This is a genomic window from Streptomyces sp. NPDC039465 (assembly GCF_055639315.1).
Genome location: NZ_JBVKAP010000004.1, coordinates 141520 through 197777, shown reverse-complemented (window position 1 = coordinate 197777; position 56258 = coordinate 141520). Strand labels below are relative to the sequence as shown.

The 56258-nt window shown below is 69.7% G+C and carries 52 protein-coding genes and 1 pseudogene (2 of these 53 only partly in view); 25 read left to right on the top strand and 28 right to left on the bottom strand.

Annotated features, from left to right (window positions below):
• From ACZ7LT_RS15360 to ACZ7LT_RS15350, 3 genes are all read right to left on the bottom strand, one after another.
• A protein-coding gene (locus ACZ7LT_RS15360) for an alanine racemase (RefSeq protein ID WP_471236525.1) crosses the window boundary here: on the bottom strand, nt 1–964 show its 5' portion. The gene continues 68 nt to the left of window position 1, outside the view; the window shows 964 of its 1032 coding nt (coding positions 1–964); its start codon is at nt 962–964; the stop codon falls past the left edge of the window.
• Nucleotides 965–1037: 73 nt separating this feature from the next.
• Nucleotides 1038–2156, bottom strand: a complete 1119-nt coding sequence (locus tag ACZ7LT_RS15355; protein ID WP_471236524.1) for a lipid II:glycine glycyltransferase FemX — start codon at nt 2154–2156, stop codon at nt 1038–1040.
• 139 nt (nt 2157–2295) lie between these two features.
• A complete protein-coding gene (locus ACZ7LT_RS15350; protein WP_471236523.1) occupies nt 2296–2610 on the bottom strand; it encodes a hypothetical protein in 315 nt (104 codons plus the stop codon).
• A 272-nt stretch (nt 2611–2882) separates the two neighbouring features.
• Here ACZ7LT_RS15350 and rpsF point away from each other — a divergent pair, with 272 nt between their 5' ends.
• The 4 genes from rpsF to rplI all read left to right on the top strand — a co-directional run bounded on the left by rpsF (nt 2883) and on the right by rplI (nt 4587).
• Nucleotides 2883–3173, top strand: coding sequence for a 30S ribosomal protein S6 (gene rpsF / locus ACZ7LT_RS15345; protein ID WP_004950685.1), 291 nt, complete (start codon nt 2883–2885; stop codon nt 3171–3173).
• Between the two features lie 74 nt (nt 3174–3247).
• Nucleotides 3248–3826 carry a single-stranded DNA-binding protein gene (locus ACZ7LT_RS15340; RefSeq protein ID WP_471236522.1) on the top strand — a complete coding sequence of 193 codons (579 nt, stop codon included), beginning with the start codon at nt 3248–3250 and terminating at the stop codon, nt 3824–3826.
• 59 nt (nt 3827–3885) lie between these two features.
• Nucleotides 3886–4122 carry a 30S ribosomal protein S18 gene (rpsR, locus tag ACZ7LT_RS15335; RefSeq protein WP_005315025.1) on the top strand — a complete coding sequence of 79 codons (237 nt, stop codon included), beginning with the start codon at nt 3886–3888 and terminating at the stop codon, nt 4120–4122.
• Nucleotides 4123–4140: 18 nt separating this feature from the next.
• A complete protein-coding gene (rplI, locus tag ACZ7LT_RS15330) occupies nt 4141–4587 on the top strand; it encodes a 50S ribosomal protein L9 (RefSeq protein WP_471236521.1) in 447 nt (148 codons plus the stop codon).
• Nucleotides 4588–4688: 101 nt separating this feature from the next.
• Here rplI and ACZ7LT_RS15325 read toward each other — a convergent pair whose 3' ends face one another.
• Complete coding sequence (locus tag ACZ7LT_RS15325; protein WP_471236520.1) at nt 4689–6026, bottom strand: MATE family efflux transporter; 1338 nt, start codon at nt 6024–6026, stop codon at nt 4689–4691.
• 423 nt (nt 6027–6449) lie between these two features.
• Between ACZ7LT_RS15325 and dnaB the strand changes: the two genes are divergently transcribed.
• On the top strand, nt 6450–7937 hold the full coding sequence (dnaB, locus tag ACZ7LT_RS15320; protein ID WP_471236519.1) for a replicative DNA helicase: 1488 nt from the start codon (nt 6450–6452) through the stop codon (nt 7935–7937).
• A 256-nt stretch (nt 7938–8193) separates the two neighbouring features.
• Here dnaB and ACZ7LT_RS15315 read toward each other — a convergent pair whose 3' ends face one another.
• Entirely contained in the window at nt 8194–8907 is a 714-nt protein-coding gene (locus ACZ7LT_RS15315; protein ID WP_471236518.1) for an endonuclease/exonuclease/phosphatase family protein, read from the bottom strand.
• A gap of 268 nt (nt 8908–9175) precedes the next feature.
• Here ACZ7LT_RS15315 and ACZ7LT_RS15310 point away from each other — a divergent pair, with 268 nt between their 5' ends.
• Nucleotides 9176–10546, top strand: coding sequence for a serine hydrolase domain-containing protein (locus tag ACZ7LT_RS15310; RefSeq protein ID WP_471236517.1), 1371 nt, complete (start codon nt 9176–9178; stop codon nt 10544–10546).
• 99 nt (nt 10547–10645) lie between these two features.
• Here the strand turns inward: ACZ7LT_RS15310 and ACZ7LT_RS15305 are convergent, their stop codons facing one another.
• Nucleotides 10646–11098, bottom strand: coding sequence for a GNAT family N-acetyltransferase (locus ACZ7LT_RS15305; RefSeq protein ID WP_471236516.1), 453 nt, complete (start codon nt 11096–11098; stop codon nt 10646–10648).
• Nucleotides 11099–11121: 23 nt separating this feature from the next.
• Complete coding sequence (locus ACZ7LT_RS15300) at nt 11122–11580, bottom strand: MarR family winged helix-turn-helix transcriptional regulator (RefSeq protein WP_471236515.1); 459 nt, start codon at nt 11578–11580, stop codon at nt 11122–11124.
• 140 nt (nt 11581–11720) lie between these two features.
• On the opposite strand from ACZ7LT_RS15300, the gene ACZ7LT_RS15295 reads away from it, so the two are divergent.
• Nucleotides 11721–12935 (top strand): MFS transporter, encoded by a 1215-nt coding sequence (locus tag ACZ7LT_RS15295; protein WP_471236514.1) that lies wholly within the window; start codon nt 11721–11723, stop codon nt 12933–12935.
• A gap of 18 nt (nt 12936–12953) precedes the next feature.
• Here ACZ7LT_RS15295 and ACZ7LT_RS15290 read toward each other — a convergent pair whose 3' ends face one another.
• On the bottom strand, nt 12954–13850 hold the full coding sequence (locus ACZ7LT_RS15290) for a GNAT family N-acetyltransferase (RefSeq protein ID WP_471236513.1): 897 nt from the start codon (nt 13848–13850) through the stop codon (nt 12954–12956).
• Nucleotides 13793–14392, bottom strand: a complete 600-nt coding sequence (locus ACZ7LT_RS15285; RefSeq protein ID WP_471236512.1) for a DUF2269 domain-containing protein — start codon at nt 14390–14392, stop codon at nt 13793–13795. Before ACZ7LT_RS15285 ends, ACZ7LT_RS15290 begins: the two co-directional genes overlap by 58 nt.
• 79 nt (nt 14393–14471) lie before the next feature.
• Between ACZ7LT_RS15285 and ACZ7LT_RS15280 the strand changes: the two genes are divergently transcribed.
• The gene (locus tag ACZ7LT_RS15280) at nt 14472–15113 is read left to right on the top strand and encodes an HAD family hydrolase (protein ID WP_471236510.1); all 642 of its coding nucleotides are present in this window, start codon (nt 14472–14474) and stop codon (nt 15111–15113) included.
• Nucleotides 15114–15320: 207 nt separating this feature from the next.
• A complete protein-coding gene (locus tag ACZ7LT_RS15275) occupies nt 15321–16838 on the top strand; it encodes a globin domain-containing protein (protein ID WP_471236509.1) in 1518 nt (505 codons plus the stop codon).
• A 12-nt stretch (nt 16839–16850) separates the two neighbouring features.
• Here the strand turns inward: ACZ7LT_RS15275 and ACZ7LT_RS15270 are convergent, their stop codons facing one another.
• The 4 genes from ACZ7LT_RS15270 to ACZ7LT_RS15255 all read right to left on the bottom strand — a co-directional run bounded on the left by ACZ7LT_RS15270 (nt 16851) and on the right by ACZ7LT_RS15255 (nt 20035).
• Nucleotides 16851–17330, bottom strand: coding sequence for an NUDIX domain-containing protein (locus tag ACZ7LT_RS15270; protein ID WP_028797741.1), 480 nt, complete (start codon nt 17328–17330; stop codon nt 16851–16853).
• 61 nt (nt 17331–17391) lie between these two features.
• Entirely contained in the window at nt 17392–18288 is an 897-nt protein-coding gene (locus ACZ7LT_RS15265; protein WP_471236508.1) for a LysR family transcriptional regulator, read from the bottom strand.
• Nucleotides 18289–18509: 221 nt separating this feature from the next.
• Nucleotides 18510–19652 carry a cystathionine gamma-lyase gene (locus ACZ7LT_RS15260; RefSeq protein ID WP_471236507.1) on the bottom strand — a complete coding sequence of 381 codons (1143 nt, stop codon included), beginning with the start codon at nt 19650–19652 and terminating at the stop codon, nt 18510–18512.
• A 2-nt stretch (nt 19653–19654) separates the two neighbouring features.
• Nucleotides 19655–20035 (bottom strand): phage holin family protein, encoded by a 381-nt coding sequence (locus tag ACZ7LT_RS15255; RefSeq protein ID WP_471236506.1) that lies wholly within the window; start codon nt 20033–20035, stop codon nt 19655–19657.
• Between the two features lie 52 nt (nt 20036–20087).
• On the opposite strand from ACZ7LT_RS15255, the gene ACZ7LT_RS15250 reads away from it, so the two are divergent.
• From ACZ7LT_RS15250 to ACZ7LT_RS15235, 4 genes are all read left to right on the top strand, one after another.
• Nucleotides 20088–20405: a cupin domain-containing protein gene (locus ACZ7LT_RS15250; protein ID WP_471236505.1), complete on the top strand. Its 318-nt coding sequence runs from the start codon at nt 20088–20090 to the stop codon at nt 20403–20405.
• Nucleotides 20406–20602: 197 nt separating this feature from the next.
• Nucleotides 20603–20815: a DUF5326 family protein gene (locus ACZ7LT_RS15245; protein ID WP_471236504.1), complete on the top strand. Its 213-nt coding sequence runs from the start codon at nt 20603–20605 to the stop codon at nt 20813–20815.
• A 269-nt stretch (nt 20816–21084) separates the two neighbouring features.
• Nucleotides 21085–21855 (top strand): IclR family transcriptional regulator, encoded by a 771-nt coding sequence (locus tag ACZ7LT_RS15240; protein ID WP_471236503.1) that lies wholly within the window; start codon nt 21085–21087, stop codon nt 21853–21855.
• Between the two features lie 95 nt (nt 21856–21950).
• Nucleotides 21951–22385, top strand: coding sequence for an SsgA family sporulation/cell division regulator (locus tag ACZ7LT_RS15235; RefSeq protein WP_471236502.1), 435 nt, complete (start codon nt 21951–21953; stop codon nt 22383–22385).
• A 15-nt stretch (nt 22386–22400) separates the two neighbouring features.
• On the opposite strand, the gene ACZ7LT_RS15230 is transcribed toward ACZ7LT_RS15235, so the two are convergent.
• Complete coding sequence (locus tag ACZ7LT_RS15230) at nt 22401–23705, bottom strand: YibE/F family protein (protein ID WP_471236501.1); 1305 nt, start codon at nt 23703–23705, stop codon at nt 22401–22403.
• Between the two features lie 198 nt (nt 23706–23903).
• On the opposite strand from ACZ7LT_RS15230, the gene thiC reads away from it, so the two are divergent.
• Entirely contained in the window at nt 23904–25676 is a 1773-nt protein-coding gene (gene thiC, locus ACZ7LT_RS15225; protein ID WP_471236500.1) for a phosphomethylpyrimidine synthase ThiC, read from the top strand.
• An 82-nt stretch (nt 25677–25758) separates the two neighbouring features.
• Here thiC and ACZ7LT_RS15220 read toward each other — a convergent pair whose 3' ends face one another.
• From ACZ7LT_RS15220 to ACZ7LT_RS15210, 3 genes are all read right to left on the bottom strand, one after another.
• Complete coding sequence (locus ACZ7LT_RS15220) at nt 25759–26580, bottom strand: hypothetical protein (protein ID WP_471236499.1); 822 nt, start codon at nt 26578–26580, stop codon at nt 25759–25761.
• 148 nt (nt 26581–26728) lie between these two features.
• Nucleotides 26729–27787, bottom strand: a complete 1059-nt coding sequence (locus ACZ7LT_RS15215) for a metallophosphoesterase (RefSeq protein ID WP_471236975.1) — start codon at nt 27785–27787, stop codon at nt 26729–26731.
• A gap of 173 nt (nt 27788–27960) precedes the next feature.
• On the bottom strand, nt 27961–29067 hold the full coding sequence (locus tag ACZ7LT_RS15210; RefSeq protein WP_028797737.1) for a LacI family DNA-binding transcriptional regulator: 1107 nt from the start codon (nt 29065–29067) through the stop codon (nt 27961–27963).
• Nucleotides 29068–29447: 380 nt separating this feature from the next.
• On the opposite strand from ACZ7LT_RS15210, the gene hisC reads away from it, so the two are divergent.
• The gene (gene hisC, locus ACZ7LT_RS15205; protein WP_471236497.1) at nt 29448–30542 is read left to right on the top strand and encodes a histidinol-phosphate transaminase; all 1095 of its coding nucleotides are present in this window, start codon (nt 29448–29450) and stop codon (nt 30540–30542) included.
• Between the two features lie 29 nt (nt 30543–30571).
• Here hisC and ACZ7LT_RS15200 read toward each other — a convergent pair.
• Nucleotides 30572–30945, bottom strand: a pseudogene (locus ACZ7LT_RS15200) (cyclophilin-like fold protein).
• A 201-nt stretch (nt 30946–31146) separates the two neighbouring features.
• Here ACZ7LT_RS15200 and ACZ7LT_RS15195 point away from each other — a divergent pair.
• The 4 genes from ACZ7LT_RS15195 to ACZ7LT_RS15180 are packed head-to-tail and all read left to right on the top strand — an operon-like array spanning nt 31147 to nt 39021.
• Entirely contained in the window at nt 31147–32655 is a 1509-nt protein-coding gene (locus ACZ7LT_RS15195) for a cytochrome ubiquinol oxidase subunit I (protein ID WP_471236496.1), read from the top strand.
• Nucleotides 32656–32673: 18 nt separating this feature from the next.
• Complete coding sequence (gene cydB / locus ACZ7LT_RS15190; RefSeq protein WP_471236495.1) at nt 32674–33678, top strand: cytochrome d ubiquinol oxidase subunit II; 1005 nt, start codon at nt 32674–32676, stop codon at nt 33676–33678.
• 16 nt (nt 33679–33694) lie between these two features.
• Nucleotides 33695–37282 carry a thiol reductant ABC exporter subunit CydD gene (gene cydD, locus ACZ7LT_RS15185; RefSeq protein ID WP_471236494.1) on the top strand — a complete coding sequence of 1196 codons (3588 nt, stop codon included), beginning with the start codon at nt 33695–33697 and terminating at the stop codon, nt 37280–37282.
• 20 nt (nt 37283–37302) lie between these two features.
• A complete protein-coding gene (locus ACZ7LT_RS15180) occupies nt 37303–39021 on the top strand; it encodes a GAF domain-containing sensor histidine kinase (RefSeq protein ID WP_471236493.1) in 1719 nt (572 codons plus the stop codon).
• Between the two features lie 23 nt (nt 39022–39044).
• Here the strand turns inward: ACZ7LT_RS15180 and ACZ7LT_RS15175 are convergent, their stop codons facing one another.
• Nucleotides 39045–39893 carry a Cof-type HAD-IIB family hydrolase gene (locus ACZ7LT_RS15175; protein WP_471236492.1) on the bottom strand — a complete coding sequence of 283 codons (849 nt, stop codon included), beginning with the start codon at nt 39891–39893 and terminating at the stop codon, nt 39045–39047.
• 116 nt (nt 39894–40009) lie between these two features.
• On the opposite strand from ACZ7LT_RS15175, the gene ACZ7LT_RS15170 reads away from it, so the two are divergent.
• Nucleotides 40010–40903: an LLM class flavin-dependent oxidoreductase gene (locus ACZ7LT_RS15170; RefSeq protein WP_471236491.1), complete on the top strand. Its 894-nt coding sequence runs from the start codon at nt 40010–40012 to the stop codon at nt 40901–40903.
• A 33-nt stretch (nt 40904–40936) separates the two neighbouring features.
• Here the strand turns inward: ACZ7LT_RS15170 and ACZ7LT_RS15165 are convergent, their stop codons facing one another.
• The 5 genes from ACZ7LT_RS15165 to ACZ7LT_RS15145 all read right to left on the bottom strand — a co-directional run bounded on the left by ACZ7LT_RS15165 (nt 40937) and on the right by ACZ7LT_RS15145 (nt 45891).
• Nucleotides 40937–41392 carry a hypothetical protein gene (locus ACZ7LT_RS15165; RefSeq protein ID WP_471236490.1) on the bottom strand — a complete coding sequence of 152 codons (456 nt, stop codon included), beginning with the start codon at nt 41390–41392 and terminating at the stop codon, nt 40937–40939.
• A gap of 69 nt (nt 41393–41461) precedes the next feature.
• On the bottom strand, nt 41462–42004 hold the full coding sequence (locus ACZ7LT_RS15160; protein ID WP_471236489.1) for an RNA 2'-phosphotransferase: 543 nt from the start codon (nt 42002–42004) through the stop codon (nt 41462–41464).
• Nucleotides 42005–42156: 152 nt separating this feature from the next.
• Complete coding sequence (locus ACZ7LT_RS15155) at nt 42157–43080, bottom strand: MerR family transcriptional regulator (protein ID WP_471236488.1); 924 nt, start codon at nt 43078–43080, stop codon at nt 42157–42159.
• A gap of 205 nt (nt 43081–43285) precedes the next feature.
• Nucleotides 43286–45049 carry an SDR family oxidoreductase gene (locus tag ACZ7LT_RS15150; RefSeq protein WP_471236487.1) on the bottom strand — a complete coding sequence of 588 codons (1764 nt, stop codon included), beginning with the start codon at nt 45047–45049 and terminating at the stop codon, nt 43286–43288.
• Nucleotides 45049–45891 carry a M24 family metallopeptidase gene (locus ACZ7LT_RS15145; RefSeq protein ID WP_471236486.1) on the bottom strand — a complete coding sequence of 281 codons (843 nt, stop codon included), beginning with the start codon at nt 45889–45891 and terminating at the stop codon, nt 45049–45051. Before ACZ7LT_RS15145 ends, ACZ7LT_RS15150 begins: the two co-directional genes overlap by 1 nt.
• Nucleotides 45892–46150: 259 nt before the next feature.
• On the opposite strand from ACZ7LT_RS15145, the gene ACZ7LT_RS15140 reads away from it, so the two are divergent.
• The 5 genes from ACZ7LT_RS15140 to lpdA all read left to right on the top strand — a co-directional run bounded on the left by ACZ7LT_RS15140 (nt 46151) and on the right by lpdA (nt 51239).
• A complete protein-coding gene (locus tag ACZ7LT_RS15140; protein WP_471236974.1) occupies nt 46151–47116 on the top strand; it encodes an ABC transporter ATP-binding protein in 966 nt (321 codons plus the stop codon).
• Nucleotides 47113–48009 (top strand): ABC transporter permease, encoded by an 897-nt coding sequence (locus tag ACZ7LT_RS15135; RefSeq protein ID WP_471236485.1) that lies wholly within the window; start codon nt 47113–47115, stop codon nt 48007–48009. Before ACZ7LT_RS15140 ends, ACZ7LT_RS15135 begins: the two co-directional genes overlap by 4 nt.
• On the top strand, nt 48006–48917 hold the full coding sequence (locus ACZ7LT_RS15130; RefSeq protein WP_471236484.1) for an ABC transporter ATP-binding protein: 912 nt from the start codon (nt 48006–48008) through the stop codon (nt 48915–48917). The genes ACZ7LT_RS15135 and ACZ7LT_RS15130 overlap by 4 nt, the downstream gene beginning before the upstream one ends.
• A gap of 14 nt (nt 48918–48931) precedes the next feature.
• The gene (locus ACZ7LT_RS15125; RefSeq protein WP_471236483.1) at nt 48932–49651 is read left to right on the top strand and encodes an ABC transporter permease; all 720 of its coding nucleotides are present in this window, start codon (nt 48932–48934) and stop codon (nt 49649–49651) included.
• Nucleotides 49652–49835: 184 nt separating this feature from the next.
• Entirely contained in the window at nt 49836–51239 is a 1404-nt protein-coding gene (lpdA, locus tag ACZ7LT_RS15120; protein ID WP_471236482.1) for a dihydrolipoyl dehydrogenase, read from the top strand.
• 282 nt (nt 51240–51521) lie between these two features.
• Here the strand turns inward: lpdA and ACZ7LT_RS15115 are convergent, their stop codons facing one another.
• From ACZ7LT_RS15115 to efeB, 4 genes are all read right to left on the bottom strand, one after another.
• A complete protein-coding gene (locus ACZ7LT_RS15115; RefSeq protein WP_471236481.1) occupies nt 51522–52328 on the bottom strand; it encodes an HAD family hydrolase in 807 nt (268 codons plus the stop codon).
• The gene (gene serS, locus ACZ7LT_RS15110) at nt 52325–53602 is read right to left on the bottom strand and encodes a serine--tRNA ligase (RefSeq protein ID WP_471236480.1); all 1278 of its coding nucleotides are present in this window, start codon (nt 53600–53602) and stop codon (nt 52325–52327) included. Before serS ends, ACZ7LT_RS15115 begins: the two co-directional genes overlap by 4 nt.
• A 622-nt stretch (nt 53603–54224) precedes the next feature.
• Nucleotides 54225–55160 (bottom strand): prephenate dehydratase, encoded by a 936-nt coding sequence (gene pheA, locus ACZ7LT_RS15105; protein WP_471236479.1) that lies wholly within the window; start codon nt 55158–55160, stop codon nt 54225–54227.
• A gap of 32 nt (nt 55161–55192) precedes the next feature.
• A protein-coding gene (gene efeB / locus ACZ7LT_RS15100; protein WP_471236478.1) for an iron uptake transporter deferrochelatase/peroxidase subunit crosses the window boundary here: on the bottom strand, nt 55193–56258 show its 3' portion. Its footprint extends 185 nt past the window's final position; only the last 1066 of its 1251 coding nucleotides appear in the window; the start codon falls outside the window, past its right edge; the stop codon is at nt 55193–55195.

Genomic DNA, 56258 nt, shown 5'->3' with positions numbered 1-56258 from the left:
CCTTGGGTTCCTGGGCGTCCGCGGGGACGAAGAGGATCGACACCTGCATGTGCGGCGGCTCGGCGAACCAGCGCTGCTTGCCCGCCCAGACGAACGGCGAAAGGTTCCGGTTCACCGTCGCCAGGCCGGCCCGGGCCACGCCCTTGGCACGCGGCATCACGCCGTGCAGCGCCTTCGGGGCCTCCAGGCCCACGCCGTGGGACGTGCCGCCGGCCACCACGACCAGCCAGCCGTCCGACGCGGCCTTCTGCTGGCGGTAGCCGAAGCGGTCGCCCTTGGCGACCCGGGTCACGTCGAGGACCGAGCCGCGGTACTCCGTCGCCTCGTGGTCGCCCAGCCAGAGCCGGGTGCCGATACGGGCGCGGAAGCGGGTCTGCGGGAACTGCTGCTGCAGCCGCGCCTGCTCCTCGGCCCGCAGGTGACTCACGAACATCGTGTGCAGCGGCAGCCGCGCGGCCCGCAGCCGGTCCATCCAGCCGATGACCTCCTCGACCGCGTCCGACCCGTCCGTACGGTCCAGCGGCAGGTGCAGCGCGAACCCTTCGAGGCGTACGTCCTCGATGGCCGCGTGCAACTGCCCGAGTTCGTGCTCTCCGATGCCGTGACGCTTCATCGAGCTCATGCATTCGATGACGACCCGCGCGCCGACCAGGGCGTGCACGCCATCGACCGAGGAGACCGAGCGGATGACCCGGTCCGGCAGCGGCACCGGCTCCTCGCCCCGCCGGAACGGCGTGAGGACCAGCAGGTCCCCGCCGAACATGTCCTTGATCTTCGCGGCCTCGTAGGTGGTGCCCACGGCGAGCATGTCCGAGCCGAACCGGGCCGCCTCGTCTGCGAGACGCTCGTGGCCGAAGCCGTAGCCGTTGCCCTTGCAGACCGGCACGAGGCCCGGGAACTGGTCGATCACGGACTTCTGGTGCGCCCGCCAGCGAGCGGTGTCGACGTAAAGGGAGAGCGCCATGGCCGGCCCGGAACCTTTCTGGTGGCTGCGGTGTATCAAAGATATGTACGAGAGCTACGAGAGTACGGAACCGTCAGCGGCGCGACATGTAGATGTCGAGCGCCTTGTGCAGCAGCTTGTTGAGCGGGAAGTCCCATTCACCGACGTACTCGACGGCCTCGCCGCCCGTGCCCACCTTGAACTGGATGAGGCCAAAGAGGTGGTCGGACTCGTCGAGCGAGTCCGAGATGCCGCGCAGGTCGTAGACGGTCGCGCCCATCGCGTAGGCGTCGCGCAGCATCCGCCACTGCATCGCGTTCGAGGGCCGGACCTCGCGGCCGATGTTGTCCGAGGCGCCGTAGGAGTACCAGACGTGCCCGCCGACGACCAGCATCGTCGCAGCGGAGAGGTTCACGCCGTTGTGCCGCGCGAAGTACAGCCGCATGCGGTTGGGGTCCTCGTTGTTGAGGACCGTCCACATGCGCTGGAAGTACGAGAGCGGGCGCGGGCGGAAGTGGTCACGGACCGCGGTGATCTCGTAGAGCCGCTGCCACTCGGCGAGGTCCTCGTAGCCGCCCTGGACGACCTCGACACCGGCCTTCTCGGCCTTCTTGATGTTTCGGCGCCACAGCTGGTTGAAGCCCTTGAGGACGTCGTCGAGCGAGCGGTTGCCCAGGGGCACCTGGAAGACGTAGCGGGGCTGTACGTCCCCGAAGCCGGCGCCGCCGTCCTCACCCTGCTGCCAGCCCATCTTGCGCAGCCGGTCCGCCACCTCGAAGGCGCGCGGCTCGATGTGCGTGGCCTCGACGTCCCGCAGCCGCTTCACGTCCGGGTCCTGGATGCCCGACTTGATCGCGCCCGCGTCCCAGCGCCGGATGACGACCGGCGGGCCCATCTTCACGGAGAAGGCGCCCTGCTGCTTGAGGTGCGCGAGCATCGGCTGCAGCCAGTCCTCCAGGTTGGGGGCGTACCAGTTGATCACCGGGCCCTCGGGCAGATAGGCCAGATAGCGCTTGATCTTGGGCAGCTGCCGGTAGAGGACCAGACCGGCGCCGACCAGCTCACCGTTCTTGTCGAACCAGCCCAGGTTCTCCGAGCGCCACTCCGTCTTCACGTCTGCCCACGCCGGGACCTGGCAATGGCTCGCCGAGGGCAGGCTCTGGATGTATGCCAGATGCTGCTCACGGCTGATGGTCCTCAGGGTCAGGCTCATGCGGGGCGCTCCTCGGCAGGTGTGTCCCCATGGGTACAGGGGCTCCGGCTCTCGCGCCGAAGCCTACTGTGACCGGGGAGCGCCCCGGCTGGCCGCGTACGGCGCCGGGGCCGGCCTCCGAGGATCCGCCCCGTCTGCGCTAACCGAGGACGCCGCCGAAGAGTCCGCCATGGGCCATGCCGAGGAAGAAGCCCACCGCCGACGCGCCCAGACCGACGATCAGGGGGAAGCGCTCGCGCGTCGTCTCCGAGATGTACTGCCCGTACGCACCGGTGATGATCCCGATCAGTCCTGTCCACGAGCTCAGCAGGTGGAGGTGGTGGAACATCGCCGTGATGAAGGCGACGGCGCCCAGCACCAGCGTGACCACCACCAGGGTGTCCTGGAGCGGGTGGGGCTTGCCGTCGGTGGCGAAGAGAGAGACGGACGACCGGGACCGCATTGCATGAGCCATGGGGCACCTCCAGGCCTAGCCGGCGGGCCGGGCATCCTAGCTCTGCCCGCACCCGATGTGTCCAGATTGCGGCCCTTGGCCTCAGGATTTCAACCGGAAGCCGCTGTGCGGGTACTCTGTACGGTCTGCACCGGTGTCTGCCCTTGTCCTGACCAGCAGCCCTCACTCGCTGAGGGGGATTGTCAGTGGCGGCGGATACCGTTGCTCACGCATCACGACCCTCCTGCCACGGAACGACCGTGGCCGCTGAGTCCAAAGGAGGTGGGTTCCACATGCGTCACTACGAGGTGATGGTCATCCTCGACCCCGATCTCGAGGAGCGCGCTGTCTCCCCGCTGATCGAGAACTTCCTCTCCGTCGTCCGTGAGGGCAACGGAAAGGTTGAGAAGGTCGACACCTGGGGCCGTCGTCGTCTCGCTTACGAGATCAAGAAGAAGCCCGAGGGCATCTACTCGGTCATCGACCTGCAGGCCGAGCCTGCGGTCGTCAAGGAGCTCGACCGCCAGATGAACCTGAACGAGTCGGTCCTCCGGACCAAGGTCCTCCGTCCCGAGACCCACTGAGCGTCTAGCTCAGAGGTCATCGGGTTCGAGTAGCAGCAAGCAGCCAGAAGCAATCCCGCCGAGAGGTTCATCCAATGGCAGGCGAGACCGTCATCACGGTCGTCGGCAATCTCGTCGACGACCCCGAGCTGCGCTTCACCCCGTCCGGTGCGGCGGTCGCGAAGTTCCGTGTCGCGTCCACCCCCCGCACCTTCGACCGTCAGACCAATGAGTGGAAGGACGGCGAAAGCCTCTTCCTCACCTGCTCGGTCTGGCGTCAGGCGGCGGAGAACGTCGCCGAGTCGCTCCAGCGAGGCATGCGCGTTGTCGTGCAGGGCCGGCTGAAGCAGCGGTCCTACGAGGACCGCGAGGGCGTCAAGCGCACGGTCTTCGAGCTGGACGTCGAGGAAGTCGGCCCCAGCCTCAAGAACGCCACGGCCAAGGTCACCAAGACCACCGGTCGCGGTGGCCAGGGTGGCTACGGTGGTGGCGGCCAGCAGGGCGGCGGCGGTAGCTGGGGTGGAAACTCCGGCGGTGGCCAGCAGGGCGGCGGCGGTGCACCCGCCGACGACCCGTGGGCGACCAGCGCGCCGGCCGGTGGCGGCCAGCAGAGCGGCGGGGGCAACTGGGGCGGAAGCTCCGGCGGCGGCTACTCGGACGAGCCTCCCTTCTAAGCCTTCGGGCCCGAGGGGCAGCTCGTACCCCCACTTCTTGATCACACAGGAGATACACCATGGCGAAGCCGCCTGTGCGCAAGCCTAAGAAGAAGGTCTGCGCATTCTGCAAGGACAAGACCGCGTACGTGGACTACAAGGACACGAACATGCTGCGGAAGTTCATTTCCGACCGCGGCAAGATCCGTGCCCGCCGCGTGACCGGCAACTGCACGCAGCACCAGCGTGACGTCGCCACGGCCGTCAAGAACAGCCGTGAGATGGCGCTGCTGCCCTACACGTCCACCGCGCGCTAAGGGAAGGGTGACCAAAAAATGAAGATCATCCTCACCCACGAGGTCTCTGGCCTCGGTGCCGCCGGCGACGTTGTCGACGTCAAGGACGGTTACGCTCGCAACTACCTGGTCCCGCGCGGTTTCGCGATCCGCTGGACCAAGGGTGGCGAGAAGGACGTGGCGCAGATCCGCCGCGCCCGCAAGATCCACGAGATCGCGACCATCGAGCAGGCCAACGAGATCAAGGCTCAGCTCGAGGGCACGAAGGTCCGTCTGGCTGTTCGCTCCGGCGACGCCGGCCGTCTCTTCGGCTCCGTGACCCCGGCCGACATCGCCACGGCGATCAAGTCGGCGGGTGGCCCGGAGGTCGACAAGCGCCGCGTTGAGCTCGGTTCGCCGATCAAGACCCTGGGCTCGCACCAGGTGTCCGTGCGTCTGCACCCCGACGTTGCCGCGAAGCTCGGCGTCGAGGTCGTCGCCGCGTAAGCGCTGCTCTGAGCAGAACAGAAGGGCCGCACCCCTGGGTGCGGCCCTTCTGTCGTGTCTGTCGCGGTGGGGATGTTTCACGTGAAACACCCATGGATGGATCAGCGGGTGGCGCCGGTGACGATCCAGTTCCCCGAGCGGGTCCGTGCCCAGAGGGTGGCCATCCGGACGGTCATCATCAAGGTCATCGCCCACCACAGGGCGGTCAGTCCGCCGCCGAGCGCGGGGACCAGCAGGGCCACCGGGGCGAAGACGGCGAGCGTGAGCAGCATCGCCCACGCCAGGTACGGGCCGTCGCCCGCGCCCATGAGAACGCCGTCCAGGACGAACACCACACCGGCGATCGGCTGGGAGAGCGCCACGACGAGCAGGGCGGGCAGCAGGGTGTCCTGCACGCTGGTGTCGCTGGTGAAGAGCGGGATGAAGAGCGGGCGGGCCAGCACGATCAGCGCCCCGAGCGCCACGCCGGACAGGATGCCCCACTGCACCATCCGACGGCAGACCTGTCGGGCACTTTCGGCGTCGTCGGCTCCGAGATAGCGCCCGATGATGGCTTGCCCGGCTATGGCGATGGCATCGAGGGCGAAGGCCATCAGGCTCCAGAGCGACAGGATGATCTGGTGGGCGGCGACATCTGTGTCGCCCAGGCGGGCCGCGACGGCTGTGGCGATCATCAGGACCGCGCGCAGCGAAAGCGTACGGACCAGGAGCGGGACGCCGGCCTGGGCGCTGGCGCGTATCCCGGCGGAGTCGGGCCGGAGGGAGGCCTGGTGCCGTCGGGCGCCGCGGACGACCACCACGAGATAGGCGGCCGCCATGCCGCACTGGGCGATGACCGTGCCCCAGGCGGAACCCGCGATGCCGAGGCCCGCGCCGTAGACCAGGCCCACGTTGAGTGCCGCGTTGGCGGCGAAGCCCGCGATGGCGACATAGAGCGGGGTGCGGGTGTCCTGGAGTCCGCGCAGCACGCCGGTGGCGGCGAGAACCACCAGCATCGCCGGGATACCGAGGCTGGAGATCCGCAGATAGGTGATCGCGTAGGGGGTGGCGGTGTCGGAGGCGCCGAAGAGGCCGATGAGCCAGGGAGCGGTGGGCAGGGTGACGGCGATGACGGCGACGCCCAGCAGGAGGGCGAGCCAGATGCCGTCCATTCCTTGGCGGATGGCTGCGGGGAGGTCTCCGGCTCCCACGCGGCGGGCGACGGCGGCGGTGGTGGCATACGCGAGGAAGACGAAGACGCTCACGGCGGTGGTCAGCAGGGCGGCCGCGACGGCCAGGCCGGCGAGCTGGGGGGTGCCGAGGTGGCCGACGATGGCGCTGTCGACCATGAGGAACAGAGGCTCGGCGACGAGTGCGCCGAAGGCCGGGACGGCGAGCGAGATGATCTCGCGGTCGTGTTGCCGGCGGACGGCCTTGGGGGTCGCGTGGGCCTGTGTCATGGGGTCAATTTAATCTTCCACAGGTAAGAGATGCAACGGCTTACTAGTCCTTACGCAGGGCTAGGGTGGAGCTTCGGGTGTGCGCCGTTTGTTCTGATCTTGGTCTGGTGGGAAAAGTTTTTCTCCCCCACAGCCGGTGGATGTGAAAACAGCAGGTCAGGGGGGCTCTGCCGAGTCGGCTATGAGTTTGTCCACATGGCTGTCCCCCGGTCCGTGCACAGGTTCCGCAGGGTTCTCCACAGCATCTGGTCCTTCACCCACAGCCCCTGTGGATAACCAGATTGGCTCACGGTGCCCGCGGGCCTACCGTGGTCCGGCGCCCGACGCGCCAGAAGCGGAGTAGAGCCTCTCGTTTTGTCAGAGCCGTGGCGTAAGAAAGAGTGACACGGTGAGGTCCGCGGTGCGGACGGAGGAGGTGGCCGGGTGAGCATTCCCGAGCCCTTGGACGACCCCTGGGCCGACACCGGTCCGGGTGACCGTCTGCCCGTCACCCGGCAGCGGGGCGAGAGCCGTGGACGCGGGCGGGGCAGGGACGACCAGCACGACCGGGGCAGCGACGGCGGCCCCTGGGACACCGGCTCCGCCGGCTTCGAGCGGGTGCCCCCGCAGGACCTCGACGCCGAGCAGTCCGTGCTCGGCGGCATGCTGCTCTCCAAGGACGCCATCGCGGACGTCGTGGAGATCATCAAGGGTCATGACTTCTACCGCCCGGCGCACGAGACGGTCTTCCAGGCCATCCTCGACCTCTACGCGAAGGGCGAGCCCGCCGACCCCATCACCGTCGGTGCTGAGCTGACCAAGCGCGGTGAGATCACCCGCGTCGGCGGTGCCTCGTACCTCCACACGCTGGTGCAGTCGGTGCCCACCGCGGCGAACGCGGCGTACTACGCGGAGATCGTCCATGAGCGGGCGGTGCTGCGCCGTCTGGTCGAGGCCGGCACGAAGATCACGCAGATGGGATACGCCGCCGACGGGGACGTCGACGAGATCGTGAACTCGGCGCAGGCAGAGATCTACGCGGTCACCGAGCAGCGCACCAGCGAGGACTATCTGCCGCTCGGGGACATCATGGAGGGTGCCCTCGACGAGATCGAGGCGATCGGCTCCCGCAGCGGCGAGATGACGGGTGTGCCGACCGGGTTCACCGACTTCGACTCGTTGACCAACGGCTTGCACCCCGGCCAGATGATCGTCATCGCGGCCCGACCCGCCATGGGTAAGTCCACGCTGGCGCTGGACTTCGCCCGGGCGTGCTCGATCAAGCACAACCTGCCCAGCGTGATCTTCTCCCTCGAAATGGGCCGCAACGAGATCGCGATGCGCCTGCTGTCGGCCGAGGCCCGGGTGGCGCTGCACCATATGCGCTCCGGCACGATGACGGACGAGGACTGGACGCGGCTGGCCCGGCGTATGCCGGACGTCTCGCAGGCCCCCCTCTACATCGACGACTCGCCCAACCTGTCGATGATGGAGATCCGCGCCAAGTGCCGTCGCCTCAAGCAGCGCAACAATCTGAAGCTCGTCGTGATCGACTACCTCCAGCTGATGCAGTCCGGCGGCTCCAAGCGCGCCGAGAGCCGCCAGCAGGAGGTCTCGGACATGTCGCGAAACCTCAAGCTGCTCGCCAAGGAGCTGGAGCTCCCGGTGATCGCGCTGTCGCAGCTGAACCGTGGCCCCGAGCAGCGTACGGACAAGAAGCCGATGGTCTCCGACCTGCGTGAGTCCGGCTCCATCGAGCAGGACGCCGACATGGTCATCCTGCTCCACCGCGAGGACGCCTACGAGAAGGAGTCGCCCCGCGCCGGCGAGGCGGACCTGATCGTGGCCAAGCACCGTAACGGCCCGACGGCCACGATCACGGTCGCCTTCCAGGGCCACTACTCGCGCTTCGTGGACATGGCCCAGACCTGATCCGGCGGCCTGTAGGGTCTCAGATTTCGCGGCACAGTCTCAGATCCGATGGCACAACGGTGGCACTTATGCCGTCGTCGTGAGACTCGCTGCCAGGGCGCGACGTAGTTCGTTCGTTCGAGAGTGGGATCGTCGTTCTTCCTCGATGTGAGGGTGCCCTGCCCTGACAGGGTTGGAGTTGCCTGTCGAGCAAGTGACGGTGAGTCGCTGTCGCGTCTCTTCCCCGGCTCGCTGCCCAGGGGCGGGGGCGGGTAGCTCACATGGTGACGGTCGCGCGGACCAGATTGTGGTCGGAGAGGCCCTCCGTGCTCTCGACCGTTGCGTTGCTGACAACAGCGCCCCGCACGACCACGTGGTCGATCCACTGCGACGTCGAGCCTGACGTGCGCGGCCGTGTCGGCAGGGCGTCTGGCGGGAGGTCCGCGACGGCGAAGCTAGGACCCAAAGCCGACGCTACGGTGGCACGGTCGGTGTTGAAGTCCCCGAGAAGTACTGCTGCGTATCCCCGGGAAGCGGCGGCCAGTTCGGCCAGGCGTGCCAGCTGGCGCGTGTGCCGCTGATCGCCGCTCACGTGCGTGGCGACTATCAGCGTTCCGGCGGCTTCGACGGCGAGCGCGCCCTTCCCCGGGTCGTCCTCGAAGGACTCGGCAGTGACCTCCCGGCTCGGTCCGTCGACCAGGAGCACGAGGTACTCCTCGGGGTCGCGCAGCGAGCAGGTGCCGTGGCGCGGTGCCGGGACGCGCGGGTACCTCAACGCGTGGATGGTGCGGCCGGTCAGCGCAAGCCGGAGGCTGGCCAGTTGGTCACCGCTGACCTCCTGCAGGGCGATGACGCGCTCGTCTCGTCCCGCCAGCAACGCCGTGACCGCGGCGATCCGCTCCGACTCGTCCGGGCAACGCCTCAGGACGTCCTCGCCCCAGTTCTCGGCGTGGACGCGGTGCAGAACGTTCCAGCTGGCAACCGTGATCATGCGTCGTGATGTTAGACGACAACGTCCGACCCGTAGTCCGGTTCGACAACTGAGCGGCACAGACCATGAGCCCATCGGCTGCCGCCTGCCGAGGAAATGCCACGGATCTGAGACTCAAGCCGCATGACATGGCGGAGACAGCGCGAGAACACCCAGCTCACAGCCTCGGCCTATGCCGCGGAGATTGAGAACCTACACGGCCGCCCTGGGGCGGATCGCACGGGAAATGCGGTCGACGTGGCGAGGGGCCGCGTATAGACCTTGGAGCATGACTTCTGAAGCACTTCTGCCGAGTACGGAACGTGCCCTGCTGCACCGGGTCGCCCTGGCCCAGTCGGAGGGCCGGGCCCCCTCGTTCGTCGGTGCGGTGGGGCGGGATGGGCGGACCGTCTGGGCGGGTTCGCGCAGCTGTGTCGAGGGACACGCGCCCGACGCGGACACCCAGTACCGGATCGGTTCGATCACCAAGGTCTTCACCGCAGTCCTCGTCATGCGGCTGCGTGACGAGGGGCTGCTCGATCTGGACGATCAGCTGGACAAGCACCTTCCGAGCACCGGTGTCGGCGAGGTGACGATCGCTCAGCTCCTCGCCCACAGCTCGGGCCTGGCGGCAGAGACGCCGTCGCCCTGGTGGGAGCGCACCCCTGCGACGCTCCGGCCGACGCTGGACGCCGTCCTGGGGGAGCGGCCGCTGGTGCATCCCGTGGGGCGGCGGCATCACTACTCCAACCCTGGTTACACACTGCTCGGTTCGCTGGTGGAGGCAGTACGCGGGCGGCCCTGGGAGGACTCGCTGCGGAGCGAGATCTTGCAGCCGCTGGGCCTGCACCGTACGAGCGCCCAGCCGCAGGCGCCGCACGCCGGGGGCTGGGCCGTGCACCCCTGGGCCGATGTGATGCTTCCCGAGCCCTCCGAGGACCTGGGGCTGATGGCCCCGGCCGGACAGCTCTGGTCCACGGCCGACGATCTGTGCCGCTTCGCGCTCTTCCTCGCCGAGGGGGACGACCGGGTGCTGAGCGCACGCTCCCTCCAGGAGATGCGTACGCCCGCGTCGCCGGCCGAGGCCGGTCAATGGGACGGCACATACGGGCTCGGGCTCCAGATCGTCCGCGGGGAGGGCCGGACCCTGGTCGGGCACAGCGGCTCGCTGCCCGGCTTCGTCGCCGGTCTGTGGGTGAGCGTGGAGGAGGGGGTGGCGGGCGTCGCGCTCGCCAATGCGACCTCGGGACCGCTGGCCCCGGTGGTCGCCGCCGATCTCCTCCGCATCGTCGCGGACGCGGAGCCGCGCCTCCCCGAGCCTTGGCGCCCGCTCCCTGAGGTCGATCCGGAGCTCCTGGCGCTCACCGGCCCTTGGTACTGGGGCACCTACGCCTACGGTCTGCGCCTGGCCGCAGACGGGGGTGTGGCGCTGGAGCCGCTGCGGGGCAGCGGTCGTAACGCCCGGTTCCAGGCGCGGCCTGACGGCACCTGGATCGGCCTCGACGGCTACTTCGCGGGGGAGACGCTGCGGGTGGTGCGAAGGGAGGACGGCTCCGTGAGCCACCTGGATCTGGGCTCCTTCGTCTTCACCCGGGAGCCCTACGAGCAGGGCGGGGCGGTGCCGGGCGGGGTCGACGAGGGCGGCTGGCGCGGTCTGTAGGAAGAGGCCGCCGCACGACGGCGATGTTTCACGTGAAACAGGGCGCCGGGGGAGCGATCCCCCGGCGCCCTGTTGTACGACGGCTTCCTTGAACGACGCTCAGAGAGCCAGCTTGAAGCCCACGTGCGAGGCCGTGAAGCCGAGTCGCTCGTAGAAGCGCCGGGCGTCGGTGCGCGAGGCGTTGGACGTCAGTTGGACCAACTGGCAGCCCTGATTACGGGCTTCGTCGATGGCCCACTCGATGAGCTGGGTGCCCAGTCCCCCGCCGCGTTCGTCGGCGTGGATCCGTACCCCTTCGATGAGCCCTCGCGTCGTGCCGCGGAGTGACAGTCCGGCGATGACAGTCAGCTGGAGCGTGCCGACGATGCGCCCCTCGCGCACGGCGACGACCAGATGCTGGTTCGGGTCCTGCGCCAGACGCGCGAAGGCGGTGAGGTACGGCGCGAGATCGTCCGGCGACTCACGGTGGGCGCCCAAGGGGTCGTCGGCCAGCATGGCCACGATCGCGGGGATGTCACTGGAGGTCGCCGGCCTGATCTTGAGATCGCTCATGGACCGCAGGCTACGGGGCCTTGTCACGCGGCCACATGGAGGTCCTCGACAGCCCTGACCAGTGGTGCCAGCGCGGGGTTCTTGGCCGCCTCGTCGAGGGCCTCGCGCAGGGCCGTGTCGTTGGTGGGCCGGGCCTCCGCGAGAAGCCGCTGACCGGCCTCGGTGACATCGGTGTAGATACCGCGCCGGTCGGTGTCGCAGAGATAGCGCGTGAGCAGCCCCCGGTCCTCCAGACGGGTCACCAGACGGGTGGTAGCGCTCTGGCTGAGCACGACGGCGTCTGCGACCTGCTTCATCTGGAGGTGGCCGCCGGGGCCGTTGTGCTGGCGGCTGAGGACATCGAGGAGCGAGTACTCGCGCATGCTCAGCCCGTGCCGGGTCTCCAGCGCGCGCTCGATGTGGCTCTCGATCTTCCCGTGGAGCAGAGAGAGTGCGCACCAGCCCTGGGAGAGGGCGGTGAGTGCCGGGTCTGTCGCTGTCATGGGTCTCTCCTCGGTCCGGAGCGGCTGGCATCCAGAATAGACGACTGTCGCAATAGCCCGCGCTTGCAATTAATCAGCGCCTGCAATTATTGTGGACGCTCGTAAGGCGCTAGAGCAAACTTCTGGGAAGGTGTCACCCCATGCCACTCGCGCTCCTCGCCCTCGCCATCGGGGCCTTCGGGATCGGAACCACCGAGTTCGTGATCATGGGTCTGCTCCCCGAGGTCGCCGACGACTTCCATGTCTCGATCCCTACGGCCGGATATCTGGTCACCGGCTACGCCCTCGGTGTCGTCCTCGGCGCTCCGCTGATGACCGTGCTCGGCACCCGGATCTCCCGCAAGCGGATGCTGATGCTGCTGATGGGGCTGTTCATCGTGGGCAACGTGCTCTCCGCACTCGCCCCGACCTTCGGGCTGATGCTGGCCGGTCGCGTCGTCGCCTCGCTCGCCCACGGCGCCTTCTTCGGCATCGGATCGGTCGTGGCAGCCGACCTGGTCGCCCCTGAGAAGAAGGCCGGCGCCATCGCGATGATGTTCACCGGCCTGACCGTCGCCAATGTCGTCGGCGTGCCGCTCGGCACCTTCATCGGCCAGAGCGCCGGCTGGCGGGCCACCTTCCTCATCGTGGCCGGTCTGGGCGCCCTGGGTCTGGCGGGCGTCGCCAAGCTGGTGCCCGAGCAGCCCAAGCCCGAGGGCGTACGGCTCCGCCACGAGCTGGCAGCGTTCCGCAACGTCCAGGTCCTGCTGGCCATGGCCATGACCGTGCTCGGCTTCGGCGGTGTCTTCGCCGCGATCACCTACATCGCGCCGATGATGACCGACGCCGCCGGCTTCGCCGACTCCTCCGTCACCTGGCTGCTGGCCCTGTTCGGCCTCGGCATGGTGGGTGGCAACCTGGTCGGCGGAAAGTTCGCCGACCGTGCGCTGATGCCGATGCTCTACGTCTCGCTCGGCGCCCTCGCCCTGGTCCTGGCGCTCTTCACGGTCACTGCCCACAACAAGATGGCCGCGGCCGTCACCATCGCCCTCATCGGCGCCCTCGGCTTCGCGACCGTACCGCCGCTGCAGAAGCGCGTCCTCGACCAGGCCTCCGGCGCCCCGACCCTCGCCTCGGCCGTCAACATCGGTGCCTTCAACCTGGGCAACGCCCTGGCCGCATGGCTGGGTGGCATGGTCATCGCCGCCGGTCTCGGCATCACGGCCCCGAACTGGGTCGGCGCCGTACTTGCGGCCTCGGCGCTCGCCCTCGCGGTGCTCTCCAGCGCCCTGGAGCGCCGTGACGTCCGCCGGGACAGCCGGATCGTGGCCGCGGGCGCCCCGGAGCCGGTGGCCGTTCCGGCAGGCCGGACCTGATCCGGCAGGCGCAGGGCGTCAGCCCGCCGCGACCGTGAGGGGAGCGAAGCGGCGGGTCCAGTCCCCGGGCAGGCCGGGGATGCCATAGGTCATCACCGCGTTGAAGGCGATCGGCTCCAGGCCGTTCGCCTTCAGCCATGCCAGCAGCTCTTCGTGGCGTACGTCGATGTCCGTGCGCAGGGGCCGGTCGGTGTGCGCGGCGAGGGAGGCGACCAGCGCTTGGGCGGTGGCCGTGTCCCGAGCGATCAAGGGGCCGACGACCTGGGTCTCCATATTGGGCCAGGCCGCGGCGAAGCCGGTGATCTCGCCCTTGTCCTCGGCCACCCGGAGCTGGTCCGCGAAGGCGGGCAGGCGGGTGAGCACATGGGTCCGGTCGAGTCCGAAGACCTCCGCGTCCAGGCGCAGAAGGGCCGGAAGGTCCTCCGCGGTGGCCGGCCGGGTGGCGACCGGGGGAGCGGCGGCCACGGCGGTGAAGCGGCCCCGGACCATCTCCGCCCGGCCCGTCACGATGAAGCCGAGCTGCTCGTAGAGCGGGCGCCCGGCCGGTGTGGCGTGCAGGGTGAGGGGCGTGGGCCCCGCCTCGGCCACGACATGGTGCATCAGACGGCGGCCGAGGCCCTGGCGGGCGTACCGCTCGGCGACCAGGACCATGCCGACGGCGCCCAGCCCGAGCCCGGCGTGTGCGCCCGCCCCGGAGCCGTACGACGTGAGCACGCACGCCGTCGCCAGGCCCTTGCCCGACGGGTCGTCGATGCCGTGACCGGTGCCGGCCGCGAGCAGCAGGCTCCACTTGTGTTCTTCGCGTTGCCAGCCACGGTCCTCGGAGAGGTCGGCGCAGGCGGTGAGATCCTCCGGGGTCAGCCGGCGGATGGGGAGCGACAGCGGGGAGGGAGCGTCGGGCAGCGGTGTCGGCATGGTCTTGAGGCTGTCGGACGCGAAGATCCCGCGTCCACCCGATTTCGCCGGGCGGGAGACGCCGCAGAGGCGCGTAGTCGGCGTCCCCGGCGGGTCAGTCCCCAGGGCTTGAGCACGGAGATCGCCGTCATGAAGAGATAGGCGGCCGTGGCCACGCTGGGCGCGGCGAGCAGGCTGCTGTCGGGCACTCCGGCGGCCGCGGCGCGGTCGATCTCCGGTCGCAGCGAGAAGACCGTGGCGCCCGCGGTGATCACCGTGAGCCAGAACTTGATCCAGACCCAGCGGTGCCGGGCCAGCCCCCACGGCGTACCGAGCGCCAGCACCAGCCTGCTGACCAGCGTGGTCAGAGCCGCCGGTGCGAGCAGCCAGTCGCCGAAAACCTTCATGGCGCGGTAGGTCGCATCCGTCAGGGACGAGTCGCGGGTGGTGTACGCGGTGATGCCGAGCGCCAGCAGACCGAGCGTGAGGCCCAGCCAGCTCACGGAGACGGCGACATGGACGACGAGAATGGCCCGGCGGACCGGACGCTGGATTTGTTTCACGTGAAACACCGTCCCGCCCCGACCTCTCATCCCGCGTCTGACGCCGGGAGTAAGCGCGCACGTACTAGCCTCGGCGTACATGGCGACCTCGCGCAGACTGCATCTCTTCGACCTCGACGGCACCCTGATCCGCGGCTCGGCGGCCGCGGTGGAGATCTCGCGCCAACTCGGCCTGAGTGAGGAGATCGCCGAGCTGGAGCGGAGCTTCCTACTCAAGGGTCTGGCGCCGGCCGATTTCGCCGTCCAGGCCAGGGAGCTGTGGGCCGAGCTGACCGAGGCGCAGGTTGTGGCGGCCTTCGAGGGTGCGCCGTGGTTGCACGGAATACGCGAGGTATGGGCGGAGATCAGGGCGGCGGGCGACTACTGCGCGGTCATTTCGCTCTCCCCCGACTTCTTTGTGGAACGGCTTCTGGACTGGGGTGTTCATGCCGCCCATGGGTCCCGCTGGCCTGCGGTTCCGTTTACCGCACCGGTGGACCGGGAGGGGATTCTCAACGCCGCGGCGAAAGTGAAGATCGCGGACCGGCTGTGTGCAGAGTTCGGGGTGAGTCTGGACGACTGCGTTGCATACGGTGATTCCATGTCCGACGCGGAGATTTTCGCGGCGGTCCCGCAGGCGGTGGCGGTGAATGCGGACCACCATCTGTCCGGACTCGCCACGTATACCTATATGGGGGGCGATTTGCGCGAGGCCTATGAACTGGTGCACCGCCGCCAGTAGTTCAGGGTCTGTTGGGGACCGACATGCCTTCAGGGAGCCCAGGACAGGGGCGTGAGGGGATGCAGCCTAACGGGAATGCGGGCGCGAATGCCCGGGATCTCCGCTTTCTGTTCGGCGCGAGGGCCAAGCCTGGCATCCTTCGAAGACGACAGCCATGGGCACAGTCATCAACGGTCCGACTGAAAGATGTTCGAGGCGAGGCACACGATGGACGCTCCGACCACCACGTCGGCCGACAGCGGCACTCTCGACAACGGCAACGACAGCGGAAGCAATACCGGACACACCGGCGGGGGCTGGTTCACTCCGCGGAAACCTCCCACGCCGGCCAGGACGACACCCTCGGCGTCGGAAGCGGGGGCCGACGAGGGCGCGCAGGTCGACGACCGGGAGACGCCACCCCGAATAGCCATGCCGCGCCGCACCGTCACCGCCATACGGCCGGTGGGCAGCGGCGCGGACCGCATACCGCAGGGCTCCTGGCCCGCCTCCGCCGAACCGCGGCCCGAACCGGAGCCCGAGCCTGAGCCGCGGCCGGAGCCCATACCCGGGCCCCGGAGCGAACCCAGGCCGGAGCCCAAGCCCGAGCCGCGGCCCGAGCAGGGCTCCCCCGACGCGATTCTTGTCCGCCGCACGCTCGGCGAGATCGCCCCCGTCGCGGACAAGGTCACCTCGTACTTCTACGCGCTGCTCTTCATCCGCCATCCCGAGCTGCGAGCCCTCTTCCCCGCCGCCATGGACGCCCAGCGTGACCGGCTGCTCAAGGCACTGCTGACTGCGGCCGAGCACATGGACAACCCCGCCGTGCTCACGGACTACCTGCGGAACCTCGGCCGGGGCCACCGTAAGTACGGCACCCAGGCCTCGCACTATCCGGCCGTCGGCGAGGCCCTGATCGGCGCGCTGACCCGGTACGCGACGACCACCTGGGACGAGGAGAGTGAGGCCGCCTGGGTCCGCACGTACACGACGATCTCGCAGATCATGATCGACGCCGCGGCGGAGAACGAGCGGACCGCTCCGGCCTGGTGGCAGGCGGAGGTGGTCTCGCACGATCTGCGGACCCCGGACATCGCGGTGGTCACCGTCCGGCCCGACCAGCCGTACCCCTTCCTCGCCGGGCAGTACACCTCCCTGGAAACGCCCTGGTGGCCCCGTGTCTGGCGGCACTACTCCTTCGCCTCGGCACCCCGCCCGGACGGGCTGCTCTCCTTCCACGTCAAGGCCGTCCCGGCCGGCTGGGTGTCCAACGCCCTGGTGCATCACGCCCGCCCAGGTGACGTACTGCGGCTCGGCCCGCCCGCCGGGTCGATGACCGTCGACCACTCCACCGACAACGGTCTGCTCTGCCTGGGCGGCGGCACGGGCATCGCGCCGATCAAGGCGCTGGTGGAGGATGTCGCCCAGCACGGCGAGCGGCGCACGGTCGAGGTGTTCTACGGCGCGCGCAGCGACCACGACCTCTACGACATCGACACCATGCTCCGGCTCCAGCAGGCCCATCCCTGGCTCGCCGTGCGGACGATCGTCGACGACCGTGCGCACCGGTCGCAGCAACTTCCGGACGCGGTGCGGGAGTACGGCCCGTGGGACGAGTTCGACGCCTATCTCTCCGGGCCGGTAGGCATGATCCGCAGCGGTGTCGACGCGCTCAGGGGCATCGGCATCCCTTCCGACCGGATCCGCCACGACTCCCTCGAAGAGCTCGTGGCAGCGGCTGACTAGCGGCGCGCCTTATCACCCCAGGTCGGGGGCGTGCATCGCGCGGACGCCCTCGATGTTGCCGTCCAGGTAGTGGCGCAGCGACAGCGGGACGAGATGGACGGCGGCGATGCCGACGCGGCTGAACGGCACCCGTACGATCTCGTACTCCCCGCACGGCTCGTCGACCTCGGGGCCGTGGCGCTGGGCGGGGTCCATCGACTCCAGGCGGCAGACGAAGAAGTGCTGCACCTTCACGCCGGAGACCCCGCCGTCGACGATGTGCTCGACGGTGTCGACGAAGCAGGGCACCACATCACTGATCTTCGCCCCGAGCTCTTCGTGCACTTCGCGGTGGAGGGCGTCGACGACGGTGGCGTCCCCCGGCTCGACCCCGCCGCCGGGGGTCAGCCAGTACGGATCGACGCCGGGCTTGGTTCGCTTGATCAGGATGAGGTCGTCGCCGTCGAGCAGGATGGCACGGGCGGTGCGCTTGACCACTGGACGTTCGGTCATGGCATGAAAATGGCCCGTGGAAGGCCCTCTGAAACCCCTGGGAACGTTCCCGGGCGGTGTCTCACCAGTCGGCGGCCGCCCGCAGCAGCCAGTCGTGGGCCCGTGCGATGTGGGGCAGGGCGAGTGTTCCGGTGCGTACGACCAGGAAATAGGTGCGCAGCGGGGGTACGGGAGGGTCGAGGAGAGCCACTACGCGCCCCTGCTCCAGGGCGTCCTCGCACAGATATCGGGGCAGGACGGCGAGCCCGGCGCCCGAGGCGGCGGATTCCAGGACGGCGCGCAGGTCGGGGGCGATGACCGTGGCGGCAGCCGCGCATTTGGATTCGAAGACCGTCGCCCAGTAGCGGGCCACGAACGGCAGCGACTCGTGGACCTCGACGACCGGCAGCTGGTCCAGGACGACGGCGCCCTTGCGCAGCAGGACGCCGGGGCCGAGGTGGGCCGCCCAGCGCGGAGAGGCGACCAGCAGATGTTCCTCGTCGCAGAGGGGAGTGGCGGTCAGCAGTCCGCCGCGGGGGCGGGTGGTGGCGATGGCCAGGTCGTGGTGGCCGGCGGCGAGCCCCTCCAAGGTCTCCTCGGCGTTGCCGATGAGGGAGGTGCGCAGGGCGAGTCCCTGGGAGGTCAGTGGGGTCAGGGCGGGCAGGGCGCGCAGGGAGGTGAACTCGGGAGGTCCGGCGAGATGGAGCGTACGGATGCCGCTCTCCTCGTCGAGACCGGTCTCCGCGATCTCCACCAGGGCGTCGAGGTGGGGGGCGGCCCGGTGGGCGAGTTCGTCGCCGATGGTGGTGGGGGTGACGCCACGGGCCCGACGCAGGAACAGTGGGCGGCCCAGCTGGCGTTCGAGGGTGCGGATCTGGCTGGTGACGGCGGGCTGGGAGAGACCCAGGAGGGCGGCGGCCCGGGTGAAGGAGCCTGCTCGGTGCACCGTGACGAATGTGCGCAGCAGGGACAGATCCATACCCGCCCCTCTCCTGGCTCCACGGTCCGGCCACCGGCTCCACGGTCCGACGGCTGACGCCGCCTCAGGACTGTCCAACTATAAATAAGTCGATAGGTCTCTGTCGCTACCGTGATTGGACACTGACGCAGAGTCAACTAGCCTTGTTCACGCGGTCTTCCACCGCCCGGAACCGGGCGGTCCGAGCCACGAGGGGGGAGGCTCGGACCGCCCCTTCGGTCTCACCCGGCGGCCGCGGCCGCCTCGTCGAGGGCGCGCAGGACGTCCGCCACCAGGTCCTGCGGGTCCTCCGCGCCGACCGAGAAGCGGATGAAGCCTTCCGGTACGGCGTCACCGCCCCAGCGTCCACGGCGTTCGGCCGTGGAGCGCACTCCGCCGAAGCTGGTCGCGTCGTCCACCAGCCGCAGCGCGTCGAGGAACCGTTCCGCCCGGTCGCGGTCAGGCAGGGCGAAAGAGACCACGGACCCGAAGCGCCGCATCTGCCGGGAGGCCACGGGGTGGGACGGGTCGTCGGGCAGCCCGGGGTGGCGCAGCCCGGTGACGTCCGCGTGGCCCCGCAGCGCCTCGGCGAGCGTGAGGGCGGTGGCGCACTGCCGGTCGACCCGCAGGGCGAGGGTGGCCAGCGACCGGTGGGCGAGCCAGGCCTCCATCGGTCCGGGGATGGCGCCGGCGATCTTGCGCCAGCGCCGTACCTCCGCCATCCGCAGCGGGTCTCGTCCGCTGACATGACCGAGCAGGATGTCTCCGTGCCCCGTCAGCCCCTTGGTGTCGCTGGCGACGGAGAAGTCGGCGCCGAGCTCCAGGGGCCGCTGGCCGAGGACGGTGGCCAGGGTGTTGTCGACCGCCACCAGGGCGCCGGCGTCGTGCGCCGCGTCGGTCAGCCGCCGGATGTCGCAGACGTCGAGCCCTGGGTTGGACGGGGTCTCGAGCCACAGCAGCCGGGCGCCGTCGAGGACGGAGAGCTGGGCGTCGTCGCCGGTAGGCGCGGTGCGGACCTCGACTCCGTACGCTTCCAGACGCTCGCGCACCAGCGGCAGCGCCTGGTAGCCGTCGGAGGGCAGGACGACCGCGTCGCCCGCGCGGAGCTGGGAGAAGAGGACCGCGGAGATCGCGGCCATGCCGGAGGCGAAGGCGACCGTCTCGACGGACTCCCCCGGTCTGGTGGCGGGTGCTTCGAGTTCGCCGATGGCCTGTTCCAGGAGGGTCCAGGTCGGGTTCTCGTCGCGGCCGTAGGTGTAAGGACCGGTGGGCTCGCCGGGCAGGTGGTAGTGGGCCGCGAAGACCGGGCCGGGAAGGGTGGGGGCGTACTTCTCGGGGTCGGGCAGGCCCGCCCGTACCGCGCGGGTGCCGTCACCGATGGCCACGGTCAGTCCTTGCCGTCGGGGAGGATGACGTTCAGGGCCCACGACACGATCGAGATGATCAGACCGCCGAGCACCGCCGTCCAGAAGCCCTCGACGTGGAAGCTCAGTTCCAGCTTGTCGGCGAGCCAGGAGGTGAGCAGCAGCATCAGGGCGTTGACCACCAGCGTGATCAGTCCGAGCGTGAGAATGAACAGCGGCAGCGTGAGCAGCTTCACGACCGGCTTGACGAGGAAGTTCACCACGCCGAAAACCAGGGCCACAAGAATGAGGGTCAGGGCCTGCTTACCGGTGTTCTCGCCGGTGAGGGTGATGTCTGGGACGAGCCAGATCGCGACCGCCAGGGCACCCGCGTTCGCGATCGTCTTGACTAGGAAATTCTTCATGTGTCTGATCGTGGCAGACATGATCGGGCCGAGGGCAGGGGCGGACAGACGAATGAAGGCATTCCGACTGGACGAGCTGGAGGCGGAGCGCGCCGCAAACGACGGCGCGTATCTGCAGTTCCTGCGCGAGCGCCATATGTCGGTGGGGCTGTACGCACTGAACGCGGGCGAGCTCGATCCGCAGCAGCCGCACAACGAGGACGAGGTGTACTTCGTGGTCAGCGGCCGGGCGTCGATCACGGTCGGGACGGAGACGCAGCAGGTCGGCCGGGGCAGTGTGGTGTACGTGCCGGCCGGGGTCCCGCACAAGTTCCACCATGTCACCGAGGACCTGCGGGTCATGGTGGTCTTCTCGCCGCCGGAGAGCTGACGTTCGCCCGCTGCCTGGTGTGAGTCCGGTTCCTGGGTGGGGTCGTGCCCCGGGAGTCCCTAGGGGTTCGTTCAGGGGAGAGCAAGGGCTCCGAGGCCCCCGGGGACCCTATGGACGCCCCTAGCATCGAGGGTGTTCGGTGCTGACTGCGCCGGCGGACGCGCACGACTCATGGAGACGAGGTAAGGACCATGGCGGTGAAGGAGATTCTCGCGGGGATGCCCTGGTGGGTGAAGTGGGTGGCCATACCCCTCATCGCGTTGATGGTGTTCGGCGGAATGATCGTCAGCGTCGTCGGATTCTTCATCGCGCTCCTCTTCAAGGTCCTGATCTTCGCGGCGCTGGTCGGCGGTCTGATCTACGTCGTACGGAAGTTCATGTCGTCGTCCACCTCGCGCGGCGACTGGTGACGCGATCTCCTGGCCCCACCTGGGGCCAGGAGAGGCATTAGCCCGGCCGGGGGAACACCCCAGGAGAAACCGGGTGCGCCCATCGGGGCTGCCATACAGTGGAAAACCGCTGCCGCCTGGGTGAAACAGGCATCGAAAAATAGCCCTGACCTGCGGTTGCACGACGATCCTCGCGGGTCTTCGTGCGGACCACACCACGCGGCGGGCGCGCGGGGGAGGCCCCCGCGGGCGGGTGGATCATCACCCGTCGAAACGCCTGGGGGTGACCTTTGGCCACGGCTCAACAGACCGCTGCCCCTACCCTGATCGGCTCGGTGCAGCGTGCCCTGAGACTTATGGAAGCCGTGGGCTCCCATAAGGACGGGGCCCCTGCCAAACAACTCGCGCGCGAGGCGGGAGTCGCGCTCCCCACCGCGTACCACCTTCTTCGCACCCTCACCCACGAGGGCTATCTGCGCCGTGAGAAGGGCGTGTTCGTGCTTGGTGACGCGGCCGGTCGTCTGGCGGGCGGCGGAGTCCTGCAGAATCGTCGCACCAAGATCGAGGACTCGCTGTCGCACTGGCGGGACGAGATTGGTGTTCCGGTCTACTTCGCCATCTACCGCGAGGGCGAGATCGAGCTCATCGCCGTCGCGGACACCCCCACCGCCCCCGCGGTCGACGAGTGGGCCGACTTCCGCGAGACCGGGCACGCCCATGCGATCGGTCAGTGCCTGCTGAGTCAACTGGACGAGAAAAGCCGTCAAGACCACCTTGACCGCCATCCGGTTGAAGCCATCACGCCGTATACGGTGCGTAACCGCCGTATGCTTTTGGATCGTTTGGGCGGTATGGGGCGAATGGAGCCCCTGGTGGAGCGTCAGGAATATGCGCTCGGCACGGTCTGCGCGGCGATTCCCATCACGGCGGGGTCCACGGCGGCCGCCATGGCGATCTCTCTCCCCCTTCACCAGCAACACCGGTTGCTGCCCGCAGTTGAACAGCTACGCAATGAGATCGGCAGGCTTTTCAGTTCGCTCGCCTTCTCTATCAGTATTTGAAAAATTACTCCTTGTGATCTGCTAGCGGGTACAGCACGATGGCGTCAAGAGGGCCAGGGGGGACCACATCTGCTTCATCTACTGCGGGGTACACGATGCGCGAGTCGGTTCAGGCCGAGGTCCTGATGAGCTTCCTCGTCTCGGAGGAGCTCTCCTTCCGGATCCCGGTGGAACTGCGATACGAGATGCGAGATCCCTACGCGGTTCGCATGACCTTCCACCTTCCCGGCGACGCGCCTGTGACCTGGACATTCGGCCGTGAACTGCTTCTGGACGGAATCAACGCGCCGACCGGGGACGGGGATGTGCACATCGCGCCGACCGGCCCCGAAGACCTGTCCGACGTCCACGTCCGGCTTCAGGTCGGCGCCGACCGGGCGCTTTTCCGTGCCAGTGCTCCTCCGCTCGTGGCGTTCCTCGACCGCACCGACAAGCTGGTGCCGCTGGGGCAGGAGTGCACGCTCGTTGACTTCGAGGAGCACTTGGAAGAGGCGCTGGGCCGGATCCTCGCCGAGGAGAACGCCGGCTAGCGAAGCCGGCCGCTCTCACTTCGCGCGGCGACGCCGGCCGCCGCGCGAAGTGCGTGCCTCGGGGGATCCCGGTCGGTCGGCCGAGACGACCAGCGCGGCCAGCGCGGTGGTCACCGGCACCGAAGCGACCAGGCCGATCGAACCCACCAGCGTCCGTACAATCTCCTGCGCCACCAACTCGCTGTTGGCAACGGTGCCCACGCTGCTCTGGGCGATCGAGAACAGCAGCAGCAGGGGCAGGGCCGCGCCCGCGTAGGCGAGGACGAGCGTGTTCACCACGGACGCGATGTGGTCCCGGCCGATCCTGATCCCTGCCCGGTACAGAGCCCGGGGCCCCATCGAGGGGTCTGCCTGGTGCAGTTCCCACACCGCGGACGTCTGAGTGACCGTCACATCGTCGAGCACACCGAGCGAACCGATGATGACGCCCGCGAGCAGCAGGCCCGACATGTCGATGTCCGGGTAAAGGCCGTGGATCAGTCCCGTGTAGTCGTCGGTGTTGCCGGTCAGCGAGGCCCAGCCGATGAACAGGGAACCCAGCAGGCCGATCAGCAGCAGGGAGATCAGCGTGCCGAGGACCGCGACCGACGTCCGTGCCGACAGGCCATGGCACATGTAGAGCGCGATCAGCATGATCGCGCTGGCCCCGACCACCGCCACCACCAGCGGGTTCGAGCCCTGCAGGATGGCGGGCAGGATGAAGAACGTCAGCACCAGGAAGCTGACCGCCAGCGCGATCAGCGCCATGACGCCACGCATCCGGCCGACCACCACCACGGCCAGGGCGAAGATCGCGGCGAGGACCCCCATCGGGAGCCCGCGGTCCACATCCGTCACCGAGTACTGCAGATCACGCGGCGCGTCGGGGGCGTATGCGACCACCACGCCCTGGCCCTCGTCCAGTTGGCGCGGGGCGTCCGGCTGCACGATCTCGGTGAAGGTGCGGCCCTTGTCAGGGCCGCTGGTTACCTCGACCGTCGCCTTCGCGCACGTGCCCTGCTGGGCGTTGACCGCCTCGCGTCCTTCTGGGGTGGAGGTGTCCCCGGTCGGCGGGACCTGCGCGGCGTTCACCTCCTTGCAGTCGACCCGCACGACCTTGGTGACCTTGCCCTGCTGGGTCTGGCGGTCGAATCCGACACCGGTGCGTTCGTGTGCCGGGGTGCCGCCCGGCCAGAGGAGTGCCACGCCCACGAGCACGGCGGTGGCGAAGGGGATCAGGACGGCGGCGATGACCTTGCGCAGGTGCCGTGAGACGGGTGCCGCCGGCCCGTGGCTGTGCGTGTGGCCGTGGGGTTCGGGAGTCCGCTGCGAAGAAGTCACCGACCGATCATCGCAAGAACAGAGGGGCCCCTCTGTTCAGCACGCCAGGAAGGACGCTAGCGTGGTGGCACCTTTGCACACGCGGGAGCTCGGAGCACCGGGCTGAGAGGGCGCTGATCACCGTACATACGTACGGGAAGAGGCTGTGCCGACCGCCGAACCTGTTACCGGGTAATGCCGGCGTAGGGAGTAGGTCTCATGACCATTCAGGATGCACACACGCCTGCCGCCGATCAGGCCGAGCGGAAGCCGGGCTGGCACAAGGGGTACATCGAGGGCTCGCGCCCCGACCTCCGCGTGCCGGTCCGGCAGGTGCACCTCACCAACGGCAAGGACGTGACCCTGTACGACACGTCCGGGCCGTACACCGACCCCACCGTCGATACCGATGTCCGCCGGGGCCTGCCGCCGCTGCGGGAGAACTGGATCATCGGGCGCGGCGACACCGAGGAGTACGCCGGCCGCCCGGTCCGCCCCGAGGACGACGGCATCAAGCACACCTCGCCGCGCGGTGGTCTCAAGAACCTCGACGCGGTCTTCCCGGGGCGGCCGCGGCTGCCGCGCCGGGGCCGGGACGGCCAGGCCGTGACCCAGCTCGCGTACGCCCGCCGGGGCGAGATCACCCCGGAGATGGAGTACGTCGCGATCCGCGAGAACGTCTCCCCCGAGGTCGTACGGGAGGAGATCGCGGCGGGGCGTGCGGTGCTGCCGGCCAACGTCAACCACCCGGAGATCGAGCCGATGATCATCGGCAAGCGGTTCCTGGTGAAGGTGAACGCCAACATCGGCAACTCCGCCGTCACCTCCTCCATCGAGGAGGAGGTGGAGAAGATGACGTGGGCGACCAAGTGGGGCGCCGACACCGTCATGGACCTCTCCACCGGCCGGAACATCCACACCACCCGGGAATGGGTGCTGCGCAACTCCCCCGTGCCGATCGGCACCGTCCCGCTCTACCAGGCGCTGGAGAAGGTCGACGGCAAGGCGGAGGAACTGACCTGGGAGATCTACAAGGACACGGTCATCGAGCAGGCCGAGCAGGGCGTCGACTACATGACCGTCCATGCCGGTGTGCTGCTGCCGTACGTGCCGCTGACCGCGCGCCGCAAGACCGGCATCGTCTCCCGCGGCGGCTCGATCATGGCCGCCTGGTGCCTCGCGCACCACAAGGAGAACTTCCTCTACACGAACTTCGAGGAGCTCTGCGAGATCCTGGCGACGTACGACGTCACCTACTCGCTGGGCGACGGGCTGCGCCCCGGCTCGATCGCGGACGCCAATGACGCCGCGCAGTTCGCGGAGCTGAAGACGCTGGGCGAGCTCAACACGATCGCCAAGCGCCACAACGTGCAGACCATGATCGAGGGCCCCGGTCATGTCCCGATGCACAAGATCAAGGAGAACATCGACCTCCAGCAGGAGATCTGCGAGGAGGCGCCGTTCTACACGCTGGGCCCGCTGACCACGGACGTCGCCCCGGCGTACGACCACATCACCTCCGGTATCGGCGCCGCGATGATCGCCTGGTGGGGCACCGCGATGCTCTGCTACGTCACGCCCAAGGAGCACCTGGGCCTGCCCAACCGCGACGATGTGAAGACCGGCGTCATCACCTACAAGATCGCGGCTCACGCGGCGGACCTGGCCAAGGGCCACCCGGGCGCCCAGGAGTGGGACGACGCCCTGTCGGATGCCCGCTTCGAGTTCCGGTGGGAGGACCAGTTCAACCTGGCGCTCGACCCGGACACGGCCCGGGAGTTCCACGACGAGACCCTGCCGGCCGAGCCGGCCAAGACCGCCCACTTCTGCTCGATGTGCGGTCCGAAGTTCTGCTCGATGAAGATCTCGCAGGACATCCGGCGCGAGCACGGCGGCCATCTCCAGTCGGACGAGATCGAGGCGGGCATGGCGGAGAAGTCCAAGGAGTTCGCCGCCGCCGGCAACCGGGTCTATCTGCCGCTCGCGGAGTAGCCCCCTTCGCCGGCCCGGAGGTCACGGGCCGGGTGTTTCGCGGGCCGGATGTTTCACGTGAAACAGCGACTCCGAGGACCGGTCATTCCGGCTGGTGCTCGGGGCCGCCGAAGTCGGGACTGGTGAAGTCCGGGCTGGTGAACATCGGCCGGGCGCTGGTCGCGCCCTCGCTCGGGCTGGTGAAGTCCGGTCCGCTGAACCCGACCTTGGGGATCCGGCTCATCGGCCGCGGGGGTGCCGATGAACCCGGATCCGCACTCGGATCGGCCAGCGCAGCCCGCAGGAACGGGAGTATGCCTCGCTCCAGGAGCGCAATGCGCCAGGCCTCGCGGGCCCGGGACACCTCGTCGGGTTCCCCGCCCGGCTCCTGGGCGGGCACCTGGGTGGAGCCGTTGCGCAGGGCCGTGACGAGCAGTCCGACCGCGGCGGCCAGGATGCCCACCGCGGTGGCCGCGCCGAAGAACCAGCCGGTGGCCAGCAGGGTGTCCGCGAAGGCCGGTGGTTCGTCGAGCGCCTTCAGCAGATAGCCGACGAGCAGGAAGATCAGCGCGGCCGTACCGGCGAGCACCGGAGCGAGCACGGTCACGACGGCGCCGAGCCCGGCGCCCGTACCGTCCTCGGACTCGCCGCCCGACGAGGTCCGTGCGGAGTCCAGGGCACTCGCGCCGGACGGCGCGCGCTGCTCCTCGCGGACCTTGACGAAGTGGTCGTACTCCGCGGCGGCCGACGAGGTGATCAGCGTTGTCGCGTTCAGTGCCATGGTGCGTAGCTGTTCGGTGTTGAGCCGTTCGCCGACCGCGGCGAGATCCGGACGGTCGTGCGCGTTACGCAGTGCGTCGTCGAGGATGCGCTCGAACTCGGCGCGGTCCTCGGTCAGCAGGTGCGGAGCCACGTTCATGTGCATCCCCCGATGCTCCGTAGGGCCTGTGTGCCCGCGGACAGCGGGCAGTTGGGCGGAAACGGAGGAGAGCCTGCTACGGATAAGCCGATGGTAGAGCGGTTACCGCAGGGGGTGACAGGGGGTTTCCGGAAATCGCCTTTCCCGGCTCCGTTCAGTGACGCAGGGGGAGTTGGACGACCAGCAGCTTTCCGGCCATGGTCACGCCGCCGTCCATCGCGATGGCGAGACCGTCCGCGTACACATGCGGTCCCTCGACGACCGGCCGGGCGGCTTCGCCGTCGGCGTCCTCGGTGCCGACCTCACCCAGCAGATACGGGATGGGGCTGTGGCCGTGCACCACACGCCCGCCGCCGTAGGTCGACAGGAGTTCCTGTACGGCCTGGGGGCCGGCCTCGTCGCGGAACGCGAAGCGCTTGGTGAACTTCCGGAAGAGGTCCCAGCACTCGTCGGCGTCGCCGCGGTTGAGGATCTCGTGGACGGTCTCGTTGACGTCCTCGATGGTCGAGCCGTACTCGAGGTAGGCGGTGGTGTCGGAGTGCAGCAGCAGATGCCCGTCCTCCTCCACCACAGCGTCCAGCCGGGACATCCACTGGAGGTGGACGTCCTGGAGGCGGTCCATGTCGTGCTTCTGCCCGCCGTTGAGGAGCCAGGCGGCCTGGAAGGTGGCGGTGCCGGCGCCGGAGTTCACCGGGGTGTCGGCGAAGCGCTTGGCGCCGATCAGCAGCAGCTCGTGGTTGCCCATCAGGGCCTTGCAGTAGCCGCCGGCCGCGGCGGCCTCGGCGGACAGCCGCATGACGAGGTCGATCACGCCGATGCCGTCGGGGCCCCGGTCGGTGAAGTCGCCGAGGAACCAGAGCCGGGCGTTGCCGGCCGCCCAGTTCCCGTCGGCGTCGATCAGCCCCTGCTCGCGCAGGGCGGCGACGAGTTCGTCGAGGTAGCCGTGGACGTCGCCCACCACGTAGAGCGGGCCGAGGCCCTCGGGGGCGGGCACCTCGGAGGGGGAGACCCTCACCTGCACGGTGTCGCCCCGGTTGATCACCGGAAGGTCCCGCGCGGTGGGGGTGTAGCCCTCTGGGAGCTGCTCGTCGGGGAAGGCGTCGCCGGGGTGGCCGACGTGTCCCTGCACAGGCACGCGCGCGTACGGCGGTACCCGGAAGTCACGCAACGTGGCCGTCCGCACCACGGCTTCCTGCCCGGCCCCCTGAGTCATCGACCCCTCCACCACCGTCGTGACGCCCTGCACGCGTGGACCGGCCTGGTCGGGGTCGTCCACGGTGTCGTGCGCCCATCATAGGAATGAGGCTCCTCCTGTGTGACGCACCAGGGGTGGTGAATCCCGGTCCACCCCTGGTTCACCGGTTGTTTCGCCCCAATTGAGAAGGTCTAGTCCTGCGAAGGAGACCGGGGCGGGCTGACCGTCGTCCGTGGCGAGCGTCTCTGTGAGGACGTCCGGACGATGAGTTCGGTCGGTATCACCTGCTCGACCGGGCCGTCGGTGTCGATCCCCTCGATGGCGTCGATGAGGAGTTGGACGACGGCGGTACCGATCCGGCGTGGTTTGAGCGAGAGCGTGGTGATGGGTGGTTCGGTGTTGGCGTAGACCGTGGACTCGCTGCAGCAGACCAGCAGGAGATCGTCGGGGACGCGCAGGCCGTACCGGCGGGCGGCGGCCAGGAGATCGGTGCCGTTGGGGTCGAAGAGACCGTAGACGGCGTCGGGGCGGTCGGGGCGGGCGAGGAGCCGGTCGGCGGCGACGGCGCCCGCGCACGGGTCGTGCGCCGGGTAGGCCTCGTAGACGGGGTCCTGTCCGACGCGCTCGCACCAGTTGAGGTAGGCGGTGGTGGACAGACGGGTGTACGTGTCGGTGGTGGTGCCGGTGAGCAGACCGATCCGGCGGGCGCCGGCGGCGGCGAGATGGTCGAGAAGGTCGAGGACGGCGGCTTCGTGGTCGTTGTCGACCCAGGCGGTCACCGGGAGGGTGCCGGCCGGGCGTCCGTCGGAGACGACGGGCAGGCCCTGGCGGACAAGCTCGGTGACGACCGGGTCGTGGTCGGAGGGGTCGATGACGACGGTGCCGTCGAGGGCGACGTTCGACCAGACGTCATGGCGTGAGGTGGCGGGCAGGATGACGAGTGCGTAGCCGCGCGCGAGCGCGGCCGAGGTCGCTGCTCTCGCCATCTCGGCGAAGTACGCGAATTCGGTGAAGGTGAAAGGTTCATCCCCGTAGGTCGTCACGGTCAGGCCGATGAGTCCTGACTTGCCGGTACGGAGCGTTCGGGCCGCCGCGGATGGGCGATAGCCCAGCCGGTCGGCGACCTCGCGGACGTGGCGGCGGGTGGCATCCGGGAGCCGGCCCTTGCCGTTGAGCGCGTCGGAGACAGTCGTGATGGAGACTCCGGCTGCGGCGGCCACATCCCGGATGCCCGCTCGGCCCTGCCGGCTTCCCCGGGTCTGTGCCCGGCTCACCTGGTGCTTCCCTGCTGCTGTCATGGCGAGCCGATAGTAGGGCGAGGGCGGGTGGTTGGGCCGGTCGCATATTCACTCGTTGACAGGCACGTTTCTGCATGATCGTTCACGGTCAAAAGCCATGGAACAGCAGGTAGTTGGGGGTGCGGACATGGGGGCTGAGGTTGTCGACACGCATGAGCCTGCCAAATGCCGGATGTTGCGAAGAGGTCTCAACTCACTACTACGGGCGACGCGCGCCACGGCGCTCGCCACCGGCGCGCACCAGGATGGCAAGCGCTCCCCCTGCGTCGCGCCCTGGCGCGAGGTTCCGCACAGGTTGCCCGCGGCAGCCCATTCGCAGCGGCGGCGAATCCTCATAAGGTGAGGAGTATTGGTGGTACGGACGGTCGAGGAGGACCACAGTGAGCGAGACGAGCCCGCGCGGGACGAGCCCGAAGCTGCGCGCCGAGCTGGACGGCATTCCCACCTACAAGCCGGGCAAGCCGGCTGCCGCGGGTGGGCCGGTCGCGTACAAGCTGTCCTCCAACGAGAACCCCTACCCGCCGCTGACCGGGGTCATGGAGAGCGCGCTGGCGGCGGCCGCGGACTTCAACCGCTACCCGGACATGGCCTGCACCGGTCTGATGAACGAGCTCGCGGAGCGCTTCGGGGTGCCGGTGTCGCATCTGGCGACCGGCACTGGCTCGGTCGGGGTCGCCCAGTCGCTGCTGCAGTCCACCTCGGGCCCGGGCGACGAGGTGATCTACGCCTGGCGGTCCTTCGAGGCGTACCCGATCATCACCCAGATCTCCGGCGCCACCTCGGTGCGGGTGCCGCTGACCGACGGTGATGTGCACGACCTGGACGCGATGGCCGAGGCGATCACCGACAGGACCCGGCTGATCTTCGTCTGCAACCCGAACAACCCGACCGGTACGGCTGTGCGCCGCGCCGAGCTGGAGCGGTTCCTGGACCGGGTGCCCTCGGACGTGCTGGTCGTCCTTGACGAGGCGTACCGCGAGTTCGTCCGGGACGTCGAGGTCCCGGACGGCATCGAGATCTACCGGGACCGTCCGAACGTGGCGGTGCTGCGGACGTTCTCCAAGGCGTACGGGCTGGCCGGGCTGCGGGTCGGTTTCGCGGTGGCCCATGAGCCGGTGGCGGCCGCGCTGCGCAAGACTGCGGTGCCGTTCGGGGTGAGCCAGCTCGCGCAGGACGCGGCGGTGGCCTCGCTGCGGGCGGAGGACGAACTGCTGGGCCGGGTCGGCTCGTTGGTCTGCGAGCGGACCCGGGTCTACGAGGGCCTTGTGGGCCAGGGCTGGACCGTTCCCGACACGCAGGCGAACTTCGTCTGGCTGCGGCTGGGCGAGCGGACCGTCGACTTCGCGGCGGCCTGCGAGCGGGCCGGTGTGGTGGTGCGGCCGTTCGCGGGCGAGGGCGTGCGGGTCACCATCGGCGAGACCGAGGCCAACGATCTGTTCCTGAAGGTGGCCGAGGGCTTCCGCAAGGAGGTCTGAGTCCGACGGGAGCCGGCCGGGAGGCCGGCTCAGTCGTCGGCGAGCTCGACGCGGATCGGGTCGCCGTCGCGGACGGGGCGAGACGGCGCGGGTCGCCGTCGACCTCTCCGAGGAGATTGCAGGGGCTCGCGAGGCGGCATTCGTCGCCCCGGGAGATCGGTGTGGGGCCGTAGGGGAGCGCGAGCGCGTCGCCGTCGGTCCAGAAGGCGACGGTGCCCGGCTCCACCACCTGCTGTGCGTCGGCTTCGCGTGCGACGGAGACCGGAGTGTCGAAATAGACCTCCTCGCCCCAGGTGCGGGCGGTGGAGGAGATCGGGAGAACCCCCGCGAGCGCCTTGCTCGTGGGGGTTTCTTCGAGGGTCGCGGTGAGGTGCCCTGCGGGCCAGGAGATACGGATCTTCATGGGCCGGATTCAACAATATGTTGAAGTCCTTGGGAAGAGGTACCCGCCGGTAAGGCACCCCCCTTGCCCCTACGGATTTCGCATGAGACATAATGCTTGTGAATGTGAACGCGTTCACAAGCGTGTCCTGGTCATCCCGAAATGGGCGGGATCAAGTGGGCAAACTCCCGACGTGACCACGCGATGTGAGGAGAAGACGACGTGGATCTAGCTCTGGCGCCAGAAACACTGGCGCGATGGCAGTTCGGCATCACCACCGTCTACCACTTCCTTTTCGTCCCCCTGACGATCTCGCTCGCCGCGCTCACGGCGGGTCTCCAGACCGCCTGGGTGCGAACGGAGAAGGAGAAGTACCTCAAGGCGACCAAGTTCTGGGGCAAGCTGTTCCTGATCAACATCGCGATGGGTGTGGTCACCGGCATCGTCCAGGAGTTCCAGTTCGGCATGAACTGGTCGGACTACTCGCGCTTCGTCGGTGACGTCTTCGGTGCCCCGCTCGCCTTCGAGGCGCTGATCGCCTTCTTCTTCGAGTCCACCTTCATCGGCCTGTGGATCTTCGGCTGGGACAAGCTGCCGAAGAAGATCCACCTGGGCTGCATGTGGATGGTCTCCATCGGCACGATCCTGTCCGCGTACTTCATCCTGGCCGCCAACTCCTGGATGCAGCACCCGGTCGGCTACCGCATGAACGAAGAGCGCGGACGGGCGGAGCTCACGGACTTCTGGCTGGTGCTCACCCAGAACACGGCGCTGACCCAGTTCTTCCACACCATGACGGCCGCCTTCCTCGTCGGCGGCGGCTTCATGGTCGGCATATCCGCCTTCCACCTGGCCCGCAAGAAGCACATCACGGTGATGCGGACCTCGCTCCGGCTCGGCCTGATCACGCTGATCATCGCCGGACTCGGCACCGCCATCAGCGGTGACATGCTCGGCAAGGTCATGTACAAGCAGCAGCCCATGAAGATGGCGGCCGCCGAGGCGCTCTGGGACGGCGAGGCGCCGGCACCCTTCTCGGTCTTCGCCTACGGCGATGTCGACAAGGGCCACAACAAGGTCGCGATAGAGATCCCGGGAGTGCTGTCCTTCCTGGCCAACGGCGACTTCACCTCGCACGTCCCGGGCATCAACGACGTCAACAAGCAGATGCAGGAGAAGTACGGCCCGGGCGACTACCGGCCCAACATCCCGGTCGCCTACTGGGGCTTCCGCTGGATGATCGGCTTCGGCATGGCGTCCCTCTCCATCGGAATGCTCGGACTCTGGCTGACCCGCAAGAGGTTCCTGCTCCCGCCGGCGCTGCGGACCGGCGAGGACGAGGTCCCGAACCTGGTCCTCTTCCGCAAGAAGGCTCTCGGCCCCCGTTTCAGCAAGCTGTACTGGCTGGTGGCGCTGTGGACCATGGCCTTCCCGCTGATCGCCAACTCCTGGGGATGGATCTTCACCGAGATGGGCCGGCAGCCCTGGGTCGTCTACGGGGTGCTGCGCACCCGGGACGCGGTCTCCCCCGGTGTCACGCAGGGCGAGGTACTCACCTCGATGATCGTCTTCACGCTTCTCTACGCCGTGCTCGCCGTGATCGAGGTCAGGCTGCTGGTGAAGTACGTCAAGGCCGGACCTCCGGAGCTCACCGAGGCCGACCTCAACCCGCCCACCAAGATCGGCGGGGACGACCGTGACCCCGACCGGCCGATGGCCTTCTCGTACTGAGGGTGAGGAGAGCGACCCATGGAACTCCACAATGTCTGGTTCGTGCTCATCGCCGTCCTCTGGATCGGCTACTTCTTCCTCGAAGGGTTCGACTTCGGGATCGGCGTCCTGACCAAGCTGCTCGCCCGCGACCGGGCCGAGAAGCGTGTCCTGATCAACACCATCGGCCCGGTCTGGGACGGCAACGAGGTGTGGTTGCTCACGGCGGGCAGCGCGATCTTCGCCGCCTTCCCCGACTGGTACGCGACGCTGTTCTCCGGCTTCTACCTGCCGCTGCTGCTCATCCTGGTCTGTCTGATCGTGCGCGGTGTCGCCTTCGAGTACCGGGTCAAGCGCTCCGAGGAGAACTGGCAGCGCAACTGGGAGCACGCGATCTTCTGGACCTCGCTCATCCCGGCCGTGCTCTGGGGCGTGGCCTTCGGCAACATCGTGCGGGGCGTGAAGATCGACGCGCAGAAGGAGTACGTCGGCAGCCTCTTCGACCTGCTCAACCCGTACGCGCTCCTCGGCGGGCTGGTGACGCTCTTCCTCTTCACCTTCCACGGCGCGGTGTTCGCCGCCCTCAAGACGGTCGGTGACATCCGGGAGCGGGCGCGCAAGCTGGCGTTCACCCTCGGGCTGGCCACGGCGGCGCTGGCGCTGCTGTTCCTGCTGTGGACGCAGATCGAGAACGGCGACGGGAAGAGCCTGGTCGCCATGGCGGTCGCGGTGGCGGCGCTGGTCGGTGCCATCGGAGCGATCAGGGCCGGGCGCGAAGGATGGTCGTTCGCGCTGTCGGGCGTCACGATCGCGGCAGCGGTCGCGATGCTCTTCCTCACGCTCTTCCCGAACGTCATGCCGTCCTCGCTGAACCCCGAGTGGAGCCTCACCGTCACCAACGCCTCGTCCAGCCCGTACACCTTGAAGATCATGACCTGGTGCGCGGCGGTCGCCACGCCGCTGGTGATGCTCTACCAGGCCTGGACGTACTGGGTGTTCCGCAAGCGGATCGGCACGCAGCACATCGCCGACTCCGTGCACTAGTGGGGGAATGTTTCACGTGAAACCGATCGACCCGCGTCTGCTCCGGTACGCACGGGCCACCCGTCTCTTCCTGGCGGCGGTGGTGGCTCTCGGATTGGCCGGGGCGGCGCTGGTCGTCGCCCAGGCGATGCTCATCGCCGAGGTGGTGGTGGGGGCCTTCCAGCGGGGGCTTTCGGTCTCCGGACTCACCACCGAGCTGGGCCTGCTCGCGGCGGTCGCCGTGGGGCGGGCACTGGTCTCCTGGCTGACCGAGCTGGCCGCCCATCGCGCGGGCGCGGCGGTGAAGTCGGAGCTGCGCAGGCGGCTGCTCGAGCGTTCCGTGGCGCTGGGGCCGGGGTGGCTGAGCGGGCAGCGGACGGGATCGCTGGTCGCGCTCGCCACGCGGGGTGTGGACGCTCTGGACGACTACTTCTCGCGCTATCTGCCGCAGCTGGGACTCGCGGTGGTGGTGCCGGTGGCGGTGCTGGCGCGGATCGTCACCGAGGACTGGGTGTCGGCGGCGGTCATCGTGGTGACCCTGCCGCTGATCCCGCTCTTCATGATTCTGATCGGCTGGGCCACACAGGCCCGGATGGACCGTCAGTGGAAGCTGCTGTCACGGCTCTCGGGGCACTTCCTGGACGTGGTCGCCGGGCTGCCCACGCTGAAGGTCTTCGGACGGGCCAAGGCGCAGGCGGAGTCGATCCGGGCGATCACCTCGGAGTACCGGCAGGCGACGCTGCGGACGCTGCGGATCGCGTTCCTGTCGTCGTTCGCGCTGGAGCTGCTGTCGACGCTCTCCGTGGCACTGGTCGCGGTCGGGATCGGTATGCGGCTGGTCCATGGCGACCTCGACCTCTACACGGGGCTGGTCATTCTGATCCTCGCGCCCGAGGCGTATCTGCCGATCCGCCAGGTCGGGGCGCAGTACCACGCGGCGGCGGAAGGGCTCGCGGCGGCGGAGGAGATCTTCGACGTCCTGGAGACGCCGGTGCGCGGCGGCGGCACGGGGGAGGCGCCGGCGGCGCCGAGGCTGGAACTCGACCGGGTGACGGTACGTCATGCCGGTCGTGCCGAACCTTCGCTGGACGCGGCCTCGCTGGTCGTCGAGGCGGGCGAGACGGTGGCCCTGGTCGGCCCGAGCGGGATCGGCAAGTCGACGCTGCTGGATGTGGTGCTCGGGTTCGTCGCGCCGGACGAGGGCGCGGTACGGGTCGGTGGCGCCGACCTCGGGTCGCTGGACCTGGAGCGGTGGCGCGAGCGGATCGCATGGGTGCCCCAGCGGCCGTATCTCTTCGCGGGCACGATCGCCGAGAACGTACGCCTGGCGCGGCCGGACGCCTCGGACGAGGAGGTGCGGCGGGCGCTGACCGATGCCGGGGCCTGGGAGTTCGTCGCCGGGCTGCCCGAGGGCGTCGCGACACCGCTGGGCGAGGACGGCGCCGGGCTCTCTGCCGGTCAGCGCCAGCGGCTCGCACTGGCCCGGGCGTTCCTCGCGGACCGACCGGTCCTGCTGCTCGACGAGCCGACGGCGGCCCTGGACGGGGAGACGGAGGCGGGCGTCGTCGACGCGGTCCGGCGGCTGGCCGTGGGCCGTACGGTCCTGCTGGTCGTCCACCGGCCCGCCCTGCTGGCCGTGGCGGACCGGGTGGTGACGCTCGCGGCATCGGGCAGCGAGCTCCGGCGGGCGTCGACGGCTGCCCGGGAGGGGGTGACAGGCGCCCACTCCACGGACGTTTTCGCCGACGGACCGACCCCCGCCGCGAATGGCGGGCATGACGCCATGGCGGACGCCGGGCCGCGTGGCGGGAGCGCGCTCGCGCGGGTGCGGGGGATGGCCGGGGCGCTGCGGGGACGGCTGGGCCTTGCGCTCGCGCTGGGGAGCCTTGCGGTGGGCTCGGCCGTGGGGCTCATGGCCGTCTCCGGCTGGCTCATCTCGCGGGCGTCCGAGCAGCCGCCCGTGCTCTATCTGATGGTCGCCGTCACCGCCACGCGCGCGTTCGGCATCGGCCGGGCCGTCTTCCGCTACGCCGAGCGGCTCGTCTCCCACGACGCGGTGCTGCGGATGCTCGCCGAGCTCCGCGTCACGGTCTACCGCCGCCTGGAGCGGATCGCCCCCGCGGGGCTGCGCCGGACCCGGCGCGGGGACCTGCTCTCCCGGCTGGTCTCCGACGTGGACGCCCTCCAGGACTACTGGCTGCGCTGGCTGCTGCCGGTCGGCGCGGCCCTGGTCGTCGGCGCCGGGTCCGTCGGGTTCACCGCGTGGCTGCTGCCCGAGGCCGGAGCCGTCCTCGCGGTGGGCCTGCTGGCTGCCGGAGTCGCCGTACCGCTGCTCAGCGGCGCCCTCGCGCGGCGGGCCGAACGGCAGCTCGCGCCCGCGCGCGGCGCTCTCGCCACCACCGTCGTCGACCTGCTGCGCGGCTGCGGCGAACTGACCGTGGCCGGCGCACTCAAGGACCGCGCGGAGCGGGCCCGGAACGCCGACGGGAAGCTCACCGCGATCGCTTCGCGGCAGGCGGCGGCCACCGCGCTCGGGGCCGGGCTCTCCGCCCTCGCCTGCGGGGTCACCGTGGCGGCTGCCGCGCTCGTCGGCGTACAGGCCGTACGGGACGGACGGCTGGACGGTGTCGCGCTCGCGGTCGTCGTCCTGACCCCGCTCGCCGCCTTCGAGGCCGTCACCGGCCTTCCGCTCGCCGTGCAGTACCGGCAGCGGGTCCGGCGCAGCGCCGAGCGGGTGTACGAGGTGCTGGACGCGCCCGTCCCCGTGCGCGAGCCCCGGCAGCCGGCCGAGCCGCCGCGAAGCCCCTTCCCGCTGGAGCTGCGCGGCATCGGCGCGCGCTACGCCGGGCAGGAACGGGAGGCGCTGCACGGCTTCGACCTGACGATCGAGGCGGGCCGGCGCATCGCCGTCGTCGGCGCCTCCGGGTCCGGGAAGACCACCCTCGCCCAGGTGCTGCTGCGGTTCCTGGACGTCGCCGACGGCACGTACCGGATCGGCGGTGTGGCGGCCGACTCGCTCGACGGGGACGCCGTGCGCCGGCTCGTCGGGCTCTGCGCCCAGGACGCGCACCTCTTCGACAGCTCCGTCCGCGAGAACCTGCGGCTCGCCCGCCCCGGGGCGAGCGACGAGGAGCTGTGCCGCGCCCTCGACGAGGCGCGGCTGCTCGACTGGGTGGAAGCCCTGCCGGGCGGCATGGACACCCTCGTCGGCGAGCACGGCGCCCAGCTCTCCGGCGGCCAGCGCCAGCGCCTCGCCCTGGCCAGGGCGCTCCTCGCCGACTTCCCCGTCCTCGTCCTGGACGAGCCCGCCGAGCACCTCGACCTGGCCACGGCGGACGCGCTCACCGACGACCTGCTGCGGGTGACCGAGGGGCGTACGACCGTCCTCATCACCCACCGGCTGCGCGGACTCGACGCGGTGGACGAGGTGGTGGTCCTGGACGCCGGACGGACGGTGCAGCAGGGGCCGTACGCGGAGCTGGCGGCGGTGGACGGACCGCTGCGGCGGATGCTGGAGCGGGAACGGGAGGCCGAGGCGCTCGTCCCGCACCCGTCGGCCGGGCTCGTGGAGCCGTCCGCGGAGCCCGTGGAACCGCCGGTCGAGCCGACTTTCCTCGCTAAATAGGACTTACTAGTCTCAAGGGCATGACAGCCCCCGAACGCAAGGATCCCCTCGAGGCCGCGACTCAGGCGACCCGCAGCCTTCAGGGCCTGTCCACCGAACTCACCGCGCGCGTGCCCCAGCTCCTGGAGGCCATGCGCTCGGTGGGCACCGGCCTCGAACTCCACTCCACCCTGGACCGGATCTGCGAGACAGCGGCCGAGCTGGCCGGGGCCCGCTACGCCGCGATCGGCGTGGTCGACGAGGAGGGCAGCGGGCTCTCGGACTTCGTCACCCACGGGGTGTCGGACGAGGTCGCCGAGCGCATCGGCCGTCGGCCGGACGGTCTCGCGGGGCTGCTCGGCGCGCTGATCCACCATCCGGATCCGATGCGGCTCGCCGATCTGACGAAGGATCCGCGCGCGGCCGGCTTCCCGCCCGGGCATCCGCCGATGCGGACCTTCCTCGGTGTGCCCATCCGCGTCCAGGGCGAGATCTTCGGCAATCTCTATCTGGCCGAGAAGAACGGCGGCGGCGCGTTCACCGACTACGACCTGCACATGGTCCGCGTCCTCGCCACCGAGGCGGGGATCGCCATCGGCAACGCCCGGCTCTACGAGGCGGCCCGCCAGCGCGAGCGGTGGATCGACGGCTCGGTGGCCGTCACCACGGCCCTCTTGTCCGGCGGGGACGCCGACGACGCGCTCGTGGTCGTCGCCGAACAGGCCCGCCGGCTCGCCGACTCGGCCGCCGGGATCGTGCTGCTGCCCGCCGAGGAGGGCGGGCTGGAGATCGTCGCGGTCGCCTCCGACCAGCCCGCCACCTCGATGGGTCTGGTGATCCCGGAGGACAGTCCGGTGGTCCGGCGGCTGCTCGCCGGGGAAGCGGTCTTCGTGGCCGACGCGGCCGGCGATCCCCGGATGATCAGCAGACTGTCGGAGCAGTACGGGCCCGCCATGCTGCTTCCGCTGCACAGCGGCGGCCGGATCCTGGGCGCTCTGGCGACGCCACGCGCGCGTGGCGCCCGTCCGTTCACCGACGCGGAGCGGACCCTGGCCACGCAGTTCGCCTCGCAGGCGGCGCTCGCGCTGATGATGGCGGACGCGCAGCGGGACCGGGAGCGGCTCGCGGTCTACGAGGACCGCGACCGCATCGCCCGGGACCTCCACGACCTGGTCATCCAGCGGCTGTTCGCGACCGGGATGATGCTGGAGAGCGCCCAGCGCAAGTCGGTCGTGCCCGCCGTGCGGGAGGGTGTCGGCAAGGCCGTGGACGAACTGGACGTGACCATCCAGGAGATCCGTACGGCGATCTTCGCGCTCCAGCAGGGACCGGCCGAGGCGCCGTCCGGGCTGCGGACCCGGGTCCTGCGGGAGATCAACATGGCGGCCGTGCCGCTCGGCTTCACCCCCGCCCACCGGTTCGTGGGCGCGATCGACACGACCGTCGGCGATCTCACCGGCAAGAACCTCATCGCCGCCCTGCGCGAGGCCCTCTCCAACGCCTTCCGGCACGCCCAGGCCGGCAGGATCGAGGTCGTCGTCGACGCCACCGTGACCCTCGCGGACGGCGCCCCCGGGGTGCGACTGTCGGTCGGCGACGACGGTGTGGGCATCCCGGCGGGCGGGCGGCGCAGCGGGCTGCGGAATCTCGCGCGGCGCGCCGAGTCGCTGGGGGGATCGAGCTGGTGCGGGCCCGGCATCGGTGAGGACGGCGGCGGTACGACCGTGGTGTGGCAGGCCCCGCTGCGGTCCCCGGAGTAGGGGCCGCGTGCGGGACCCGTGCCTCAGAGCCCCTCGAGGATCCGTTCGATGACGACGGCGACGCCGTCCTCGTTGTTGGCGACCGTACGCCCGGAGGCGGCGGCGATCACATCGGGATGGGCGTTGCCCATCGCGTACGAGGTGCCCGCCCAGGTCAGCATCTCCACGTCGTTGGGCATGTCGCCGAAGGCGACGACCTCCTCGGCCGAGATACCGCGCTCCGCGCAGCACAGGGCGAGCGTCGAGGCCTTGGAGACTCCGAGGCCGCTCACCTCCAGGAGCGCGGTGGGGCTGGAGCGGGTGATCGAGGCGTGCTCCCCGGCGGCAGCGCGGGCCAGGGCGAGGAAGGCGTCCGGGTCCAGGTCGGCGTGGTGGGCGAGCAGCTTCAGGACCGGTGCGCCGGCTCCGGGCCGGTCCTCGTGCAGCAGCTTCTCCGCGGTGGCGATGGTCGCGCCCGGGTCCAGGTGGAGGGGCGGGTAGTCCGGCTCGTAGTGGATGCCGGTGGCCAGCTCGACGGCGAAGGTGGTGCCGGGAGCCTGGGCGCGCAGCGTCCGTACCACCATGAGGGCGGTCTCCCGGTCCAGCGGGCGGGCCTCGATGACCTTGCCGCCGGCGTGCAGGTCGACCACCGCGGCGCCGTTGGCGCAGATGGCCAGGCCGTGGCCGTGGACGTGGTCGCTGACGACGTCCATCCAGCGGGCCGGGCGGCCGGTGACGAAGAAGACCTCGATCCCGGCCTCCTCGGCGGCGGCGAGGGCCGCGACCGTGCGCTCCGATACGGACTTGTCGTCGCGCAGCAGGGTGCCATCCAGGTCGGTGGCGATCAGCCGGGGCGTAAGGGCGGGCGGGCGCGGAGAGTGGGATGACGTCACAGATCCATTCTCACGTACGGGCTGCACGGGCGTGCGGGTGGGCGCACATTTGAGTGCATGGACCGTCGCTGTGCGTGCGCGCCATGATTGTCAGTGCGGCCGCGTAGGGTCGTTCCATGCGTCTGAGTACCGTGATCCTCCCGTCCCGTCGGTGGCACGAGGGTGGCCGCGAGGAGTGGGTCCGAGCCGAGCGGCTCGGCTTCCACGCCGCGTACACCTATGACCACCTTTCCTGGCGGAGCTTCCGTGACGGCCCCTGGTTCGGGGCCGTGCCGACCCTGACCGCCGCGGCCGCCGCCACCGAGCGGATGCGCCTCGGCACGCTGGTGACCTCGCCGAACTTCCGGCATCCGGTCACGCTCGCCAAGGAACTGATTTCCCTCGACGACATCTCCGGCGGCCGGATCACCCTCGGCATCGGCGCGGGCGGCACCGGCTTCGACGCCACGGCGCTGGGCCAGGAGCCGTGGACGCCGCGGGAGCGCGCGGACCGGCTGGCCGAGTTCGTGCCGCTGCTCGACCGGCTGCTGAGCGAGGACGTCGTCTCCCACAGGGGCACGTTCTACTCGGCCGAGGAGGCCCGCAACATTCCCGGCTGTGTGCAGCGGCCGCGACTGCCCTTCGCGGTCGCCGCGACCGGGCCGCGCGGGCTGAAGCTGGCCGCTCGGTACGGGCAGGCGTGGGTGACGACGGGGGATCCCAAGCTGTTCGAGACGGGGACGCCCGAGCAGTCCCTGGAGGCGATCCGCGGTCAGGCCGAGAAGCTCGAGAAGGCGTGCGTGGACATCGGCCGTGATGTGCGGGAGCTGGACAAGATCCTGCTGACGGGCTTCACGCCGGACCGTCCGCTGGAGTCCTTCGACGCCTTCGTGGACTTCGCGGGCCGCCACTTCGAGCTGGGCTTCACGGAGATCGTGATCCACGCGCCGATCGCGGACTCGGTCTTCGCCGCGGACCAGGCGGTGTTTGAGCGGATCGCCACCGAAGGGCTCGCCCAGCTGGGCGGCTGACGACCCTCGCTCGTGGGCAGGCGGGCGGTGCGCTCAGCGGCGGACCCGGCTGCTGAGCCAGCGGGTGAGCGTGCCGGTGAGGATGAGTTCCTTGTACGTCTCGTCCCCGGGCAGCGGCACGATCAGCCACCAGCCGGGCGGGAAGAACCGGCCCTTCACATGGGCCAGGTCGCCGTAGACGGAGTGGAGGAAGGCGGGGACGGAGTCGCGGGGGATGTCGTCGAACTCCACTCCGTCGACCACGATCTTGGCGTCGTCCTCGGGGAAGAGCCGGACGGTGACGACGGGGGTGCCGCCGAGCTCGACGAACGCCTCGTGCGGGAGGGAGCCGTCCGGGTCGAGGACGGTGAAGACTCCGGCCGAGGTGCGCCGCGAGGTCTGGTCCGCTCCGATGTCGTCGGTGACCACCATCTCGCGGTGGTACTCCTCGGCGACCGCACGGATCGCGCGGACGGCGGACTCGGTGGTCGGCAGCTGCGGATGTCCCATGCGGGCGATCATGCCTCAGCTCGGGAGGACAGTCACGGCCTCGGTCGGGGAGCCGTAAAGGCGCACGCTTCAGCCGGGGAAGCGGAGGTACTCGGGGGGAACGGCGTCGGTGAGCCAGACGCCGTTGGCGCTGACGTGGAAGACATGGCCGGCGCGGTGCATGGCCCCGGCGTCCACTGAGAGGACCACCGGGCGGCCGCGGCGGGCGCCCACCCGGGTCGCGGTCTCCCGGTCGGGGGACAGGTGCACATGGTGGCGGGCCATGGGGCGCAGACCCTCGGCCCGGATCGCGTCCAGCGCCGCGGCCACCGTGCCGTGGTAGAGGTACGCGGGGGGTTCGGCGACCGGCAGGTCGAGGTCGACCTCGACGGTGTGGCCCTGGTTGGCGCGGATTCGGGCGCCGTCGATGGTGAAGCGCCGCTTGTCGTTGACGGCGACCACATGGTCCAGTTCGGCGCGGCTGATGGGGAAGCCGTGCGCGGCGGCGGCCCGCAGCAGCTCGTCGACCGGTACCCAGCCGTGGGGATCGAGAGCCAGCCCGATCCGCTCAGGTTGGTGGCGCAGGTGTTTCGAGAGGTACTTCGACACCTTCACGGTGCGTCTTTCGTCCATCGGGCCAGGATGCCGGAGCCCCGCGGCGGTCGGCCACGCAATATGGTCGAGTCGGAGTGAAGATGTTTGATCCACAACCAAGTTGAGTTATCCACAGGGGAATTGGCGATTCTGTGGACAACTAGCCTGTGGTTTCAGGTAGTTTGGTCAAGTTAGCTGGTTTCGCGATGCTTTGATGAGAGAGCGTCCAATGTCCTGGATTGCACCTCTCGTTCAGCCGCCGCCGCGATGAACGCGGCGACGTTGTCCGGGCCAACCAGCCCCTGTACGGCCCGGATTGTCGACGCCGGGAGCGCCACTGGGCGGGGCTCATCGTCCGGCAGCGGCGGGGCGTGCGGCGCGAGGTGGTGCTGGAGGTGCCGGGTGGCGAACAGTCGCATCGCACGCGCCAGTTCGGCGTCGACGGTCTGCTGGGCGAGCGGCCTCAGGCGGCGCACCATCGACGCGGCCTCGGCCGCATCCGCGTCCGTCGGAGGCCGGTGTTCCAGATAGCGGGCGAAGACGTGCTCGGTGGTGAACTCCAGGAAACGGGAGGCGATGTGTTCCACCTGGCCGCGAAGTTCCTTCAGGTGCCCGGCGATCGCGGCGAGCGGCACTCCTGCCGCGTACAACTCGGCCGCCACCGCCAGCTCTTGGGGGCTCGGCACGAGGAACTCCCCCTCCGTGCCCGGTATCGGCTCCAGGACGCCGAGTTCGACCGCTTCCCGTACGGCCTCCTCGTCCGGTGAGCCGCCGAAGGTGGCGTCGAGCTCGGCCCGGGAGATGCGATCGGCCTGCTCGTCCGTCCAGGGCCCGTCGACCTCGGCGACCAGGCCGAGCACCCCGCCGAGCCCCCGTCCCGCGTCCCAGGCCTCCAGCAGCTCCTTGATGGAGGCGAGGGTGTAGCCGCGGTCCAGGAGATCGGCGATCTGACGCAGCCGCGCGAGATGCGTGTCCCCGTACACGTTGGACCGGCCGCGCCGCTGCGGCTTCGGCAGCAGGCCCCGGTCCTGGTAGGCCCGGATCGTACGGACCGTGGCGCCGCTGTGGTGCGCCAGGTCCTCGATCCTGTACTCGGCTGTGATCTGGTCGGACACGCCCGCTCCCTCTACCCCGTCGCGGCGCGGCCCACCGCTCCCGCCGCCGCCAGGGCCGCGGGCCAGGACGCCGGACACCCGACGGCCTCGCGCAGCGAACCCTCCTGCGAGGGATGGTACGACCGCCGGAAGGAGCGGGGTATGGCCGCGCCCGGCCGGCGCCGACCGGGCAGCGGCCCCTTCACGGCCTGGGGGCGGGCGCCGCTCATGACGGTGGCGTCAGCCGGGCGATCGCGCGCAGGGCCCTGGGCGTCAGCCGGGACAGCAGATGCGCGCCGCGCGCCTCCGGGGTCACCGGCACGACCGCCTGGTTGCGGACCACGGCCCGCAGGATGGCGTCGGCCACCTTCTCCGGCGGGTAGTTCCGCAGGCCGTAGAGCCTGGACGCCTGCTTCTGCCGGCGCTTCTGCTCCTCCTCGCCGGCTCCGGCGAACCGGGCCGTCGCCGTGATGTTGGTGTTGACGATGCCCGGGCATATCGCCGAGACCCCGATGCCCTGCCCGGCCAGTTCGGCACGCAGGCACTCGCTCAGCATCAGGACCGCCGCCTTGGAGGCGCTGTAGGCGGGCAGGGCGCGCGAGGGCTGGAAGGCCGCGGCGGAGGCGGTGTTGACGATATGGCCGCCCTGTCCCCGGTCCGCCATCTGCTTGCCGAAGACGCGGCAGCCGTGGATGACGCCCCAGAGGTTGACGTCGAGGACCTTCTTCCAGTCCTCGCTCGTCGTCTCGAAGAACGACCCCGTCAGGCCGATCCCGGCGTTGTTCACCAGCACGTCCACCACGCCGTACTCGCCGGCGACCTTCTCGGCGAGCTTCTCCATCGCCTGCTCGTCGCTGACGTCGACGGTCTCGGCCCAGGCTTCGGGCGCCCCGATCAGCCGCGCCATCTCGGCCGTGCGGACCGCGCTCTCGCCGTCCCGGTCCACGGCCACGACCCGTGCGCCCGCCTCCGCGAAGGCGAAGGCGGTGGCCCGGCCGATGCCGCTGCCCGCACCGGTGACCAGCACGAGCTGCCCGCCGAACCGCTCGGCGTACGCGCCCCGGGGCGCCGTGGCCGTAGCCTTGGCGGCCGGGTCCTCGTGGGCGGTCACGAACTCCGCGATCCAGGCAGACAGTTGGTCGGGCCGGGTCCGCGGAACCCAGTGCTTGGCGGGCAGGGTGCGCCGGGTGAGCTGGGGTGCCCACCGCTCCAGATCGTCATAGAGACGCTCGGAAAGGAAGGCGTCGCCGGTGGGAGTGATCAACTGCACCGGGGCGTGCGCGTACGCGTCCGGGCGGGGGCGGCGCAGTCGGGCGCGGACATTGTCGCGGTACAGCCAGGCGCCGTGTGCGGCGTCCGTCGGCAGCGAGGGGGTCGGATAGTCGCCGGTCGCGATCTTCTCGACCCGCTGGAGGATCTTCGGCCACTGCTTGCCGAGGGGGCCGCGCCAGGCGAGCTCCGGCAGGGCCGGGGTGTGCAGCGCGTACACGTACCAGGACTTGGCGCCCTGGCCGAGGAGCTGGCCGACGCGCCGGGGCGTCGGGCGGGTCATCCGCTGCTTGATCCAGTGCCCGAAATGGTCGAGGGAGGGACCGGACATCGAGGTGAAGGAGGCGATCCGGCCCTCGGTGCGCTTGACCGTGACGAACTCCCACGCCTGCACGGAGCCCCAGTCGTGGCCGACCAGATGGACCGGCCGGTCCGGGCTGACCGCGTCCGCGACCGCCAGAAAGTCGTCGGTGAGCTTCTCCAGCGTGAAGCCGCCGCGCAGCGGGGTCGGCGCGGTCGAGCGGCCGTGGCCGCGCACGTCGTACAGCACCACATGGAAACGGTCCGCGAGCCGGGCCGCGACCTGCGACCAGACCTCCTTGGAGTCCGGGTAGCCGTGCACCAGCAGGACGGTGGGCCGGCTCTCGTCGCCCAGCTCGGCGACGCACAGCTCGATCCCGCCCGTCCCCACCCAGCGCTCCCGCGCGCCCTCCATCGGCATCACAGACCCTCCGCCCAGCGCCGCACATGCGGCAGATCGTCATCCAGCCAGAACGCGCTCTGCTCGGGATCCCTGGAGTCCGTGACGACCAGGATCTCCTCGAACTTCGCGCCCGTACCCCGGAATCCGAGGTGCGGCTCGACCGCCCACAGCCCCGGCCGGGGTGGGTGGTCGGAGAACTTGTACGGCGACCACAGCGGCGACCAGCCGTCCCGGTGGCCGTGGACCGCGTCGCTCGCCAGGCCCTTCAGCGACTGGGTGCCGAACCCGAACAGCGTCGGCGACCAGCGGCGCTCCTTCACCCGGTCGATCTTGTGGGCGATCACGCCGAAGGGGTAGGCGCGGTGCCGGTTGGCGTAGCCCTGGCGGACCATGAGCCGGTCCACGTCCTCGTAGATCTCCCGGAGCGTGCGGCGCTCGCGCACCTCGCGCAGGATCAGCTCGCGGTGGTCCTTGAGATCGGCGAGCAGCTTGTCGTGCACGGGGTTGAGGCCCAGACACCCGGAGTAGCCGATGTCGGCGGTGTAGCCCTTGTACACCGGGGCCATGTCGAGGATGAACGGCATCCCCGGCTCCAGCTTCCGGTTCGTCGGGAAGAACTGCAGCGGTATCCGGAAGTTGACGAAGGCCGTGCGGTCGCCGAACCACGCGAAGGGGAGATGGAACCAGTCGCGCACGCCCCGCTCACGCAGCCACTCGCGCTGCATCCGCGCCGCCTCGCGCTCGGTGACTCCCGGCTTGAGCTGCGCCGCGACCGCCTCCGCGCACTCGTAGGAGAGGCGCTGCACTTCCCTGAACCCCCGCAGTTCCGCGGTCAGTTCGCTCTTCACTGCTGAGGCCATGCCACCCGTCCGTCCCTTGCGGTACGTGGTCGTAACTTGACACTGATGAATGTGACAATGCCCGGCGGCTACGTCAAGAGGCGTGCGGATGCCTGTGGAAAACCCGGCGGCGCGAGGACCGTGACGACTGCGGCACGGAGGCCCGGCAACGACTTTCGTAGGTTTCCCCTTACGGGTTCGTACACCTGAGGTCGGAGAGGGATCGAGCCGTTGGGCTGACGCCCGCTGTGGTCTGCGCCACTACCTTCGAAGGGTGACTGTGATCGCGACCGAAAGCCTCAGCAAGCGGTTCCCCCGGGTGACCGCTCTCGACCGGCTCTCCCTGGACATCGGGCCCGGTGTGACCGGACTGGTGGGTGCCAACGGAGCCGGCAAGTCCACAATGATCAAGATTCTGCTCGGTCTGTCCCCCGCCACGGAGGGCCGCGCCCAGGTGCTCGGCCTCGACGTCGCCACCTCCGGCGCCGCCATCCGCGAGCGGGTGGGCTACATGCCCGAGCACGACTGCCTCCCACCCGACGTCTCGGCCACCGAGCTCGTCGTCCACATGGCCCGCATGTCGGGCCTGCCCCCCACGGCCGCCCGTGAGCGGACCGCCGACACACTGCGCCACGTCGGCCTGTACGAGGAGCGCTACCGCCCCATCGGCGGCTACTCGACCGGCATGAAGCAGCGCGTGAAGCTCGCGCAGGCCCTGGTCCACGACCCCAAGCTGGTCCTCCTCGACGAGCCCACCAACGGCCTCGACCCGGTCGGCCGCGACGAGATGCTCAGCCTGATCCGCCGGGTCTGGACGGACTTCGGGATTTCGGTCCTCGTCACCTCCCACCTCCTCGGTGAACTGGAGCGCACCTGCGACCACGTGGTCGTGATCGACGGCGGCCGGCTGCTGCGCTCCAGCTCCACCAGCGACTTCACCCAGACCACCACCACCCTCGCGGTCGAGGTCACCGACTCCGACACCCACCCCGACGGCACGCGGGCACTGCGCGAGGCCCTGACCGCCGCCGGTATCACCCTCCACGCGGGCGTGGAGGACGGACTGCCCGGCGCCGGACACATCCTGCTCCTCGAGGCCACCGGCGAGGAGACGTACGACCTCGTCCGCGACACCGTCGCCGACCTGGGCCTCGGGCTCGTACGCATGGAGCAGCGCCGCCACCACATCGCCGAGGTGTTCCGCCCCCAGCAGGCGAACCAGCAGGAGGAGGTGCCGACGCGATGAGCATCGAGACCACCCGCACGGATACCACCCAGATCCACAACATCGGCTACCGCAACTACGACGGGCCGCGCCTCGGCCGCGCCTACGCGCGCCGTTCGCTCTTCTCGCAGTCCCTGCGCGGTGCCTACGGCCTCGGCCGGAGCGCCAAGTCCAAGGTGCTGCCGATGATCCTGTTCGGCGTGATGTGCGTGCCGGCGGCGATCATCGTGGCGGTGGCGGTCACCACCAAGATGAAGGACCTGCCGCTGGACTACACGCGGTACGCGATCTTCACCCAGGCCCTCATCGGCCTCTACCTGGCCGCCCAGGCACCCCAGTCCGTCTCCCGCGACCTGCGGTTCAAGACGGTCCCGCTGTACTTCTCCCGCCCGATCGAGCGCGTCGACTACGTCCTCGCCAAGTTCGGCGCGATGGCCAGCGCGCTGTTCATCCTCACCGCGTCGCCGCTGGTCATCCTCTACCTCGGTTCCCTGCTGGCGAAGATGGACTTCGCGGACCAGTCCAAGGGCTTCGGCCAGGGCCTGGTCTCCGTGGCGCTGCTCTCGCTCCTCTTCGGCGGAATCGGCCTGGTCATGGCCGCGCTGACACCACGCCGCGGGTTCGGCGTCGCCGCCGTCATCGCCACGCTGATGATCTCCTACGGCGCGGTGACCACCCTCCAGGGCATCGCCTACGGCACCGACAACATCGACGCCATCAAATGGATGGGCCTCTTCTCCCCCATCACGCTGATCGACGGCGTCCAGACCGCCTTCCTCGGCGCCACGTCCTCCTTCCCCGCGGGCGCGGGACCCTCCGCCGGGCTCGGCGCGCTCTATCTGCTGGTCGTCCTCGCGCTGATCCTTGGCTCGTACGCCGTGCTGATGCGCCGCTACCGAAAGGTCGGGCTGTGACAACCCTCAACATCGAGCATGTCTCGCGGTGGTTCGGGAATGTCGTGGCCGTCAACGACGTGACCATGACCATCGGCCCCGGTGTCACCGGCCTCCTCGGCCCCAACGGCGCCGGGAAGTCCACCCTCATCAACATGATGGGCGGCTTCCTCGCCCCCTCCACCGGCACCGTCACCCTCGACGGGGAGACGATCTGGCGCAACGAGTCCGTCTACCGCCAGATCGGGGTGGTGCCCGAGCGGGAGGCGATGTACGACTTCCTCACCGGCTACGAATTCGTCGTCGCCAACGCCGAACTCCACGGCCTCGGCACGGCGGCGGCGCGCAAGGCCCTCGCCACGGTCGAGATGGAGTACGCGCAGGACCGCAAGATCGGCACGTACAGCAAGGGCATGCGCCAGCGCGTGAAGATGGCCTCGGCCCTCGTCCACGATCCCGCGGTGCTCCTGCTCGACGAGCCGTTCAACGGCATGGACCCGCGCCAGCGCATGCAGTTGATGGATCTGCTGCGGCGGATGGGCACGGAGGGGCGCACGGTGCTCTTCTCCTCGCACATCCTGGAGGAGGTCGAGCAGCTCGCCTCCCACATCGAGGTGATCGTGGCCGGACGGCACGCGGCCTCCGGAGACTTCCGCAAGATCCGCCGCCTGATGACGGACCGCCCGCACCGCTATCTCGTACGGTCCAGCGACGACCGGGCTCTGGCCGCCGCGCTGATCGCCGACCCGTCGACGGCCGGCATCGAGGTGGACATGACCGAGGGCGCGCTGCGCATCCAGGCCGTGGACTTCGGCCGGTTCACCGAGCTGCTGCCGCGGGTCGCCCGGGCGCACGGCATCCGGCTGCTGACGGTCTCGCCCTCGGACGAGTCCCTCGAGTCGGTCTTCTCGTACCTCGTAGCGGCCTGAAAGGAGCCTGACCGATGTACAACCCCACAGTCGCCCGGCTCACCTACCGGGCCCTCCTCGGCCGCCGACGGGCCCTGATCCTCTTCGCCCTGCCCGCCCTGCTGATCGTGATCGCCTCGGCGGTCCGGGCCTTCAACGGCGTGGACGACCAGGTCGCCGCCGACGTCCTCGGCGGCTTCGCGCTCGCCACGATGGTGCCCCTGATCGGTGTGATCGCCGGTACGGGCGCGATCGGACCGGAGATCGACGACGGCTCGATCGTCTATCTGCTGGCCAAGCCGGTGAAGCGGCCGACGATCATCGTCACCAAGCTGACCGTGGCGATCGCCGTCACCATGGTCTTCTCCGCCGTCCCGACCTTCATCGCGGGGATGATCCTCAACGGCAACGGCCAGCAGGTGGCGGTGGCGTACACCGTCGCGGCGCTGGTCGCCTCCATCGCCTACAGCGCGCTGTTCCTGCTGCTCGGTACGGTCAGCCGCCACGCGGTCGTCATCGGCCTGGTCTACGCCCTCCTCTGGGAGGCGCTGTTCGGCAGCCTCATCGCCGGAGCGCGCACCCTCAGCGTCCAGCAGTGGGCCCTGTCGGTGGCGGAGAAGGTCGCGGGCGACGGGCTGGTCGCCTCCGACGTGGGTCTGCCGGTGGCGGTGGCGCTGCTGGCCGGTGTGACCGTCGCGGCGACCTGGTACGCCGGGCAGAAGCTGCGGACGCTGACCTTGGCCGGCGAGGAGTAGCCCGGCGAGGGGCAGTCCGGCGAGGAGCAGTCCGGGAGGAGTGTCCGGCGGGGAGTACACGCGTGTGTGACCGACAGCCCAGTCATCCTTTGACTGGGCTGTCGTGCTGCCGCGCCGCCCACGGGATTACTGTGGGCCCGTATTGGGGCAACGCGCACGACACTTACAACCTGGGGAGTCAGTCATGTCAGACCGCTTCGACGTCGTCGTACTCGGAGCAGGCCCCGGCGGTTACGTCGCCGCCATCCGCGCCGCCCAGCTGGGCAAGCGGGTCGCGGTCGTGGAGGAGAAGTACTGGGGCGGTGTCTGTCTGAACGTCGGCTGCATCCCCACCAAGGCGCTGCTGCGCAACGCCGAGCTCGCCCACCTCTTCACCCACGAGGCCAAGACCTTCGGCATCAAGGTGGACGGCGAGGTCTCCTTCGACTACGGCGAGGCCTACCGGCGCAGCCGCACCGTCGCGGACGGCCGGGTCAAGGGCGTCCACTTCCTGATGAAGAAGAACGGCATCACCGAGTTCGACGGCCGGGGCACCTTCCTCGACGCGAACACGCTGCAGGTCGCCCTCTCGGACGGCACCTCCCAGACGATCACCTTCGACAACTGCATCATCGCCACCGGCGCCACCCCGCGTCTCCTGCCGGGCACGGCCCGCAGCGAGCGCGTGGTGACGTACGAGGAGCAGATCCTCGCCGAGGACGTGCCGCAGTCGATCGTCATCGCCGGCGCCGGCGCGATCGGCATCGAGTTCGCGTACGTCCTGCACAACTACGGCGTGAAGGTCACCATCGTCGAGTTCCTGGACCGGATCGCGCCGCTGGAGGACGCGGACGTCTCCAAGGAGCTGGCCAAGCAGTACCGCAAGCTCGGCATCGACGTGCTCACCTCCACCCGCGTCGAGTCCATCGACGAGTCCGGGCCGCAGGTGCGGGTCACGGTCACCGGCAAGGACGGCGCGAGCAAGGTCCTGGAGGCGGACAAGGTCCTGCAGGCCATCGGCTTCGCGCCCAACGTCACCGGTTACGGCCTGGAGGCCACCGGCGTGGCCCTGACCGAGCGCGGCGCCATCGAGGTCGACGGCCGGTGCCGCACCAACGTGCCGCACATCTACGCCATCGGTGACGTGACCGCGAAGCTCATGCTGGCGCACACGGCCGAGTCCATGGGTGTCGTCGCCTCGGAGACGATCGCGGGCGCCGAGACCATGGAGCTCGACTACCCGATGATCCCGCGCGCCACCTACTGCCAGCCCCAGATCGCCAGCTTCGGCTGGACCGAGGAGCAGGCGAAGGAGAAGGGCTTCGACGTCAAGGTCGCGAAGTTCCCCTTCACGGCGAACGGCAAGGCGCACGGCCTCGGCGACGCGACCGGCTTCGTGAAGCTCATCAGCGACGCGAAGTACGGCGAGATCATCGGCGCCCACCTGATCGGCCCGGACGTCACCGAGCTGCTGCCCGAGCTGACGCTGGCCCAGCAGTGGGACCTGACGGTCCACGAGGTCGCGCGGAACGTGCACGCGCACCCGACGCTGGGTGAGGCCGTGAAGGAGGCCGTCCACGGCCTCGCGGGTCACATGATCAACTTCTGACGCGGCTCCACAGGTCCCCCCGGCCTCCCCGGTTCACGGGATAAATCGGTGGCGTTCGATCTCTGTTCGGGCGCACAGTGGAGGTGCACCGAGACCGGGGGGAGCGGGACGTCGACCGAGGAGAGATCGGTCCGTCGGGCTCCCAACAGGGCGGGTTCATCACCCGCCCGGGGCGGCCGCTTCGAGCGCGCGGACGTTACGACGTCCGCGCGGGCCGCCCCTCCCGGGGGCCTTGGGAGCGCTCGCGAGACACCCCCAGGACCTCAAGACCCTCGACGGGGCTCAGCGGGACAGCAGCTCTTCCAGGACGACGGCGATGCCGTCGGACTCGTTCGACGCCGTGATCTCGTGGGCCACGGCCTTCAGGTCGTCATGGGCGTTGGCCATGGCCACGCCGTGCCCTGCCCAGGCGAACATGGGGATGTCGTTCGGCATGTCGCCGAAGGCGATCGTCTCCGCCGCCTTCACGCCCAGACGGCGTGCTGCCAGGGACAGACCGGTGGCCTTGCTGAGCCCGAGCGGCAGGATCTCGACTATGCCGGGGCCCGCCATCACGATGTCGACGAGGCTGCCGACCGTCTCGCGCGCGGCGGCCGTCAGCGCGTCGTCGCTGAGGTCGGGATGCTGGATGTAGACCTTGTTCAGCGGGGCCGACCACAGCTCGGTCGGGTCCTCCATGGGCCGGGTCCGCAGGGGGCCGTCGTGGAGCCGGTACCCCGGGCTCACCAGCACCTCTCCGTCCAGGCCGTCACGGCTCGCGGCGAGGGCCAGCGGGCCGATCTCCGCCTCGATCTTGGCGAGCGCCAGCCCCGCCAGCTGCCGGTCGAGCGTCACGGAGGTGAGCAGCCGGTGCTCACCGGCGTGGTAGACCTGCGCACCCTGGCCGCACACCGCGAGGCCCTCGTAGCCGAGGTCGTCGAGGATGTGCCGGGTCCATGGCACGGAACGGCCCGTGACGACGATGTGTGCCGCGCCCGCCGCCGTGGCGGCGGCCAGCGCGTCGCGCGTACGGGCCGAGACCGTCTCGTCGCCACGCAGCAGCGTGCCGTCGAGGTCCGTCGCGACGAGACGGTACGGGAACGGACTCACTTGGCGACCGGCTCCAGGACCTCACGACCGCCCAGGTAGGGACGGAGCATCTCCGGCACCCGGACCGAGCCGTCCGCCAGCTGGTGGTTCTCCAGGATCGCCACGATCGTGCGCGGTACGGCGCACAGCGTGCCGTTCAGCGTCGCCAGCGGCTTGACCTGCTTGCCGTCGCGCATCCGGACCGACAGGCGGCGCGCTTGGAAGCCGTCGCAGTTCGACGCCGAGGTCAGCTCGCGGTACTTGCCCTGGGTCGGGATCCACGCCTCGCAGTCGAACTTCCGCGACGCCGAGGCGCCCAGGTCGCCGCTGGCGACGTCGATCACCTGGAAGGGCAGCTCAAGGCCGGTGAGCCACTGCTTCTCCCACTCCAGGAGCCGCTTGTGCTCGTTCTCGGCGTCCTCCGGGGCGACGTACGAGAACATCTCGACCTTGTCGAACTGGTGGACGCGGAAGATGCCCCGGGTGTCCTTGCCGTACGTGCCGGCCTCGCGGCGGAAGCACGGCGAGAAGCCGGCGTAGCGCAGCGGCAGCTTGTCCGCGTCGACGATCTCGTCCATGTGGTACGCGGCGAGCGGCACCTCGGACGTACCGACCAGGTAGTAGTCGTCCTTCTCCAGGTGGTACACGTTCTCCGCGGCCTGGCCGAGGAAGCCGGTGCCCTCCATGGCGCGCGGGCGGACCAGAGCCGGGGTCAGCATCGGGATGAAGCCGGCCTCCGTGGCCTGGGCGATCGCCGCGTTGACGAGCGCGAGCTCCAGCAGGGCGCCGACGCCCGTCAGGTAGTAGAACCGTGAGCCGGACACCTTGGCGCCACGCTCGACGTCGATGGCGCCGAGCGCCTCGCCGAGCTCCAGGTGGTCCTTGGGCTCGAAGCCCTCGGCGGCGAAGTCGCGGATGGTGCCGTGCGTCTCCAGGACGACGAAGTCCTCCTCGCCGCCCACCGGCACGTCCGGGTGGACGATGTTGCCGAGCTGGAGCAGCAGGCGCCTGGTCTCCTCGTCGGCCTCGTTCTGCGCGGCCTCGGCGGCCTTCACATCGGCCTTGAGCTGCTCGGCCTTGCCGAGCAGCTCGGCGCGCTCCTCCGGAGTGGCCTTGGGGATGAGCTTGCCGAGCGACTTCTGCTCGGAGCGGAGCTCGTCGAAGCGGACGCCGGACGACCTGCGCCGCTCATCGGCGGAGAGCAGGGCGTCGACGACGTCGACGTCCTCTCCACGGGCGCGCTGGGAGGCGCGAACACGGTCGGGGTCCTCACGGAGCAGGCGAAGGTCAATCACCCCACCAGGCTACCGGTGTGGACTCGCACCACCCCAACCGATATCCACACGCGTGTCGCTATGTCCGTATTGCCGGAATTTGGAAAGGTGTCGAAAATCAGGGCCGCGGACGTCAATAAAAGGGGCGCTATTCCCTGAAAGGGGACAGGGTGGTGGATCGATCTTGACTCGGCAGGGCCTGTGCCGCCTGGCCGGGCGGGGCGCTGTCCACAGTAATGCGCACCTCCGCAGAGTTATCCACAGGCTGTGGGGAAGATCTGTGGACTCCGGAAAGGATCATTCCGAAGGCCGCGAATGGGGCGATGGATTCCGCGGTCAAACCTCTCCCACACGCTCATTCGGGTGGGAATTCCTCGCCCTAACGAGTTGATCAATGGAATTGAGGTGACGTGCGGCGACGTACCGCCATGTGGAGGGAAGTGAGGCGCTGAGGGTGATTTGTCGACTGTGTCGGCTTGCGTTGTCGACTTGTCCCCAGGTCGAGAAGCAGGCCTGTGGATAACCCCTGTGGGTAACGGAAAATATGCTGGTAGGACTGGATGAGAGCCTGGGGATAGCCAACGCGGTCGTCCTCCGATCGATCGCGCGGTCGGCCCCCGCCGTTCTGCTACGCCCGGTCGTCCTACGCCCGGCCGTCCTGGGCCCGCGCCAGCCAGTCCGAGGCCGCCGTGAACTCCGCGTCCGAGGTTCCGGCGCGCAGCGGCCGTACGTCCTCCACCGCCACCCCCGCCCGCGGATAGGACCCCAGGAACCGCACCTTCGGGCAGATCCGCTTCAGACCCATCAGCGCCTCGCCGACCCGGCGGTCGGAGACATGGCCCTCCGCGTCCACCGCGAAGCAGTAGTTGCCGATGCCCGCGCCCGTCGGCCGCGACTGGATGAGCATCAGGTTGACGCCCCGCACCGCGAACTCCTGGAGCAGTTCGAGCAGCGCACCGGGGTGGTCGTCGCCGAGCCACAGCACGACCGAGGTCTTGTCCGCGCCGGTCGGTGCCGCCGGCCGGGCGGGCCGGCCGACCAGCACGAACCGCGTCGCTGCGTTCTCCGCGTCGTGGATCTGGGTGACCAGCGGCTCCAGACCGTACGTCGCCGCCGCGAACTCGCCCGCGAAGGCGGCGTCGAACCGGCCCTCCTGCACCAGCCGGGCCCCGTCCGCGTTGGACGCGGCCGACTCCCACACGGCGTCCGGCAGATGCTTCCGCAGCCAGTTGCGCACCTGCGGCTGGGCGACCGGATGGCCGGTGACCGTCTTGATCTCGGACATCTTCGTGCCGGGCCGTACGAGCAGCGCGAAGGCGATCGGCAGGACCACCTCGCGGTAGATCATCAGCGGCTCGCCGGAGGACAGCTCGTCGATGGTGGCGGTGACCCCGCCCTCGACCGAGTTCTCGATCGGCACGAGCGCGGCCGCGGCCTCCCCGTTCCGTACGGCGTCCAGCGCGGCCGGTACGGAGACCATCGGAACGAGCTCGCGGGTCGCCGCTTCCGGGAGCGTACGCAGGGCCGCCTCCGTGAAGGTGCCCTCAGGACCGAGATAGGTGTAGCGGGTGGCCGACATACCGTCACCCTAACGCCAGGGCCCCACGCGCCTCACGACTCCAGCAACCGCTGCCCCACGTACTCGCCCTCCGCCGGGCCGCCCGGGACCGCGAAGAGGCCGCTCGCCTCGTGGCGCAGGAACGGCGACAGTGCGTCTCCCCGGTCGAGCTTGCGCTGCACCGGTACGAAGCCCTTGAGCGGGTCGGCCTGCCAGCAGATGAAGAGCAGCCCCGCGTCCGGTGTCCCGTCCGGGGCGATCCCGTCGTGGAAGGAGAACGGCCGCCGCAGCATCGCCGCCCCGCCGTTCTGTTCGGGGGCGGAGATCCGGGCATGGGCGTTGTCCGGAATGACCAGCTTTCCGTCCGGGCCCGTCTTGTGCAGGTCGAGCTCGGTGGTCTCCGAACCGCCGGTCAGCGGGGCGCCGTCCGACTTGCGCCGCCCGATGACCCGCTCCTGCTTGTCCAGCGGCAGCTTCTCCCAGTTGTCCAGGAGCATCCGGATGCGCCGCACGACCGCGTACGAGCCCCCGGCCATCCAGGCCTGCGGGCCGGACGCGCCGTCCGGCACGAAGATCCGCCGGTTGAAATCCGGCTCGGACGGCTTCGGGTTGCCGGTGCCGTCGACCTGGCCCATCAGGTTCCGGGCGGTCATCGGCCGGGCGGTGGCCCCCGGCGAACGGTTGAATCCGTTCATCTGCCAGCGCACGCGGGCCGCGTCACCCGCGTCCTTCTGCAGCGTGCGCAGCGCGTGGAAGGCGACCAGGGCGTCGTCCGAGCCGATCTGTATCCACAGATCGCCGTTGGAGCGTTTGGGGTCCAGGGCGTCGGCGGAGAAGGCCGGCAGCGCGTCCAGCTCGGTCGGGCGGCGCGCAGTCAGGCCCGTACGACCGAAGAAGGAGTGGCCGAAGCCGAAGGTGACGGTCAGCGAGGACGGGCCCGCGTCCAGCGCGATCCCGGTGTCCTGTCCGCCTTCCGCGGGCTTGCCCGCCATCAGCGCCTTGGCCGTCGCCGACCAGCGGCGCAGCAGCGCGGCGGCCTCCTTGCGGCCGGCCCCCGGCGCCAGGTCGAAGGCGAGCAGATGGCCCCGGGCCTGAAGCGGAGTGGTGATCCCCGCTTGA

Bases quoted from the DNA above. Each gene is read 5' to 3' on its own strand.
- ACZ7LT_RS15180 (WP_471236493.1), top strand. From the start codon at position 37,303: ATGACAGCCCCCGAACGCAAGGATCCCCTCGAGGCCGCGACTCAGGCG.
- ACZ7LT_RS15310 (WP_471236517.1), top strand. From the start codon at position 9,176: ATGACTTCTGAAGCACTTCTGCCGAGTACGGAACGTGCCCTGCTGCAC.
- ACZ7LT_RS15280 (WP_471236510.1), top strand. From the start codon at position 14,472: ATGGCGACCTCGCGCAGACTGCATCTCTTCGACCTCGACGGCACCCTG.
- ACZ7LT_RS15305 (WP_471236516.1), bottom strand. From the start codon at position 11,098: ATGAGCGATCTCAAGATCAGGCCGGCGACCTCCAGTGACATCCCCGCG.
- ACZ7LT_RS15145 (WP_471236486.1), bottom strand. From the start codon at position 45,891: ATGGCCTCAGCAGTGAAGAGCGAACTGACCGCGGAACTGCGGGGGTTC.
- ACZ7LT_RS15135 (WP_471236485.1), top strand. From the start codon at position 47,113: ATGAGCATCGAGACCACCCGCACGGATACCACCCAGATCCACAACATC.
- ACZ7LT_RS15210 (WP_028797737.1), bottom strand. From the start codon at position 29,067: ATGACAGCAGCAGGGAAGCACCAGGTGAGCCGGGCACAGACCCGGGGA.
- ACZ7LT_RS15165 (WP_471236490.1), bottom strand. From the start codon at position 41,392: ATGGGACATCCGCAGCTGCCGACCACCGAGTCCGCCGTCCGCGCGATC.
- ACZ7LT_RS15160 (WP_471236489.1), bottom strand. From the start codon at position 42,004: ATGGACGAAAGACGCACCGTGAAGGTGTCGAAGTACCTCTCGAAACAC.
- lpdA (WP_471236482.1), top strand. From the start codon at position 49,836: ATGTCAGACCGCTTCGACGTCGTCGTACTCGGAGCAGGCCCCGGCGGT.
- rpsF (WP_004950685.1), top strand. From the start codon at position 2,883: ATGCGTCACTACGAGGTGATGGTCATCCTCGACCCCGATCTCGAGGAG.
- rpsR (WP_005315025.1), top strand. From the start codon at position 3,886: ATGGCGAAGCCGCCTGTGCGCAAGCCTAAGAAGAAGGTCTGCGCATTC.
- ACZ7LT_RS15290 (WP_471236513.1), bottom strand. From the start codon at position 13,850: ATGCCGACACCGCTGCCCGACGCTCCCTCCCCGCTGTCGCTCCCCATC.
- ACZ7LT_RS15170 (WP_471236491.1), top strand. From the start codon at position 40,010: ATGCGTCTGAGTACCGTGATCCTCCCGTCCCGTCGGTGGCACGAGGGT.
- ACZ7LT_RS15295 (WP_471236514.1), top strand. From the start codon at position 11,721: ATGCCACTCGCGCTCCTCGCCCTCGCCATCGGGGCCTTCGGGATCGGA.
- pheA (WP_471236479.1), bottom strand. From the start codon at position 55,160: ATGTCGGCCACCCGCTACACCTATCTCGGTCCTGAGGGCACCTTCACG.
- ACZ7LT_RS15125 (WP_471236483.1), top strand. From the start codon at position 48,932: ATGTACAACCCCACAGTCGCCCGGCTCACCTACCGGGCCCTCCTCGGC.
- ACZ7LT_RS15350 (WP_471236523.1), bottom strand. From the start codon at position 2,610: ATGGCTCATGCAATGCGGTCCCGGTCGTCCGTCTCTCTCTTCGCCACC.
- ACZ7LT_RS15150 (WP_471236487.1), bottom strand. From the start codon at position 45,049: ATGCCGATGGAGGGCGCGCGGGAGCGCTGGGTGGGGACGGGCGGGATC.
- ACZ7LT_RS15355 (WP_471236524.1), bottom strand. From the start codon at position 2,156: ATGAGCCTGACCCTGAGGACCATCAGCCGTGAGCAGCATCTGGCATAC.
- ACZ7LT_RS15325 (WP_471236520.1), bottom strand. From the start codon at position 6,026: ATGACACAGGCCCACGCGACCCCCAAGGCCGTCCGCCGGCAACACGAC.
- ACZ7LT_RS15270 (WP_028797741.1), bottom strand. From the start codon at position 17,330: ATGACCGAACGTCCAGTGGTCAAGCGCACCGCCCGTGCCATCCTGCTC.
- ACZ7LT_RS15250 (WP_471236505.1), top strand. From the start codon at position 20,088: ATGAAGGCATTCCGACTGGACGAGCTGGAGGCGGAGCGCGCCGCAAAC.
- ACZ7LT_RS15215 (WP_471236975.1), bottom strand. From the start codon at position 27,787: ATGACTCAGGGGGCCGGGCAGGAAGCCGTGGTGCGGACGGCCACGTTG.
- cydB (WP_471236495.1), top strand. From the start codon at position 32,674: ATGGAACTCCACAATGTCTGGTTCGTGCTCATCGCCGTCCTCTGGATC.
- thiC (WP_471236500.1), top strand. From the start codon at position 23,904: ATGACCATTCAGGATGCACACACGCCTGCCGCCGATCAGGCCGAGCGG.
- ACZ7LT_RS15315 (WP_471236518.1), bottom strand. From the start codon at position 8,907: ATGATCACGGTTGCCAGCTGGAACGTTCTGCACCGCGTCCACGCCGAG.
- ACZ7LT_RS15265 (WP_471236508.1), bottom strand. From the start codon at position 18,288: ATGGATCTGTCCCTGCTGCGCACATTCGTCACGGTGCACCGAGCAGGC.
- ACZ7LT_RS15255 (WP_471236506.1), bottom strand. From the start codon at position 20,035: ATGAAGAATTTCCTAGTCAAGACGATCGCGAACGCGGGTGCCCTGGCG.
- ACZ7LT_RS15235 (WP_471236502.1), top strand. From the start codon at position 21,951: ATGCGCGAGTCGGTTCAGGCCGAGGTCCTGATGAGCTTCCTCGTCTCG.
- ACZ7LT_RS15300 (WP_471236515.1), bottom strand. From the start codon at position 11,580: ATGACAGCGACAGACCCGGCACTCACCGCCCTCTCCCAGGGCTGGTGC.
- ACZ7LT_RS15220 (WP_471236499.1), bottom strand. From the start codon at position 26,580: ATGCACATGAACGTGGCTCCGCACCTGCTGACCGAGGACCGCGCCGAG.
- rplI (WP_471236521.1), top strand. From the start codon at position 4,141: ATGAAGATCATCCTCACCCACGAGGTCTCTGGCCTCGGTGCCGCCGGC.
- ACZ7LT_RS15275 (WP_471236509.1), top strand. From the start codon at position 15,321: ATGGACGCTCCGACCACCACGTCGGCCGACAGCGGCACTCTCGACAAC.
- ACZ7LT_RS15340 (WP_471236522.1), top strand. From the start codon at position 3,248: ATGGCAGGCGAGACCGTCATCACGGTCGTCGGCAATCTCGTCGACGAC.